This window comes from Paenibacillus sp. GCM10027626, from assembly GCF_042676285.1.
Taxonomy (GTDB): Bacteria; Bacillota; Bacilli; order Paenibacillales; family Paenibacillaceae; genus Paenibacillus_Z.
The window spans coordinates 115,344-173,014 of sequence record NZ_JBHTHC010000007.1; the positions used below are offsets into that span (position 1 = coordinate 115,344).

At 48.9% G+C, this 57,671-nt stretch carries 47 protein-coding genes and 1 other annotated feature (2 of these 48 cut by a window edge); of the genes, 9 read left to right on the forward strand and 38 right to left on the reverse strand.

What is annotated here, in order from left to right; genetic code table 11:
* The 3 genes from ACFQ0N_RS15275 to ACFQ0N_RS15285 all read right to left on the reverse strand — a co-directional run.
* Positions 1-762, reverse strand: the 5' portion of a protein-coding gene (locus ACFQ0N_RS15275; RefSeq protein WP_379327526.1) for an ABC transporter substrate-binding protein. It extends 606 nt beyond the left edge of the window; the window shows 762 of its 1,368 coding nt (coding positions 1-762); it begins with the start codon at positions 760-762; its stop codon lies beyond the left edge, outside the window.
* Between the two features lie 152 nt (positions 763-914).
* Complete coding sequence (locus ACFQ0N_RS15280; RefSeq protein ID WP_379327528.1) at positions 915-2,114, reverse strand: alpha amylase family protein; 1,200 nt, start codon at positions 2,112-2,114, stop codon at positions 915-917.
* A gap of 76 nt (positions 2,115-2,190) precedes the next feature.
* Positions 2,191-3,768 (reverse strand): FAD-dependent oxidoreductase, encoded by a 1,578-nt coding sequence (locus ACFQ0N_RS15285; RefSeq protein WP_379327530.1) that lies wholly within the window; start codon positions 3,766-3,768, stop codon positions 2,191-2,193.
* A 306-nt stretch (positions 3,769-4,074) separates the two neighbouring features.
* Between ACFQ0N_RS15285 and ACFQ0N_RS15290 the strand changes: the two genes are divergently transcribed.
* Both ACFQ0N_RS15290 and ACFQ0N_RS15295 read left to right on the forward strand, forming a co-directional pair.
* Positions 4,075-5,001: an AraC family transcriptional regulator gene (locus tag ACFQ0N_RS15290; protein ID WP_379327532.1), complete on the forward strand. Its 927-nt coding sequence runs from the start codon at positions 4,075-4,077 to the stop codon at positions 4,999-5,001.
* The gene (locus tag ACFQ0N_RS15295; RefSeq protein ID WP_379327534.1) at positions 4,998-5,195 is read left to right on the forward strand and encodes a hypothetical protein; all 198 of its coding nucleotides are present in this window, start codon (positions 4,998-5,000) and stop codon (positions 5,193-5,195) included. The genes ACFQ0N_RS15290 and ACFQ0N_RS15295 overlap by 4 nt, the downstream gene beginning before the upstream one ends.
* On the opposite strand, the gene ACFQ0N_RS15300 is transcribed toward ACFQ0N_RS15295, so the two are convergent.
* The 10 genes from ACFQ0N_RS15300 to ACFQ0N_RS15345 all read right to left on the reverse strand — a co-directional run bounded on the left by ACFQ0N_RS15300 (position 5,166) and on the right by ACFQ0N_RS15345 (position 18,621).
* A complete protein-coding gene (locus tag ACFQ0N_RS15300) occupies positions 5,166-5,795 on the reverse strand; it encodes a class I SAM-dependent methyltransferase (RefSeq protein ID WP_379327537.1) in 630 nt (209 codons plus the stop codon). The two genes, ACFQ0N_RS15295 and ACFQ0N_RS15300, sit on opposite strands and share 30 nt — an antisense overlap.
* 464 nt (positions 5,796-6,259) lie before the next feature.
* Positions 6,260-6,856, reverse strand: a complete 597-nt coding sequence (locus ACFQ0N_RS15305) for a YqaA family protein (RefSeq protein WP_379327539.1) — start codon at positions 6,854-6,856, stop codon at positions 6,260-6,262.
* Between the two features lie 286 nt (positions 6,857-7,142).
* Positions 7,143-7,613, reverse strand: a complete 471-nt coding sequence (locus ACFQ0N_RS15310) for a DinB family protein (RefSeq protein ID WP_379327541.1) — start codon at positions 7,611-7,613, stop codon at positions 7,143-7,145.
* A 143-nt stretch (positions 7,614-7,756) separates the two neighbouring features.
* On the reverse strand, positions 7,757-10,120 hold the full coding sequence (locus ACFQ0N_RS15315; RefSeq protein WP_379327543.1) for a hypothetical protein: 2,364 nt from the start codon (positions 10,118-10,120) through the stop codon (positions 7,757-7,759).
* 207 nt (positions 10,121-10,327) lie between these two features.
* On the reverse strand, positions 10,328-11,491 hold the full coding sequence (locus tag ACFQ0N_RS15320) for a helix-turn-helix domain-containing protein (RefSeq protein WP_379327545.1): 1,164 nt from the start codon (positions 11,489-11,491) through the stop codon (positions 10,328-10,330).
* Positions 11,488-13,308 (reverse strand): sensor histidine kinase, encoded by a 1,821-nt coding sequence (locus ACFQ0N_RS15325; RefSeq protein WP_379327547.1) that lies wholly within the window; start codon positions 13,306-13,308, stop codon positions 11,488-11,490. The genes ACFQ0N_RS15320 and ACFQ0N_RS15325 overlap by 4 nt, the downstream gene beginning before the upstream one ends.
* 67 nt (positions 13,309-13,375) lie before the next feature.
* A complete protein-coding gene (locus ACFQ0N_RS15330) occupies positions 13,376-14,230 on the reverse strand; it encodes a carbohydrate ABC transporter permease (protein ID WP_379327549.1) in 855 nt (284 codons plus the stop codon).
* A 14-nt stretch (positions 14,231-14,244) separates the two neighbouring features.
* On the reverse strand, positions 14,245-15,135 hold the full coding sequence (locus ACFQ0N_RS15335; protein WP_379327551.1) for a carbohydrate ABC transporter permease: 891 nt from the start codon (positions 15,133-15,135) through the stop codon (positions 14,245-14,247).
* Positions 15,136-15,200: 65 nt separating this feature from the next.
* A complete protein-coding gene (locus tag ACFQ0N_RS15340) occupies positions 15,201-16,544 on the reverse strand; it encodes an extracellular solute-binding protein (protein ID WP_379327553.1) in 1,344 nt (447 codons plus the stop codon).
* Positions 16,545-17,394: 850 nt separating this feature from the next.
* Complete coding sequence (locus tag ACFQ0N_RS15345; protein ID WP_379327555.1) at positions 17,395-18,621, reverse strand: amidohydrolase family protein; 1,227 nt, start codon at positions 18,619-18,621, stop codon at positions 17,395-17,397.
* A 123-nt stretch (positions 18,622-18,744) separates the two neighbouring features.
* On the opposite strand from ACFQ0N_RS15345, the gene ACFQ0N_RS15350 reads away from it, so the two are divergent.
* Both ACFQ0N_RS15350 and ACFQ0N_RS15355 read left to right on the forward strand, forming a co-directional pair.
* Entirely contained in the window at positions 18,745-19,638 is an 894-nt protein-coding gene (locus ACFQ0N_RS15350) for a LysR family transcriptional regulator (protein ID WP_379327557.1), read from the forward strand.
* Positions 19,639-19,847: 209 nt separating this feature from the next.
* Positions 19,848-20,408: an NADPH-dependent FMN reductase gene (locus ACFQ0N_RS15355; RefSeq protein ID WP_379327559.1), complete on the forward strand. Its 561-nt coding sequence runs from the start codon at positions 19,848-19,850 to the stop codon at positions 20,406-20,408.
* A 70-nt stretch (positions 20,409-20,478) separates the two neighbouring features.
* Here the strand turns inward: ACFQ0N_RS15355 and ACFQ0N_RS15360 are convergent, their stop codons facing one another.
* The 9 genes from ACFQ0N_RS15360 to ACFQ0N_RS15400 form a co-directional block, all read right to left on the reverse strand.
* Positions 20,479-22,512 (reverse strand): beta-galactosidase, encoded by a 2,034-nt coding sequence (locus tag ACFQ0N_RS15360; RefSeq protein ID WP_379327561.1) that lies wholly within the window; start codon positions 22,510-22,512, stop codon positions 20,479-20,481.
* Between the two features lie 304 nt (positions 22,513-22,816).
* On the reverse strand, positions 22,817-23,593 hold the full coding sequence (locus ACFQ0N_RS15365) for a GNAT family N-acetyltransferase (RefSeq protein WP_379327563.1): 777 nt from the start codon (positions 23,591-23,593) through the stop codon (positions 22,817-22,819).
* Between the two features lie 31 nt (positions 23,594-23,624).
* Complete coding sequence (locus tag ACFQ0N_RS15370) at positions 23,625-24,821, reverse strand: MFS transporter (RefSeq protein ID WP_379327565.1); 1,197 nt, start codon at positions 24,819-24,821, stop codon at positions 23,625-23,627.
* 20 nt (positions 24,822-24,841) lie between these two features.
* Positions 24,842-25,282 carry a MerR family transcriptional regulator gene (locus tag ACFQ0N_RS15375; protein ID WP_379327567.1) on the reverse strand — a complete coding sequence of 147 codons (441 nt, stop codon included), beginning with the start codon at positions 25,280-25,282 and terminating at the stop codon, positions 24,842-24,844.
* A 127-nt stretch (positions 25,283-25,409) separates the two neighbouring features.
* Positions 25,410-25,736, reverse strand: a complete 327-nt coding sequence (locus tag ACFQ0N_RS15380; RefSeq protein ID WP_379327569.1) for an AzlD domain-containing protein — start codon at positions 25,734-25,736, stop codon at positions 25,410-25,412.
* Entirely contained in the window at positions 25,727-26,446 is a 720-nt protein-coding gene (locus tag ACFQ0N_RS15385; RefSeq protein WP_379327571.1) for an AzlC family ABC transporter permease, read from the reverse strand. The genes ACFQ0N_RS15380 and ACFQ0N_RS15385 overlap by 10 nt, the downstream gene beginning before the upstream one ends.
* Before the next feature lie 115 nt (positions 26,447-26,561).
* Positions 26,562-27,107: an NADPH-dependent FMN reductase gene (locus ACFQ0N_RS15390; protein WP_379327572.1), complete on the reverse strand. Its 546-nt coding sequence runs from the start codon at positions 27,105-27,107 to the stop codon at positions 26,562-26,564.
* A 59-nt stretch (positions 27,108-27,166) separates the two neighbouring features.
* Positions 27,167-28,324, reverse strand: a complete 1,158-nt coding sequence (locus tag ACFQ0N_RS15395; protein ID WP_379327574.1) for an MFS transporter — start codon at positions 28,322-28,324, stop codon at positions 27,167-27,169.
* A 58-nt stretch (positions 28,325-28,382) separates the two neighbouring features.
* The gene (locus ACFQ0N_RS15400; protein ID WP_379327576.1) at positions 28,383-28,958 is read right to left on the reverse strand and encodes a TetR/AcrR family transcriptional regulator; all 576 of its coding nucleotides are present in this window, start codon (positions 28,956-28,958) and stop codon (positions 28,383-28,385) included.
* Between the two features lie 206 nt (positions 28,959-29,164).
* Between ACFQ0N_RS15400 and ACFQ0N_RS15405 the strand changes: the two genes are divergently transcribed.
* A complete protein-coding gene (locus ACFQ0N_RS15405) occupies positions 29,165-30,301 on the forward strand; it encodes a 5-methyltetrahydropteroyltriglutamate--homocysteine S-methyltransferase (RefSeq protein WP_379327578.1) in 1,137 nt (378 codons plus the stop codon).
* 79 nt (positions 30,302-30,380) lie between these two features.
* Here the strand turns inward: ACFQ0N_RS15405 and asd are convergent, their stop codons facing one another.
* From asd to ACFQ0N_RS15430, 5 genes are all read right to left on the reverse strand, one after another.
* Positions 30,381-31,466, reverse strand: a complete 1,086-nt coding sequence (asd, locus tag ACFQ0N_RS15410; protein WP_379327580.1) for an aspartate-semialdehyde dehydrogenase — start codon at positions 31,464-31,466, stop codon at positions 30,381-30,383.
* Positions 31,467-31,576: 110 nt separating this feature from the next.
* Positions 31,577-31,840 (reverse strand) — a binding site (T-box leader).
* A 125-nt stretch (positions 31,841-31,965) separates the two neighbouring features.
* Positions 31,966-32,781, reverse strand: coding sequence for an N-acetyltransferase (locus tag ACFQ0N_RS15415; protein WP_379327582.1), 816 nt, complete (start codon positions 32,779-32,781; stop codon positions 31,966-31,968).
* A gap of 308 nt (positions 32,782-33,089) precedes the next feature.
* Complete coding sequence (locus ACFQ0N_RS15420; RefSeq protein WP_379327584.1) at positions 33,090-34,250, reverse strand: RNA-guided endonuclease InsQ/TnpB family protein; 1,161 nt, start codon at positions 34,248-34,250, stop codon at positions 33,090-33,092.
* 226 nt (positions 34,251-34,476) lie between these two features.
* Entirely contained in the window at positions 34,477-35,067 is a 591-nt protein-coding gene (locus tag ACFQ0N_RS15425) for a MepB family protein (protein WP_379327586.1), read from the reverse strand.
* A complete protein-coding gene (locus ACFQ0N_RS15430) occupies positions 35,067-35,477 on the reverse strand; it encodes a GyrI-like domain-containing protein (RefSeq protein ID WP_379327588.1) in 411 nt (136 codons plus the stop codon). Before ACFQ0N_RS15430 ends, ACFQ0N_RS15425 begins: the two co-directional genes overlap by 1 nt.
* A gap of 234 nt (positions 35,478-35,711) precedes the next feature.
* Between ACFQ0N_RS15430 and ACFQ0N_RS15435 the strand changes: the two genes are divergently transcribed.
* From ACFQ0N_RS15435 to ACFQ0N_RS15445, 3 genes are all read left to right on the forward strand, one after another.
* Complete coding sequence (locus tag ACFQ0N_RS15435; protein WP_379327590.1) at positions 35,712-37,718, forward strand: serine hydrolase domain-containing protein; 2,007 nt, start codon at positions 35,712-35,714, stop codon at positions 37,716-37,718.
* A 95-nt stretch (positions 37,719-37,813) separates the two neighbouring features.
* A complete protein-coding gene (locus tag ACFQ0N_RS15440; RefSeq protein WP_379327592.1) occupies positions 37,814-39,727 on the forward strand; it encodes a sensor histidine kinase in 1,914 nt (637 codons plus the stop codon).
* On the forward strand, positions 39,720-40,346 hold the full coding sequence (locus ACFQ0N_RS15445) for a response regulator (protein WP_379327594.1): 627 nt from the start codon (positions 39,720-39,722) through the stop codon (positions 40,344-40,346). The genes ACFQ0N_RS15440 and ACFQ0N_RS15445 overlap by 8 nt, the downstream gene beginning before the upstream one ends.
* Before the next feature lie 48 nt (positions 40,347-40,394).
* Here the strand turns inward: ACFQ0N_RS15445 and ACFQ0N_RS15450 are convergent, their stop codons facing one another.
* The 11 genes from ACFQ0N_RS15450 to ACFQ0N_RS15500 form a co-directional block, all read right to left on the reverse strand.
* A complete protein-coding gene (locus ACFQ0N_RS15450; RefSeq protein ID WP_379327596.1) occupies positions 40,395-40,580 on the reverse strand; it encodes a type II toxin-antitoxin system antitoxin in 186 nt (61 codons plus the stop codon).
* 10 nt (positions 40,581-40,590) lie between these two features.
* The gene (locus tag ACFQ0N_RS15455; RefSeq protein ID WP_379327598.1) at positions 40,591-41,463 is read right to left on the reverse strand and encodes an SPFH domain-containing protein; all 873 of its coding nucleotides are present in this window, start codon (positions 41,461-41,463) and stop codon (positions 40,591-40,593) included.
* A 520-nt stretch (positions 41,464-41,983) separates the two neighbouring features.
* Entirely contained in the window at positions 41,984-42,433 is a 450-nt protein-coding gene (locus tag ACFQ0N_RS15460) for a hypothetical protein (protein WP_379327600.1), read from the reverse strand.
* Positions 42,434-42,669: 236 nt separating this feature from the next.
* Positions 42,670-45,333, reverse strand: a complete 2,664-nt coding sequence (locus ACFQ0N_RS15465; RefSeq protein ID WP_379327602.1) for an alpha-mannosidase — start codon at positions 45,331-45,333, stop codon at positions 42,670-42,672.
* A 60-nt stretch (positions 45,334-45,393) separates the two neighbouring features.
* Entirely contained in the window at positions 45,394-49,326 is a 3,933-nt protein-coding gene (locus ACFQ0N_RS15470) for a malectin domain-containing carbohydrate-binding protein (RefSeq protein ID WP_379327604.1), read from the reverse strand.
* A 131-nt stretch (positions 49,327-49,457) separates the two neighbouring features.
* The gene (locus ACFQ0N_RS15475; protein ID WP_379327606.1) at positions 49,458-50,849 is read right to left on the reverse strand and encodes an extracellular solute-binding protein; all 1,392 of its coding nucleotides are present in this window, start codon (positions 50,847-50,849) and stop codon (positions 49,458-49,460) included.
* A gap of 128 nt (positions 50,850-50,977) precedes the next feature.
* Complete coding sequence (locus ACFQ0N_RS15480) at positions 50,978-51,877, reverse strand: carbohydrate ABC transporter permease (protein ID WP_379327608.1); 900 nt, start codon at positions 51,875-51,877, stop codon at positions 50,978-50,980.
* A gap of 11 nt (positions 51,878-51,888) precedes the next feature.
* On the reverse strand, positions 51,889-52,791 hold the full coding sequence (locus ACFQ0N_RS15485; protein ID WP_379327610.1) for a carbohydrate ABC transporter permease: 903 nt from the start codon (positions 52,789-52,791) through the stop codon (positions 51,889-51,891).
* A 167-nt stretch (positions 52,792-52,958) separates the two neighbouring features.
* Positions 52,959-54,152 carry a GntR family transcriptional regulator gene (locus ACFQ0N_RS15490; RefSeq protein WP_379327612.1) on the reverse strand — a complete coding sequence of 398 codons (1,194 nt, stop codon included), beginning with the start codon at positions 54,150-54,152 and terminating at the stop codon, positions 52,959-52,961.
* A gap of 137 nt (positions 54,153-54,289) precedes the next feature.
* The gene (locus ACFQ0N_RS15495; protein ID WP_379327614.1) at positions 54,290-55,570 is read right to left on the reverse strand and encodes a DUF455 family protein; all 1,281 of its coding nucleotides are present in this window, start codon (positions 55,568-55,570) and stop codon (positions 54,290-54,292) included.
* Positions 55,571-55,675: 105 nt separating this feature from the next.
* Positions 55,676-56,608, reverse strand: coding sequence for an AraC family transcriptional regulator (locus ACFQ0N_RS15500; protein ID WP_379327616.1), 933 nt, complete (start codon positions 56,606-56,608; stop codon positions 55,676-55,678).
* Between the two features lie 741 nt (positions 56,609-57,349).
* On the opposite strand from ACFQ0N_RS15500, the gene ACFQ0N_RS15505 reads away from it, so the two are divergent.
* Positions 57,350-57,671: the 5' end (the start) of an endospore germination permease gene (locus ACFQ0N_RS15505; RefSeq protein WP_379327618.1), read on the forward strand. It continues 779 nt past the right edge of the window; the window shows 322 of its 1,101 coding nt (coding positions 1-322); the start codon lies at positions 57,350-57,352; the stop codon falls past the right edge of the window.

Below are 57,671 nucleotides of genomic sequence, written 5' to 3' on the forward strand. Positions count from 1 at the left end.
AATCAGCTTTCCGTTATTGGAGTAAATCAAGATCCGGGCCAAATTCCCTCCCACGTTCGTAAAGCCCCATTGATCGGTTACACCGTCTCCGTCCGTGTCCTTGGTCGCTTTCTGGGCAATATCCAGGAACGACTCCCACGTCCAGTTATCTTCGGCGATCAGATCATGCGGGTCCTTTAACCCTTCGCGCTCAAATAAGGTCTTATTGTAATAAATACCTGAGCCGGAATGCACCATGCTTTTGAATCCGTACATCTTGCCTTCATAGGAACCGTAGTTTTTGATCCCCGCCGGCCATTTCGGATCATCGAAGTCGAAATAATCGTCTACGGGAAGCAATAGCCCTTGATTGATCGCCGGGATCGCCTGATAGATCACATAATTGACAATTTCCGCGACCGGCTCGCCGGACAATGCGGCATTGGCTACCATCGTGACGTTCTCTCCCCAGCCAACCGTCACCCACTCGATCTTGACGTTGTATTTCTCCTCTACTTCCTTCTGCCGCGCAAGCATTAATTCCCCTTCCTGGGTGTTCGGATCGGGAGCGCTTGCCCATTGCAAAATCCGGATTGTCTCGCCGTTCATATTAAGAGCCGGCTCCTCTTGATTAGGCGCCTCTGCCTGTTGAGGCGGTGATCCTTCCTGTTGCGGGGGCGAAGTATCCGTTTCATTGTTCGGCCCATTCGATTTACTGCAGGCGGCAGTAAAAATTAGGGCGATCGCCAACATAAGCATCGCTAACATTTTTACATTTTTCAATGTCATACCCCTTCCTTTCGCATCGCTCAAGGCACAAAACATAATGAAATCATTCAGTTCATTGCAAAATCGGTACTGCACCGTCAGAGACAGCGCTTTCAAAACCCCGATCAATCACCTCCTTACAAGTTAAAATGCCGTTTGCGCCGAAGCTATTTCAATAAAGCCGGAAGAATTCCCCACCAACTATACATCTCCAGGTAACAAACATCGAACAGCATTACTCCATGCGATCGCTCTCGGCATAGCCTGACCGCTTTCGCAAACTGATCCGAATCCGCTTGATAATCGTGCAGAAACAAGCTGGCGAAGAATGGGATCTGGCCGTTCACCGCTTCATGACTTTGTTCAATGCCTCCTTCCACACTGACCCAGGCAGCAGTTCCCCGATCGACTGCCTCCTGCTTGTAAACGTCACGATAGTAGCAGCCGGTCATCAAAAAGTCGAGCTCATCAGCGTATCCCGCTTCATGATAAAGCGATGAGGTCCACTCCAGTTGCGGACGATATGTCGCGCTAGCCCAGTTCACCCCCTCCTGATAGTAGACCGGATACCAGGAGCCTACGTAGATGCAAAACAGCGCTTCCGGTTTGAGCGATTTGACTAGTGATTTCGCTTCCTGAACAAAGCTCTTTATGTTCCTGGCCCGCCACTCGATCCATGCTGAAAACAGCTTTCCTCGCTCCATGCGACCTTCGTTTTCGGTAAAAATATCCTCTGGCCAGCGCTCTGCCGTGCGCCCGATAAACTGCTCGAACTGCATGCGGCTAAGCGCGCTGAAATCGCCGTAAATGTTCGGATACCGGCAACGATCCAGCGCTATGCCGTCCAACTCGTAGCCCGCTGCAAGCTCGCGAAGAACGGCCAACTGATGCATCCGCACTTCTTCATGAATCGGATTCACAAACAGGGAATCCTCTGGATATTGTTCTGCCGGCACAAAGCCAAGCGGTTTGTCGTTCGATGCCGGCCGGACATACACGACCTGCCACTCCTTCTTGTCGTACGCTATACCGTCATTGCTCCGTCGTGTTCCTTCAGCAAATACGTTGACATTGGCAATCACTTTGAGCCCGGCCGCATGTGCTGCCTCCAGCAGCTCGCCCAGATAATCCCGGCCTTCCCAGGCTGCAAAGCGACCGTCCGACCAGTTGCTGACGTGAGGCGCAACCTTGCTTGGATAGGTAGTATGCCCATAAGGAATTTTGGCGTCCACGACAAGATGGGTGATATGCGAACGTTTGGCGTTATCAACGAGCCGTTGCTGTTCATGCTGATCGGCTAACCGCCGGCCATTCGCCAGAAAGTCCACCCATAAAATATTCGAACCCTGCTCGATCACGGTTTTCATAGTCCAGTCTCCTTATTCGTTTATTTCTTGCCTTAGCCGCTTCCAGCATATGGCCCAAAGGGCGAGCGGGCCTCGGCTATACGCCTTCCATTCCCTCCGGCCAATGAACTTCAATGCCTTGCTGCCGGAGCAACTCTTGATAGGCCTGCAGGTGGCTTTTGACCGCACGCACGTCATGCGGTGTAATCCGATGGCGGATCGCATAGGAAACCAATAAGCCTACCGCTTCACCGATATTCCATTCTGTCGGATGCTCACGATAGCAGCCGTTGGAAATATGCGTTGTGCCAATATTTTTGCATGCGGGCAGGACATTCTTCATCCGTACCGGCAGCAACGACCCGAGCGGAATTTCATAAGGCAGAGAAGGAATATATAACTGGCGGTTCGATCTGATCGTCGGATGCAGGTCCAGATAATAGCTGCCCACCCCGACACTGTCTTCATAGCGCTTGATGCCGAGACTGCCCCGCAATTCCCGGCTGACGTCATGTTCAGTAATCGTATACAGCGCTTTGATGCGTCTGGATTCCCGAATATAAGGGAACTTGGCCAGCCCATCCTCCGTGCCCAGCACATCGCCTCTCAGCCTCAGTCCAGGATATCCTGTTCCACCGTCTGGGCGCGGGGCTTCGGTCTGCATCCAATAAATAAGGGACAGACTTAATTGTCTGGCGCCCTCCAGATGTCGCCGTTGTTCTTCCACGGGCACATCAATAATCGAACCTAACAGATAGTCGTTCTGACTCCAGTTCACCAGTGTAATATCGCTTTCATACAGATCGTGAGCAAACAGGCTCCGATCAATGATTCTCCGGTATGTCCAGAGCGGCAGCTCTCCACTGCCATCCGGCATCATCGGTCTTTGCCGCAGTTGGTGCCCGCGGTTCACATCGGGGATATACCAGCTCAGCAGGGGATGCTGCGAAAATTCAGGTATATAGTTCCGCCAAAAATCATACTGCTCCGGCTTATCGATCGTACAGTGAGCACCCTCGATGTGATCCATCGCAAACACATAAGTAATCGGTTGCATATCCAGCGGATCGGCTTCGTCCGCAGCATGCGGCTCCCCGGTTGTGCCTTTCGCTTCGGCGCCTGTCACATATTCCACACCGGCCAGGGGCAGCAAATCCCCGCATTCCGTCGCATCGATAAAGTACAGCCCCCGAAGGCTTAGCTGTTGTCCGGTCGAAATATGTTTGACTGTAACCGCCTGCACCCGATCGTCCTGAACGTCGGCTGTTTCGACCTGGTAGTTGTAATATACGTGAATGCGCCCGCTGTTCACATATGGAGAAAGCATGTCTTCAATGACCCGCAGCGACACCTTGGGTTCGTGGCAAAGTCGACTGACCCAGCCATTGCCCGGATTAAGCCTGTCACTGGCCTGTGCTTCTTCCGTCAAAGGGTAATTCTCCTTGTAATATTGACGCACCCGAATGCGAAATTGCCGGTATGTATTCGTACAACCGAAGCTTTCAATCCAAGGGTGTTCGTCCGGCGGCACCCCCTGGCTGGTCAACTGTCCTCCAAGCCAATCCGTTTCTTCCGTCATAATAACAGTCAGCCCCATCTTTGCAGCTGATAAAGTCGCCATGCAGCCACCCAAGCCTCCACCCAAGACAATACAGTCCGCAGTTCGCTCATCCATATTCGTTTCCACTCCAATTAGCTCTAAGTTGTTGCCTATTATAGCAACTAGTTCGTTGACAAAACTATACATTTCGGCCCAAAACTTTTTACCTATCGTCCAAAAAAAATACTTCTTTCATTTTGAATTAAGAATACTCTATGATAGTGTAAAGCTCCCCTTTACAGTCTATCCAGTACTAGGGGAGATTCCTGCCTCCTTTGGCGGGGGTATGAATGGATGAAGTCAGTTTTTTCAGGGGATTGCTTTCATTTTTGGTTGCGATCTGGAGACATGAAGATAAAAACTACATTTTTGAGGTGATCCATGATGAGCATTTCCGAGTTGGTTGTCAACGGTATGTTGGAGTACTACGAAGATGGAGTCAGGGTCTTCCACTCCCGACTGGAAATGAAAAAGAACATCCCGTTCAAGCTGTATAAAGTTACGCAAAAATACCCCAGCCCGGGGGATCACAAACACGACTATGTTCAAATCTGGTATGTGAAAAAAGGCGTACTCATCCATACCATTCATCAGAAAAAATATAAAATGATCGCTGGCAACCTGTACGTCATTCCTCCTTTTGTCGTTCATAGGGTGAATATGAAGCCGGATCATGAAACGGAAATAATCGGTTGTGAATTCCTGCCCCATTTCATCAACGGCCAGTTCAACGAATCCTTTGAATACTTGTTCCTGGACGAGGACCGGTTGCATTCCAAGGTCGCATTCAGCGGAGAAGCCGACTTGCAGGTGCAGCAGCTGCTCGAAGGCATGCTGCTGGAATATAACACGCAAGGCCCGAATTTTGAACTGATGATCAAAGGCAGCTTGCTGATGCTAATCGGGCTGACGCTCAGGGAATGGCAGCGGGCGCCGCTGGCCCAGCTGGACGGGAAGATGCGGCGGCATAAGGAAATTATGGAGGGTGTGATCAAGTACATCCACGATCATTACAAAGAGGATATCAAGCTGGAGAACATTTACCGGCATGCGTTCATGTCGAGAACGTACTTCTGCGACTTGTTCAAGCAATACACTGGGAAATCATTCCAGGAATACCTAATCGACTTGCGTCTGCGCAAATCGATGGAAATGCTGCTCAGTTCAGATATGAGCATCACCGATGTTTGCTTCCATGTCGGCTTTAACCACTTGACGCATTTCTCGCGAATGTTCAAAAAGCATACCGGCGTCACTCCGCTCTACTACAAAAAGCATGCCAAATGTCAACTTGGCAAAGGAGAATGAATACCACCGTACCGAATTTATGGGATTGCCTGCTGCTCACGCTGGTTCTGCTCGTATCAGGCCTTTCGCTCCATCTCGTGACAAACGCCGAGGCGTACAGAACTGCAAGAATCCGCATGGCCGTCATTGCATTATACGGGCTGTTCTGCCTCGGCATTTCCTTGTTATTTACGCTGTCCGGTCTTTTTCAATAAAATCCCTCTGTACATGCCGCCCAGCATTACGCCTTCATCATGTTCAACGTGAATTCGCTCCGGATGCCGGCTTATTATTTGTTCAAAACTTCTTCCGATATCCGTGCCGAACAACGAGATAATCGGACGCAGAAGCGCCTTTCCCAGAGGCAGTTTTCCACTCTGAGGCGCGAATTTGTCCATAATGATAATTTGTCCGTCTTCCCTTGTTACCCGAACAATCTCGTCAAAACATTGATTGGCATCCGGAACGACTGATAAGATCAGGTTTGCAATAACGACATCAAACTGATGATCGGAAAAAGCGAGCTGTTGGGCGTCCATTTCGAGAAATTGTATGTCCTGTGTTCCAGCCTTGCTCCGAGCTTGGGCAATCATATCTTTGGACAGATCAATCGCTGTGATCTTCAGGTTTAAACCCGTAAGAAACTGAAGATCCGCGCCAGTTCCTACCCCGACAAGCAGGAGCCGACTGCCGTCTCGGATTCCCGCTTTTTGGAAGACCCTCTCCCGCGCGCGGCGAAACCGGGACGAGTCAAACAGCCTATCGTATATAGGCGCCCACGCCTTGTAAATCAGCTTGTTCCATTGATTGTTCATTTGACACACTGCCTTTCCCTAGTTCCTTCAGTTGCTATAAGGGAATCGCCTTGACTTGTTTAAGGAGCCGGCTATAAACGGCTAAGCCAGAGGCGTGCGGACACAGGATCCGTTATTTTGTCGAATCCCGGCTCATTCGGAGGTTTCACGGACAGACGATCCGTTATTTGCCGATTTTGCTGGGGTTTATCGATGATTTGAGGCCAATAGCGGATCTACGGTCCGCGAGCAGGTCGTTTCGGCTGTTTTGTTCACAGATAACGGATCCAGGGTCCGTTCAGGTCCGCCTCTTGAGATGAATTATATTATATGATCAATCATTCACATATAATAGTATAAAATACTTGTCCCAAAACTTCCAGTCCTTTCTATTCATCTGCTCATATATTCTGCACGCACACTAAAATGAGGCTATCCGCAAAGTTTCTCACTCTGCTGGACAGCCCCGTAAAATCGCTCTACTTTTACACTTCCTCCGCTTGATTGGCCTTCTCGCTCTGCTTCTTTCGATTGCGAATGCTGCGCACGATAAACCATATGGCCGCAATGACCGCCCCAGCGGCTAGCAAAGTGACGCTCAGCCCATGACCGACCATGCTCTCCGCGGCCCGGCCATATATATAGAACAAAATGCCTACGGCATAAAATTTCACTGCCCGCCCAATCGCGGCATAGCAGAGCAGCCTCCACAGCGGATAATTCATCGCGCCCGACATAATAGTGAACAGCTTAAACGGAATCGGCGTGAAGGAGCCCACCATAATCGCCGCTTCGCCGTGCTTCCGGAACATGTCTGTCGCAGCGTCCAGCCATTTCTTTTTCATCACCCGGTTTAGCAGGAGGTTTCCAGATTTTTTGCCAATCGCGTAGCCTACTGGCGTTCCAAGCAAACAACCGATATAGCCCACCGTTGCCAGCCAGATGGCCGTTTCTGGATTCAACGCGCTAAGCGATACCTGCAAAAAGAAAGCCGGAATCGGCAATATAATGGCGTCGAGCATCGCATGGATAAACATTCCGCCAGCACCAAATGCCTGAAAAAACTCAACGACCGTCCCCATTAAACGGCCTTCTTCATGTAGATAACGCTTTCTGGCCGCTTGTCATGTAATTTTCTGTCCATTATCTTCACCTCAATTTTTTCTGCACATGATTACATATTAATGCAGACAAAGCTCTTTCCAATACCGACCGGCGTCGGAAAACGGGCTGGACTATGGTCGAGTTCTTCGGCAATGCATGCAACGGTTCCCTCCCTCCCTCCGGCTTCAAGCCGCCATTATTAAGCGCAAAAAGAGGCTTGGGAGCAACCCCAAACCTCTTCGCTTCATGCAAGCAACTATGTAATTATGACATTTCCTTGGTCGGTCCCATAATACCCGGCACAGGAAGACCGGCTTGACGCAGCAGTACGGTCATTTGTCCGCGGTGATGCGTCTGATGATCGATCAGCATGCGCAAAAACTTGCCGCGCGCAACCGGACCTTGGAAGCCATCCATCTCTGCAGTCAGCTTCTCTTCCGTCAGATTATCCGCTTCGTTCTTGTAAGCCTCGACTACTTCCTCGTACTTAGCAATGATGGCTGCCATATTATCAGGCATTGGCGTATCCTTGCCAGGCGCGGGAACCTGCAGGCCGGCGAACTGTCCAAAAAATCCTGCGGCGCTAACCAAATGCCATGCGAGCCACCCCAAGGAGTTGTGCCCTTCCACAATTGCAACATCCATCTTGTCATCTGTAATTGCTTTCATAACAGCTAGCGTTCCATCCGCCGACATCGCCCAATCTTCCAGGAAATCTTCCGGTTTACGGTACATTCCATCCCCTCCATCTGCAGCATATATAAATATAAGAGGTTGTTCAAAAAGTCGTCTTTTGAATTTTTTGAACACGCACTATAAGTATATTTTAACCAACTCGGAGGCAAGTTTCAAACTGTAAATAATGACCGGTCTATTTGCTAGATTTGCATATTTCCCGCACTGTGCTTAATTGTTGTCTCATTTTCGGCAGGGAGCGAGGAACGGTCAACACCCTGCTCAATACAGCCTGTTATGAAGAAATAGCCATCGCCCTGCAAACCGTTTTCTGCCGCTATATATTTACCGCCTTGAAAACGAGCTCCGACCGCCTGCAAACGGTACGACCCGCCCTCCAGCTGAAAATGCGCCATACTGCCGTCTGCTGCCGCACTCGTGCAGCTGCCGTAGCTGAGCGTAACGGCATTGCTCGGATCCACACTTTTGATAAACGCCCGCTCGCCGGTCGATCCGCTGAATTCCGCGCCGCCGCCAACTGTAACGCTCTGATCGGCAATGCCGGTCTTTGTCTTGTCCCATGCGCCAGTCAATACAAAGCCGCAATCGCTGAATTCACCGCCCGTTATTGTGATATGCTTACTGCCTACCCGCACCCGGCCTGTTGCCGGCGATGTGCCATAAAACCGGCAATTCGTAAGTGTCAATTTGTTAATGCTGCCGATATTTACGTCCTCTACATTGTGGAACTCACAATTTGTAATATGCAGATTCCCTTGCACCGGCAAATTGCCGACCGCATCACTGCGAATCGGGCGGGCAATTTCATAACCGCTCACCATGCCGAAGGAGCAGCTGTCCAGCACATTTCTCCGCTTGGATAATGCAGAGCTCTGCGAAAGCGTAATCATTTGCGCCCCCGTACAGCCTCTCATCTGCAAGCCGTCGACATTTGCCCAGATTGAGCCCGAATTGGCCAGCCCCTCCTTCACAACAGCATGGCAATCCTCCAACGTCAGATCAGTCAGCTTCTTATGCGCCACGATGCGCGTCGCAATATGCTTTTTAACCGTAATTCTTTTGGCGCTGTCGCCCCAGTTGGTGCCGCTGTTGGCAAAAGACATCAGCCCGGAGTTGCCGATATAGACCAAATCGTGCTCATACTGGCCATGGGTGACGAATGGGCCGTAATCGTCGCCGTCGCCATGGCAATTTTCAACCATACAGTAAGCAGCGCAAGTAAAATCGTTCAAATGCCGCGCATTGCTCGTATTGCAATCCTTTACATGGCCATATAAAACATTGAGCTGCTGGGTCATATAGCCGGTGCCGCCCCAGTCACGCTCCTCCGGATTAATCAGCTCGCAGCTGGCAGTCACATAATGGGAGCAATAACGCCGCTGGATGACTGGCCAGAATACCTTGGTCGCGCGGATACCTGAGACGTCGCATTCGACGGCAAACTCATAAGCGACCGGATTGGAGCCAATTTGGTCCCAGGTTTCAAACGGACGAACGCTTGTCGAGGTTGACGGAGGTACCGGAACTCCGGTGAAACGCATATTGCGGACATGAGCGCGAAAGACCGGATTCATCTTCTTGAAGGTCAGTGTGCGGCCTGCAGCAATCGGCCAGCCTGCCTTATAGTTGACCCTGATATGCGTTCCGTCAATAATTTCCGTAACCTTCAGCAAATAATCCAGCTCCCGCTGGGCTTTGCCGCCAGGATTGTTGCTGAGTTGCACGACCCACCAATCCTCAATCTGGAAGGCAGCTGAAGACGGCACTTCAAGAATATCGCTTCCTTCTGCGATTTCTTTTGTAAGATTTGACGTTATCGTCGCACCTGTCGGCACACCTTGGAAAAAGAGCACAGCGCCGAACGGATTATCGAGCGTGTTAAGCTCAATTCCCTCCGTTGTCATCATATGACCGCCAAAATCCAGCTCGATATTGCTGCGGTTAAAACGATGACGGCGGACAAAATTCAAATCGGTATGCGCCTCGATCCGATGAATAACAGAGTCGTTTACCATGGCATCCAGCGCATCGTCCGCGTTCCGCTCCGGGCCGAATATCCCAAACCAGCGAAAATCGCCCACGCCCTGATGGATCACTTCCCAGCGCCCGGACTGTCCGTTTCCTTTCGCAGGCTGATGTACCGTTCCCCCGTTATCGGCCTTCGTGCTGGAGGCCGCCCAATAGACAAACTTTCCGCCGCCATCCCCTGGCGTGTTGTAGCCTGCAACGTAAACGATCGTCCCCGCCTTCTGCTGTCCGGGCGGCAAATCTAAAAGCGCTTTCAAATTTGACGTCTGCAGCATTGAGCCTTGGGTGCCGCCTTCATCCTTATTTTCCTTTGCAGCAGCCTCTGCGAAACTCAGCTTCGGAATAAGTGTCTGCCCGGCCAGTAAAATACCGCCAGCGCCCAATACTTGCAGCATCCGGCGACGGGAAAGGCGATTGGTGTTCAATTGATTCCCATCATCAGAGTCATTATCCATCTGATGTACATTATCTAGTGTCTTTCCTAGCTCTGATGTCTCATTTCGATCGTTGTTCTTCATAATTGCTTCCCGCCTTCTGCTTTTATTGAGTAATTTTCTCTCCAGCTCCATTAATTAATTTATTATTGATGTATTGATTATATTTCCAACCAAAAAAATATGTCAATACCGAATCAGTGAAAAACACAAAACAGCGCCCAGAGAATACAACATTGTCGTATTCTCCGGGCGCCCGAGTAGTGCTTTCGCTGGCGATCAATTTGAGACTCATTGCAAGCTGCTGCGGTATTCCGTCGGCGTCTGGCCGAATTTTTTGCGGAACAGCTGCGAAAAATGGCGCAGATCGTGATAGCCGCTTCTTTCCGCGATTTCCGCCAGCTTCAGCTGCGGATTTTGCAGCAGCTGCTTCGCATGCTCCAGACGGAGCCTGATCACATATTCCTTGAAGCCTTCTCCGGTTGTTTGTTTGAACAGCTGGCTCAAATAAGCGGGATTCAAATAGACGACGGAGGCTACCTTTTCCAGTGACAAATCTTCAACTAAATGGGCGCGGATATATTGCTGCGCCACCTCAATCAGCTGGTCGCCGCTGCTGGCAATATTTTCATACATTTGCGAGCTGGACGCCTGATACATGTGCCGAACCTCATCCGGCACGAGCCCAATATCCTCGATCCGCGCCGTATGTAAAATTTGAAACGGTACGCGCAGCATTTTTACCAAATACTTTCGCAATTCTTCGATCAGCTCCTGCAGTGCATGCTCCGTTTGCAGCGACACGAGGCCGAGCAGGCTTTTGCTGGAATGAACGGTGACGAATCCGCTGCCATAGCGATCGATAAGCTCACTCATAACATTCTCGATCATGAAATGTTCCAGCTGAGCCGTTTTATCTGTATCCATCCTAACGAGCACGAGATAGAAATGCGGATAGCTTTCCATCAAAGGCTTCATATCGAAACAGCCGATATCAAGCCCCGACGACCAGCGCTGAAACACCGCTTCCCGCACATATTTGCGGTTTATGGCGAGCCTTTCCTCTTCCTCAGTCATCGCCAGCTCCCGGGCTATTTCCTCTCCCATCCTCTCTACGAGCTGAATGACCGCCTCCTTGCCGATCGGCTTGAGCAAATAATCCTTTGCCCCTAACCGGACCGCTTCCTGTGCGTAGCTGAACTCGGAGTAGGCTGAGATGACGACCCAGCGAATACGCGGATATTGGTTGCGGGACAGCTTCATCAATTCCAGCCCGGACATCCCCGGCATTAAAATATCCGTCAGCGCCAAATCGATTCGCTGGGCGCGCAGTATCGTTACCGCCTCCTCGGCATTGACGGCCAAATAAGTCTGATGCTCGGGAAAGCGGCTCGTGATCGTCCGCTGCAGCCCTTCCAGTATTACCGTCTCATCATCGGCAATCAGAATATTCATACGCCTTCTCCCCCTTGCTCCCACAATGGCAGCACAATCGTTACAGATGTGCCCTCACCGGGCCTGCTTTTAATGCGCAAGCCATATGGCTCGCCGTACATCAGCACAATTCTGCGGTGAACATTTTGCAGTCCGATGCCCTGCCGCGCCCTGCCGTCTCCGCTCTGCAGCTTTTCCTCCTGCTTCCCAGTCTCTGCGGACTGCAGCAGCCCGTTCAGGTGCTGCAGTGTCTCTTCGTCGATACCGATCCCGTTGTCGGCAATGATGACGCGCAGTTCCTTGGCCGCTTTGTCCGCTTCCACCTGAACGCTCAGCATACCCGGACGATCCAGCGGCTCGAGCCCATATTTCACCGCATTTTCGATGACGGGCTGCAGCGTCATTTTGGGCAGAAGGACATGTTCCCACTGCGGATCCGCATGGATCTCCGTCTGCATTCTGCTGCTCAGCCGGTTTTCGATGATCGTCAAATAGTGACGCATCTGCTCCAGCTCCTGACGCAGCGTCGCCCTCGACGCTTCTCCCCAGTCGCTGCTGTAGCGGAACATTTGGGAAAGTGCGAGAATGACCCGGCCAAGACGGTCATTTTCCTTTTCGTCCAGCATCCAGTAAATCATATCTAATGTATTGAACAAAAAATGCGGATTGACTTGAGACTGCAGCGCCTGCAGCTGAGCATTCTTCTCACTGAGCGAAGCGAGCTTAATCCGTTCGATCAGCTCATCCATCCGCTGTACCATCCGGTTAAAGGAGGCGACCAGACTGTTAATTTCATCGAATGATCGGACATTGACCGAGCCTGTAAAATTGCCCATTTCTACTTTTTTCATTTCGCGAATGAGCAGCTTGAGCGGCGACGATAAATTGCGCGAGATGAGACTGGCCAGCAGAGTAGACAGCACGATAACCGCCGCAATGACAATAATCAGATCCTTTTTCATCTGCACAAGCTCTGCGTTAATGTCCGTCATCGGCGTCAGCCCGAAGATCGTCCAGTCCGTCACTGCCGTTTTGGCGGAGACGACCAGCTGGTCGGACTGGCTGTCGATGACGATTTCATCGCCTGCCGGCTTCGGCAGCCCGGCGAATGACGGCAGCGCTTCGGCGCCGCGGGCCGTAGAAGTAATGACCCGATTATCCTGATCCACCAAATAGACGCGGCTATTCGGGCTTATGGTCACATTGGACAAAGCCGCCATAATCGGATCCGGCTCCATCTCGATCAATACAATGCCGATCGGCCTGTAGTCAGTCAAATTAAACAATGTCCGCCCGAATACAAACACCGGCTCCTTCTGCATGCTGTTGATGAGCGAGCCTTCGGACAGGCCAAGCCAAACCATTTCGCCGCGCGAAGCCTTCAGCTTTTTATACCAGTCCGCAGAAGCATAATCTTTGCCGCCGACACCGGCAAAGCGATTTTCATAATTATACATTTTCCCTTTATTCGTAATGATATGAATGCCGACGATATCATTGCGCGAATAAAAAACAGCGCCCATAATATTTGTAATCATCCGCTCCATGTTGACGCTGGTTACGATATTCGTTTCCTGCTCGCGCTCTTCCAACAAACGCAGCAGCTCGAAATTGCTGTTGATCGCTTTGGAAATGCTGTAATGCCCCTCAAGTAGCAGGTCAAACAGACCAACGGTTTGCGACAAGTTTTTCTCGGCCAGATCGCTGATTTTCGTTTGGATCACTTGCGTCGTTTTTCGGTAATAAAGCACGCTGACCAGAATGAGGAGCGTCATCATGGCGGCCAAAAACAGCCAGAACAAGCGGTTACGGATCGAATGATTTCGTTTGGAACGCATCCTGGCTCTCCTCCTCTGCTGTATTTCGTGCTTCCTATTTTACCATAAAGCGGGAGCGGCTAAGGAATTAACCTTTAACCGCTCCAGCGACCATGCCTTTTGTAATTTTATCAGCCAGTAAAAAGTAAATGAGAATGACCGGCAGCGCGCCAAGCACCAGAAAAGCACCGATTGCCCCGTAATTGACCGAATATTGGCTAACAAAGCTGTAAACGCCAAAAGGCAGCGTTTTGAGGCGCTCCGACGAAATAAAGGTCGCCGCCATAATGTATTCGTTCCAGATGTTGATGAAGGTCAAAATACAGACGGTCATCATCGGTGGAACAGATACCGGAATGATGATACTGCGGAAAATCCGGAACACGCCCGCTCCGTCAATCACCGCAGACTCTTCAATTTCATGCGGAATCGACTTCATAAAGCCGCTTAAAATAAAGACGGCGATCGGCGTTTGAAAGGCGATATACGGTAAAATAATCGATAAATGCGTATTCAAAATGCCGATATTTTTGAAAATAATCATGAGCGGCAGCAGCGTTGCCTGCATCGGAATCATCATCCCGATCAAAAAGATGACCATTACCGCTTGACCGTAGCGCCACCGGAAGCGGCTGATGGCAAACGAGACCAGCGAGCTTAATAGCAGCACGCAAACCATCGTAATACTCGTGACCATCACGCTGTTTAGCAAATATCGGAAATAGCTGCCCGCTTTAATCGCATCGGTAAAGTTCGCCCATTGCGGCGAAGCCGGCAGCGCGAAAAAGGTGCCCGATAAAATCTCCTCATTGCTTTTCAAGGAATAGATCAGCAGCCAGAGGAGCGGATACACCTGCGTGACAAACAGAATGCCAAGCAGCAGGAAGACCAATGCTTTGACAATGGGATAAAATGCGGAACGCCCGTTTTTGCTTAAAGACATAGGCGCTTCCCCCTTTACGAGTATTTCCGCTCTAGACGGTTAAATACGTAGTTAATTACAACGGTGGCAATCAGGCATACCGCAACTAGGAATGCGGCGATCGAGCTGCCGTAGCCGTATTTCATCGACAGGAAGGACATATTGTACATGTGGGTCGAGATGACATCTGTCGCATGGGCAGGCCCCCCGCCCGTCATCACCATGACCATGTCAAATGCTTGAAGCGAGCCGATAAAGGCAAGTACGATCGAAATTTTGAAGATCGGGATATTCATTGGGAACGTGATGTGCCAGTCCGCTTTCAGCCCTTCGGCTCCATCTATTTTGGCCGCTTCATAAATATCTGCGGGAATATTCTGAATACCGGTAAATTGAATAAGCGTATGGTAGCCCAAATACTGCCACAAGGCGACAAAATACAAGCTGTACATCGCGATGCCCGGCTCCGTCAGCCAGGAGTGCGTCCAGCTCTGCAAATGCAGCGCTTCCAGCACCTGATTGATCATGCCGCCCATCGATGCCGGATTATAGATCGTTTTCCACAGCTGGCCAATGACGACAACAGACAAAATAACCGGAAGAAAATAGCTGGAAACGAGAAAGTTAGGTTTTTTGATGAAGCGGTTAAGCAGCACGGCAATAAACAGCGCCACCGGAATCTCCGCCATCGAAAAGACGGCGAACATCAAAGTTCGGCGAACCGCCGGCCAGAAGACCGGATCATGGAAAAACAGCGTTTTAAAATTTTGCAAGCCGACAAATGCAGATTCGCCGATACCGTTCCAATCCAGCAAGCCGCTATACATGGAAATCAGAACGGGTACAAACACCAAGCAAAAGTAGAGCAGCAGACATGGCAGCACGAACAGCGCTATCGTCAGCTTGGAGACTCTTAGTACATTCATCTCGCGCGCCTCCTAATTGAAAGGCGGCCAAGGAGCTTCTCCGAGCTCCCTGGCGCACCGGTCATTTATTTATTTGCTTCAAATGCATCCTGATGCTCTTTGGCAACATCGGCAGCCTCTTTTTTCTGTACGAACAGATTTTGAATGCTGGTCAGATGCACTTGCGCCGTTCCCGGATTCATCGTGTTGTCAAAGGCAAGATCGCCGCCCTTCACTTCCTTGAACAGGTTCAGTACGTCCATCGCCATATCCGAATATCCCGCCGCTTTAAAATCGCCTTCCACCTTTTGCGCCAGGCCTATTGCACCCTTCACTTCAAACGCTTCTTTCGGGAAGTTAAGCATGAAGTAGTTCAGGAAGTCTTTTGTTTCCTCCAAATGCTTGCTGCTTGCGGAAATGGCAAATGCGCTTCCCGGCGCCAGCATAAATTCATTCGGGTCGCCCTTGCCGTTTATAGTCGGGAACTTGAATACGCCAACTTTGCCGTTGACAGAGGACGTTTCAATACCGCCGGTCGCCCATGTTCCCATGTAGTACATCGCCGCTTTGCCCGTCTTGAACAGGTTCTCGCCCGTATTATAGTCGAACGATGTAGCCCCTTCCTGGAATGCGCCCGCCTGCACGAGGTTTTGGAACGCATCGACCGCTTCCGTGAATGCCGGGTCCTGGAACGTTTTCTTGCCGTCAAGCACATCCTGCAGGAAGCCGGGGCCATTCGTGCGAAGCAGCATGTTCATAAAGAGGAACGAGCCGGTCCATGTATCTTTTTCGCCGATTGCCATTGGCTGAATCCCTTTTTCCTTCAATGTTTTCACGACACCGACCATTTCCTCGAAGGTCGAAGGCACCTTGACGCCTGCCTGGTCGAACAGTTCTTTATTGTAGTAAACGACGCCGATATTGTTGCCGTCCGGCAAAGCGTACAAATTGTTATCAAAGGTATACCAGTCTAGGATTCCTTCCTGGAATGTGTCCTTCAGGCCGTTTTTTTCCACCATATCATTAAGCGGCGCGAACAGTCCCGCTTTAACGAACGGCTCCATTTGCGCTGCCGGGTTAACAACCGTAATATCCGGCACTTCCTTGGATGCGGCCTGCGTTTTCAGCTTAAGCTTTTGCTGGTCGGTGTTCAGCGAATCAAGCTCAATTGTAATATTCGGATGTTCATCCTCATATTGCTTCACGATCTTTTTCATCATGCCGTTCTTCGGATCGGTCGGATCCGGATAAATGTTTTGGAACGTGATCGTTATATTTTGCTGCTTGCCTGTATTCGAACCGCCTTCCTTGCTTCCAGTATTCGCGGCACCTGTATTGTCGGATGCTTTGCTTCCGCCGCCGCATGCCGCAAGACTGAGCGCGAGTGACCCTGCCAGTGCAACCTTCAGCACATTTTTCATTTGATTCATTTCGAGATCCCCCTTCAGTTTAAGGTTCGGTATTGATCATTCGAGGCTGGCAATTCATAATGGACTGTGTCCGGCGGTGACGCCTACTGCGTTTTTCTTTGGAAAGTGCATGAAGCGGACCTGAGCGGACCCTGGTTCCGTTATCTGTGAACAAACGGGCCAAATGGCAGGTCGGCGGACCGTGGTTCCGTTATTGGCCACTGATCATCCCGAAAACGATGCAAAATGAAGAAATAACGGATCGTGTGTCCGTGAAAGCTCAGAATGGCCCCTTTTTTGAGTAAATAACGGATCCTGTGTCCGCTTGCCTCTTGACTTTATTATCATTTTATTTGAAAACCTTTACAATGCGGGTAACTTTGGAGATCAGGTGTGTTTTCTTTAGATTGGAATCTTGCTCTGCCCGCTAACGAACCTGACAACCCTTATTCGGCTTAAAATGGAGCAGTGTGAGCTGTAACGAATCTACCGATCGTTATTCATCGAAAATCGGCTGCTTTCCCACCTTTTTTCCTCCAATAACGTGTCTCAGGTTCGTTACACTTTGAACAAGCCGATTTATTGCCCAATAGCGTGTCTCAGGTTCGTTAGGCCCAATCCTCAACGTTTGATAAAAACCGCCAGTTCATCGAACTGGCGGCTATTCCTCTATAGGTTATTCTATTGAACAAGGCAGTTGGACGCTCCGCTCTTCTGGCAACGGCTGCTGCTGAGCACGAAGCTTGGACAAATACGAAGCTCGCTTCGTCCCCAGCTTGCGGCGTTTTGCCTCCGGTAATAAATTGGATCGCCTTGATCTACATGGCAGCCGCACGCAGGATTCATATCGGATTCATCCTTCCTTATCCAATCATGCGAGCGCTCCGGCTGCCAGATTTCCTTTGAATAATACCGCTACTCTTCTTGCTCGCCTGGCAACTGCTTCGGCTGAACAGCTTGCATCTACGAAAACGACATCGGCGTCGTCACCCGCATTTGGCCAGATGCGTGTCCCTTCTTTGTTTAAGGGAGTGATGCCTCCTGTAATAAACTTTAAAGTTTGCCCCAGTGAGCGCTCATCGCTTAAGCCGAAGCGCTGCGCCAGCGTCCCCGCCTTTTCCAAGCTGTCTCCTTTGCCAAAAGGCGACCAGTGATCCATAATACTGTCGTCACCGAGCGATATCTGTACTCCTTTTTCCTGCAGGAGAGGAATCGGAATCGTTCTACCAAGCGGAACTGACGATGTAATCGAAATGCCCTGCTGCGCCAGCAGCTCTGCGGCTTCACTCGCTTCCTGCGGCGAAATATCGGCAAAAGCTAATGCATGGCTGATCGTCACTCTTCCCTGCCATCCGGCCTCCTCGGTCAAAGCGGCCAGTCGCTTGAACGTAAAAATGCCAAGATGACCCGGATCATGAATGTGAAGGTCGATGTCCGCATCGGCTTCTACCGCAAGCTCCATCACGGTTTGCAATGATTTCTCAATATTTTCGTCAATTGTGGCAGGATCGACGCCGCCAACGAGCGATGCGCCGCTGCGCAAAGCTTCTCTCACAAGCGATACGGATTGGCTTCGCAGTAGGCCATGCTGCGGAAAAGCGACAATTTCAACAGCAGCTTTTCCTTTATAGGCTTCCACAGCCTGCAGCGTTGCTTCCAGATTTTTTAATCCGATTATTGGATCGATATTGCAATGGGTCCGAATGCGGGTCGATCCTGAATGAAGCAGCAGGTCCAATATTTTTTCCGCTCTTTCTCTGGCAACAGGCAATAAACGCGGAAGCAGCTCCCGCTCCTCCTCCAGCCTTGTCAATATGCCTTTCACGGGAATCGTCGGCGCTTTCCAGGGGCCGCCATAATATGTTTTATCGAGATGGATGTGCATGTCTCTAAACGAGGGGAGCATTAAACAATGCTTCATATCCCATTTTGGCAAATTGGTTTCTAATCGGTTATCCGCTAAAATTATTTCTTTTATTTTTCCATTTGCGATGCTTATATGAAAGCTCTCCGTTTCAGTTCCTGCAATAGTGCCATTTTCATAGCGAAAGCCGACTTCTAACCGTACATTCGTTAACCAGTAAGCGTTATCCGTCATGATTATCCCTCACTTTTTCCCAGCATACAAATATGATAACATGTCATTAACTATACGTATAATATATAAATCATAGGATTTACTTATGTTTTTCATATATTAAATATGGGGAGTGAATCAGACGTGGATATCAGACAACTGCGATATTTTATAGCGATTGTAGAGGAGCGGAAGATTTCCGCTGCCGCGAAAAGACTCCATCTTTCTCAGCCGCCTTTAAGTCAGCAATTAAAAACAATGGAAGATGAACTCGGGGCAAAATTATTCGAAAGGAGCGGAAAATATCTAGAAATTACGGAAGCCGGAAAAGCCTTGTATAAATATGCCCTGCAGATGGATCAACTCATGGAAGAGGCCAAACTTGAAGTGAAAGAAGTTGGAAACGGGGTAAACGGCAGTCTAAAAATAGGCATCAATACATTTTCAGTTGCCGAATTGCCCGAAGTCCTCCATCAGTTTCGCCAACAATACCCAAAGGTCACTTATAAAATTCAGCAAAATGAGTCGGCTCATCTATGCCAACTAGTGAGAGACCGGGTTGTAGAGCTAGCGCTCATTCGCTTGCCGCTTGATTTGGCTCATTTTTCAGTGCTTCATCTTTATACCGAACCATTTTACTTGATTACATCCCAAAAACAGCAGCCATTCGCTCATGAAGTAGCGCTCGCTGACATCGAAAGTTATCCACTCATTTTGCCAAGCACTGAGGGACTCGGCGTGCATTATTTAATTTCGGAGGCATTTTCCCGGTTCCATCTGCAGCCCAACATTGTCGGCGAATGCTCCGATATTACGCTTTTATTGGATTTAATCGTTTCTGATTTTTGCGCGTCGATTGTTCCGGAAACGATGCTTAAACGGCATAAAGGCTATGCACTGCATGCTCAAAAAATTTCCAGTGCGATGGAGCTGTCTGCCCCGGTTGGGTTAATATGGCTAAAAAATCATTGCTTATCTATGGCTGCCCAAAATTTTGTCGATTTATTCAAAACAGCAGGAAATCATATGCGGTCGTGAAGCATGGATACCTTAAAATTAAGACGATTGACAAACACTGCTTTATGATTTATCTTTACTTTAAGATACTTAATTTTCATATACGAGGAAGGGGCGAAAAATTCCAGCCAAAAAAGAATCCAGTTATCATTTTTAATTGCTGCCGACTTATAAGATGTACTTTTTATGTAAAGTCTATCATTGAATACCCAAATATGGAGGAATAAGCGATGATCAAAGTAGCAGTTATTGTTGGAAGCACGCGTCCGGGACGCAATGGAGAGGCGGTTGCCCGCTGGGTATATGAGCTGGCGCAAAAACGGACAGATGCCGAATTTGAATTGGTGGACATTGCAGATTTTAACCTGCCGCTGCTGGATGAGCCGGTTCCGCCTTCTATGGGACAATACTCCAAAGAGCATACAAAACGATGGTCCCAAAAAATTGCTACTTTCGATAGCTATATTTTTGTTACGCCGGAATATAACCATGCAACATCCGGAGCACTCAAAAATGCGATTGATTACTTATACAACGAATGGAACAACAAATCTGCCGGCTTTGTCGGATATGGCAGCCTGGGCGGTTCGCGGGCAATTGAAAACTTGCGTCTAATTATGGCCGAGCTGCAAGTTGCCGGCGTACGGGCGCAAGTGTCTCTTTCCCTGTTTACGGATTTTGAAAATTTCAGCGTCTTCAAGCCGGCCCAGCATCATGAAGGATCAGTAACCGCTATGCTGGATCAGGTCATCGCCTGGGGCGGCGCTTTGAAAAGCCTGAGAAACAGCTAAAACGAGCAACAAAGGGCTGATCTGCAAGTCAGGTTCAACACCGCTTGCTAATCAGCCCTTCACAATTGATCTATTTTCTCGAACGCTCCAGAATAAATACACCGCGCCCCGGCACAGTCACAGCTCCTGACAGCATCTCACCGCTCAGCAGCTCTTGCCGCGCCTCTGCTCCGATCTCAACGGCCGCCGCATCAGCATTGTGATTGAGCAGGAACAAGTATTCCTTGTCATTTTTCACCCTTCGTGCGGTCTCAACGCCCGCAGGTGCGTCAAGCAACGGCTCTATACCTTTTTCTGCGCAAAGATTGGCCAGGAAGCCTTGCAGAAACTTTACTTCCGGACTGCTTGCTACATAATACGCTCTTCCTTTGCCAAAATGATTCATTGTCAGAACCGGCATGCCTGCGTAAAAGTCAGTACCATACTCCGCCAGCACTTCAGCGCCCTCTGCATGAATCAGATCGCAAAGAAGTCCGCATTCAAACTGTCCCTGCAGCTTGCCCCATGGCCGCTTCATAACGATACTGTTTTTCTGATCAGGGAACAGTGCATCGATTTCTTCAGCCCAAATCCCGAGCAAGGAACGCAATTCACCAGGATAACCGCCAGTCGTAACGAGATCATTCTCATTGACGATACCGCTAAAGAAGGTCGTCACGAATGTGCCGCCATTAGCAACGAACTGCTCCACCTTTTGGGCAAAGCCCGGTTTGATCATATACATGACCGGCGCGATTACGATATCGTACCGGCTCATATCAGCTTCGACAGAGATGATATCACTTTCGATATTCATCTGGAACAAAGCATCATAATATTTGTGAACCTCGTTCACATAGTTTAAAGCGATTGTCGGCCCGCTCGACAGCTCGGTCGCCCAACGATTCTCCCAGTCGTAGACAATGGCCACTTTCGACTCTGTTCGCGCATCCAGCAGCTTGTCGCCCAACTGCTCCAGCTCGCGCCCCAGCTCAGCACATTCGCGGAATACACGCGTATGCTCATGGCCTACGTGTTCGATGACCGCACCGTGGTATTTCTCACAGGCGCCGATGGAACGGCGAAGCTGGAAAAACATCACCGTATCCGCCCCATGGGCTACAGCCTGGTAGCTCCACAGACGCATAACGCCCGGACGTTTCAGTGAATTATAGGCTTGCCAGTTTTGCTGGCTTGGCGTTTGTTCCATCAGCATGAACGGATCACCGCCCTTCAGGCCGCGCATCAAATCATGCGCCATTGCCGTATAGCTGACCGGCGTATCGAGCGCTGGGTAATTGTCCCAGGAAACGATGTCGATATACTTGGCCCATTCAAAATAGTCCAAATCCGGGAAGAAGCCCATCAAATTCGTTGTAACCGGAAGGTCGGGCGTATGCTTTTTTACCGCCTCATATTCCAGCTTATAGCATTCCAGCAGGCTATCCGACATAAAACGGCGATAATCGAGCGAGATCCCTTGGAATGCGGTGCGATTGCCATCCCACTCCTCGCTTAGTGCATTTGGCGGAACGATGTCTTCCCAATCATAAAAGGTATGCCCCCAAAAGCGGGTGTTCCACGCCTTATTAAGCGCCTCCAGATTACCGTAGCGTTTTTCTAGCCATTGGCGGAAGCCAGCAGCACAATTGTCGCAATAGCAGTAACCGCCGTACTCATTCGAGATATGCCAAATGACAAGCCCTGAATGATTTTTGTAACGCTCTGCCAGCTTTTCAGCCATAAGCGCGGAGTATTTGCGGTAGGTTGGAGAATTTGGGCACGAATTGTGGCGTCCGCCGAACTTGCGCTTTCTGCCGTTATAATCTACACGCAGCACATCCGGATATTTTCTCGCCATCCAGGCCGGATGAGCAGCGGTGCTGGTGGCAAGACAAGCGTATACGCCGCTTTTGTACAGTCGGTCTATCGTCTCATCTAGAAGCGAGAAATCATAAGTCTCTTCATCAGGCTGATTCAGCGCCCAGGAAAACACATTCACTGTCGCCACATCAATGCCTGCCAGCTTGAACAAGCGTTCGTCTTCTTTCCATATCTCGGCATCCCACTGCTCGGGATTATAGTCTCCGCCATACCAGATCTTTGGCAGCTTATTATTGATCATGTCTTAGCACATCCTTAGAGGTAATATAACTATATTTCCATTGTAAAATCATAAATAAGCAATGAATATGCGAAAATAGCGACGTTGGATATAAAAAAAGAGCAGCAGGCCACATTTCACCTCATCGTCTGAGAAGAAACGGCTGACGCCGTGCTTGGTGCGAGGTAAGTTTCTTCCCCTGAAATTTTATAGAATTTATCAGGTAAAACATATAAATTCTATAAAATCAAAAAAAGACTTTCCCGCAAGGAGAAAGTCCAGAGTCACCCTCTTATATTCATTTGGCTCTACAAATTAGCCTTGATCACAAAAATTCAATCATATATTGAGTGCATACCACTTCAAAGCCTAGCGAGTGATAAAGCTGGATGGCGCCCGAATTATCAGCAAACACATTCAAATACACGCTGCGGGAAACCGCTCTTCCCCTGCGAGTCAGCTCGGCACACAATTTTCTCCCGTAGCCTTGCCTCCTCCAGGCGGCATCCGTCCCGATATTTCCCAGCTCAACGCAATCTTCTGTATAAATGTGATAACCGCCCACTGCAATCAGCTCATCCTGCCTGATGATACCGAGGAAGGGATAGCGCAGTTCATCTTCGGTAAAGGCCATCGTTTGCATGACCGCCATCTTTGCGGCAATACGCTCATAATAAGATGCATCAAGCTGCACAACTTGCGGATCGACGGGAGGCAATGCCTGCTGATGAAGATGCTTCATGAGCAGTATTTTTCTTGGACGGCGCAGCAGATCAAGCTGAGAAGCAAGTATCGTCAGCTCAGCTTCGTTAATAATCGAATTTCCGGCCGCCTGATCGGGCAATTGCAGCTGTGCGCGCATAAACGCCTGCATCTTGCGGAGACAAAATGTCTCCAGGATCGGATAGATAGAAAAAGCGTAGAACGGCAGCCCGGTCAAATATGCCTTAACGCCCAGCAGCGCTCCGTCATCGGAAAATTGCCCGTAATGCACCGTATTGGGTCTTCGAACCGTCAGATAGGAATAGTACAGAAAATGCTGATCTCGGTCAATCTGGTCCCGTATAGTATCGAGCTCAGCAGACGTTAATATACGATGCAACAATCTTCAACGCTCCAATCAACTCAATTAATCAGTGTGCTCCGCCAGTCCGGTCGATATGAGCCAGATGCTTGCGATTCGCGATAACGAATAATACAGACAGCAGCACAAATGCTCCGCCTACTATAAATGGCACATGTGGATTATACCACTCGGCGAGCTTCCCGGCCAGCCATGGCGCAACCGCTCCGCCCAAAAAGCGCAAAAAGCTGTATGCAGCCGATGCTGTAGAGCGCTCCACTGGAGCAGCCTGCATAACGGCAGTCGTAATTAACGTATTATTGTTGCCGAGAAAGGCCCCGGCGATAATAACGGCGACAATTACGACCGGCTTGTTCGCGGTCCAAATCCCCATAGCCGCTAAGGTAAGTGCAAACAGGATCAGCATGGCGCACATGGAAGCAATCGTGCCAAAGCGGCGCTGCAGCCATGGCGCTACAAATACGGAGGTAAATGCCAGCATAAGACCCCAGCCGAGAAATACGTACCCGAGTCCATGCTCATCAAGATGCATGACGAACGGAGAATACGCCAGGAGAGTAAAAAAACCGAAGTTGTATAGGAGAGCCGTAATCCCGAGCACCAGCAATCCGCGGTATTTCAGCGCCCGGAACGGATCAAGCAAGGAGGTCTTCACCTTTGCGACCTGCTTAGGTTTAGGCATCATAATACTCAAAGAAATAAAAGCAATAATCATTAGAGCGCCTACTCCAAAAAACGGATGACGCCACGAAATCGCACCCAGTTCTCCGCCAAGCAATGGGCCGACCGAGATACCAAGGCCGATCGCCGCTTCATACAATATGATCGCCTGCGCAGTTCCGGCCGTCGATAATGATACAATGGCAGATAGCGCAGTGGCGACAAAGAGTGCATTGCCAAGTCCCCAGCCCCCACGCAAACCTACAAGTGACTCGATGCTGTCGGAGGCTCCGCCAAGCGTGGCGAATATCGCAATAATTAAAATGCCGCTTAACAGCGTCCATTTCATCCCTAATCTGGACGAAATTGCACCTGTGATGAGCATGGCAAACGCCATGACCAGATTATAGCTCGTAAACAGCAGTGTAACCTCGCTGTGAGAAGCGTTCATTTGTTCAGCAATGGCCGGTAAAATCGGATCGACTAGCCCGATCCCCATAAAGGCGATAACACAGGCAAATCCGACTGCCCATACCGCCTTCGGCTGCTTCAATAGATGGCCGCGGACGGCCGATTCTGATTCCATAACACTTCAGCTCCTCAATATTATTTTTTCTCCTGCTTGCTCATTCGGGCGATGCCTTCTTGTACACGGGTATAGAAATGCTGAATCTCATCCCGCATCCGCATCATCTTCTCCAGCTTTTTTTCAATCATTTCCAATTGGTTTTTCACAACTGGCTCAAGCTCCAGCAGCTTTTGCTTTTTGTCCGCCTCTTCGGAAAGCTGCCGATACCCTTGCTTGTGATTTTCCAGCTCCTCTGTCACGGCCACATAATATTGCAGTTCTTGTAAGGAATAGCCCAGCACATCGCGGGCATCAATTAGCCGCTTCAGCCGCTCGATATGCTCCTTCGTATATAAACGGATTCCTCCGTCACTGCGCACCGGGGCCGGCAGCAACCCGATCTCCTCATAATAGCGGATCGTTCGTTTCGTTAAACCGACTTCCTTTGCCACCTCATCGATCTTGTACTTTTCCGTCATTCTTCGTCTCCTCCTATGCTCATTTTTTATAATACGCCTCGTATAACGTTAACGTCAACGTTAACTTTAAAAAAACAAGAAGGGCGTCCCGAGTCATCAGGACAACCCTACCAGTCGAAAGTTCAAGCTATAACAGCAGCCGCAGCAAGATCATCGACGCCATCCCTACGATCACTGTCCCAAGCAGGCTGCGCGTAAAAATAGCCGTCAGAAATGTGGGCAAAGCGGCAAAAAGCTCAATTTTATTTTGGAGTGGATCCAGCTTTCCATCTGCTACAAGCAGCTCCTCTCCTACCAATGCAGCCATGACAGCGACCGGCACATAATTTAACCAGCGCAGCAGCCACTCGGGAATCCGCAAGCGGCTAAGCACCATAAGCGGAACAACTCTTGGAATGAGCGTTACAATTGAAGCGCCGATAATAATCCATATAATATGCCATCTTATTTCCATTTTCCCACCAACATTCCGATCGTTGCCGCAATTACCGTCGCCGCTATAACAGCCATACTGCTTGATAAGAAATAGCTCGCTCCTGCAACAATAGCCGCCGCGCACAGCGCAACTGCAAGATCAATCCAAATTTTTTTGCGATTCACAATTTGCAGCACCAGCAGCCCGATTAACATGGCAGGCAGCGCAAAGTCTAAACCGAACTTCTCGGGACTTGCAATCCAGCGACCGAGAAAAGCCCCTGCCATTGTCGCCAATATCCAGTTCACGTAAGCCGTTATATTAAGGCCGTGCATCCACTTCTCGCTGATTTGCTTTTTGTCCGGCGGCTGATTGATGGCAACCCCGAACGTCTCATCTGTAAGCAGCGTGCCAATAAGCATCGTTTTCAAAGGAGCGAGATGACGAAAATAGGGCGACAAGGCCGCGCTAAGCAGCAGATGCCGCAAATTGACGATAAATACTGTAAATACAATAGCGGCTGCAGATCCGCCCGTTGCGATCATGCCAGCGACAATAAATTGCGCAGAGCCTGCATAAATAAGTATGGACATTAACGTAATTTCAAGTACGCTTAACCCGGCCGTGTTCCCTACAACGCCTGCCGCGAATCCAATGCTCAAATAGCCTAACAATGTAGGGATACAGTCTTTTACCCCTTGCAGAAAACTGTCCTCGCTGCTCCGTTCACTATGAAGTCTCTCTTGCATGTCTTTCCCTTTCCCTTTCCGTAAATCGCAAGCATCTTTTATTATAGCAGAAACTTAAAAAACAGGCTTTGCATACATTGCAAAACCTGCTGGTATATATGTCTATGAATACATCTCAGCGAAGCGATTTTAAAGCGGATGACCAGCTGACGACTTGGTTCAACATGTCATTTACATGCGCTTGATGCAGATCCGCGGGCTTGAACATGGTGTAATTTTCGAAGTCGGTAAACAGATTTAGTGCCGGATGCGTGCGAACGTCGGCCACTTGCAGCTCTGCCAGTATCCCCCGCAAATGCTCAGCGGCGCGCGTCCCGCCTGAAGAGCCGTAACTGACAATGCCTGCCGCTTTGTTGTACCATTCTGTCCGTGCAGAGTCCAGCGCATTCTTTAAAGCACCAGTGATGCTGTGATTATATTCTGCAGTGACAAAAATAAAGCCGTCCAGGCTGGAGATTCTACTCGCCCAAGCCGCCACTTGCTCCCTCCCTGCCGGGTCTCCTAAAAATGGCAAATTGAATTGTTCCAGGTCTACAATTTCATATGCGGCATCTCCTCGTTGATCAGCTATATCCTTAATCCATTGGCCGACCTGTGGACTGACTCTCCCCGGACGTGTGCTCCCGAGAATAATTCCAATCGTTAATAGAGTCGTTGTCATACGTTATTCCTCCCTTGGTAGTTAACATTAATGTTAGTGACCAATAACTAACATATTGCCTATACGTTTACCTCCTTATCCTCCTCCCTGCGTAGTAATGAGCCGCGAATACCGATAAAAATAACTAAAGAGACAAAGCCGGACAACGCACAAACGGCAAACAAGTAAAGATACCCCAAATACTGGGAAACTAAACCAAGTATAATCGAGCCCAAGCCAATTCCTAAATCCATAGCCGTGAAATAAGAAGCATTGGCAACTCCTTTTTTCGTAGAAGGGACAAGATTAATTGCGGCTGTTTGCAGCGTAGGCTGCGCCGATCCAAAGCCGATTCCATACAAAACTGCTGCGCACAGAACGCCAGACAAGCCGTGGGACAAGCTCAAGATGACAAGAGCGGCAATCGTAATCACTAATGAAGGAATAATAATGGCTGCTTCGCCGTAACGATCCGTCAGCTTGCCTGCAACCGGACGAGTCAAAGTTAAGGCAATGGCGTATACCAAGAAGAAAGTACCGGAATTGACTTGAATGGATTCGGCGAATAGCGGCACAAATGTCGTGATTCCCCCATAAGTTAGTGCCAGGAAAAAAGCTGCTGCAGATAGAGGCAGAAGCGTTTTTTCAAAAAACACCATTTTCGTCTGCTTGTTGACAGCAATGGACGGAATCTTCGTGAGCAATGCGATCCCGATGGCGACAGCGGATAAACAAGCAGCGAGCAGAAACAGACGGTCGAAAGAAGCGTTTTGAACCATCCACACCCCGACAATCGGCCCGATCGCCATCGATACCGTCATAGAAAGCCCATACCAGCCCATTCCTTCCCCTCGCCGCTGAGCGGGAATAACATCAGTAATCGAAGTGCCAATGGATGTCGTGGACATCGCCCATCCTAAGCCATGCAATATCCGCAAAAGAATGAGCAGCAAAATTCCGCTCGCCCAGCTGTATAGAAAAGTAGCGACGGTCAAAACAATTAAACCTGCAACAATAAAAATGCGTCTGCCATGCCGGTCCAACAGACCGCCAATAAATGGGCGGGCGGCAACCGCCGATAGTGTAAAGCCTCCGATAATGAGCCCCAGCCGGGATTCTGCTACACCAAGCTGCTTAATATACAGCGGCAAAGCAGGAAGAAGAATATAGAACCCGAAGCATAAGAAAAATAATGTCAACGTCAAGCCGATAAATGATTTTGTCCAAAGTCGTTCCATACTTTATTTCCCCTCGTGTTTGATAGTTAGTACTAACTAACATCGTGCTGAAAAAAAATTATATCTCTAATCCTTTGGCTATTATGGCTACTACTTCCTGCAAGTCTTCTGCTATCGCATTCTCCTCCAACAAAATGCTGGAAACATATCTGCCATAATTGAAGCGCATAAGCGTCAGTGCTTGGGTTTTCGGGTCCCCTGGGCGCACCTTCCCCTTTTCCTGCATCATTCGCATATACTCCGTCACAACTTCAAAAAATTTGGATGCGTTCTGGTGCAAATTCAAATGCATCTCCGGCATTGTTTTCCTTTCCATTACGGAAATTAAAAATAGCTTTTTATTTTTTTTCAGCACGTTATGATACAACTCACTAATCATCATTAAATCCGCTTCGAGCTCATAAGTGATGTTGTTCTGGATCGTCTGTTCAATAGGCGCTGAAAACAGATAAGTGTCGATTACAGCATCCAGGATCGCTTTTTTGGAGCCAAAGGTGCGGAATACCGTCATCTCGCTTACGGATGCGGCGGCAGCTATTTCTTTTACAGTTACGGCCTTGTAGCCTTTCTCTGACATCAGATCGATGGTAGCAGACAAAATTTTGTCGGCAGTGCTTTCTATCTTAGCGCTCATATATCGCCTCTTCCTGTTAGTTAGTGACAACTAACATTTGTTGTTTACATACTACCTTTTTCCAAAGTAATCGTCAAGCCCAATTCAGCGCGGCGAATTTGCTATAGCTAATAGCTATAGCTAGATATAATTTTTTGGAGTTATTTATAGTGAACAGGACATGGTATTATTGGTCTTAACGAAGAAGAAACGAGGAGAGATGCAGCATGTCCCAGATTGAAACAATCAGCACAAGAGAGATAACTCCCTTCCGCTTTGATATTGTAGGCAGCTTTTTGCGTCCGCAGGCTTTAAAGGATGCCAGACAGAAATTCCAAAACAATGAAATTTCTGCGACCCAGCTTCGCGCTGTCGAAGATCAGGAAATTGTCCGGCTTATCGCCAAGCAAAAGCAAGTTGGTTTAAAGGCTGTAACGGACGGCGAGTTCAGACGCTCATGGTGGCATCTCGATTTCATGTGGGGCTTTAACGGCATTGAAAAGTTCAGCAGCGATAAGGGCTACGTCTTCAAAGGCTTTGTCACGAGAGCTGAGACCGCCCGCGTGTCCGGCAAAATCCAATATAATCCCAACCACCCTTTTATCGAACATTTTATGTTTTTGAAGGAAGCAGCCGGCGAAGGGGTCATTGCCCGGCAAGCGATTCCCGCTCCGGCTCAAATTTTGCACGAGGTGCTCCGCGGCGATAACCGGGCCAGTACAGATGCCGTTTATGCCTCTGTGGATGAGGTTATTGCAGATTTGGCCGAAGCTTACCGGCAAACGATTCTGGCTTTTTATGCCGCCGGCTGCAGAAGCTTGCAATTGGATGACACCACCTGGGGAGTACTTTGCGATCCGAAAAACCGTGCAGTAATGGAGAGCAGCGGCACTAATGTCGATGAGGCGCTGGCCCGCTATGCCAAAATCAACGAAATCGCCACAAACGATTTGCCGGGCGACTTGGTCATCACTACGCATGTATGCCGCGGCAACTTCCGTTCCACCTATATGGCAACAGGCAGCTATGATGTTATTGCCGATGCTTATTTCAACCAGCCGAACTACGATGCCTATTATTTGGAGTTTGATACGGAGCGCGCGGGCGGTTTCGAAGTGCTCAAAGGCTTGAAAGGCCGGAAAGTCGTGCTTGGCCTCGTCTCCTCTAAAACAGGCGAACTGGAGGACCGCGCGCACATTATCGCCCGGATTAGAGAAGCAGCACAGTATGTCAATCTTGATGATATTTGCCTAAGCCCGCAATGCGGCTTTGCTTCTACTGAGGAAGGCAATCTGCTGACTGAGGAAGAGCAATGGAAGAAACTCGCCTTCATTCGCGACGTTGCTGGTGAGGTGTGGGGTTAAGGCAACGAACCAGGATATGAGCAAAAAACCGTCTCTCGATTCATTTCAAAGGGAGACGGTTTTTCTTCGTTATACGCGATTACTTAGCTTGAATATATCCTTCCGCTTTGAGCAGCTCTGCAATCAGCAGGGCGCCGCCTGCAGCGCCGCGCAGCGTATTATGCGACAAACCGACAAATTTATAGTCGTAAACGGAGTCCTCGCGCAATCGGCCTGCAGATACGCCCATTCCGCCTTCAATGTCGCGGTCCAGCTGGGTTTGCGGACGGTTTTCTTCTTCAAAATAAGTGATAAACTGCTTAGGCGCGCTTGGCAATCCAAGCTCCTGCGGACGGCCCTTGAATTCCTGCCAGCGCTGCAAAATTTCTTCCTTCGACGGCTTGTTCTCGAACGAAACGAAGACCGTAGCCAAGTGGCCGTCCGTTACCGGAACGCGGATACATTGGGTTGTAATGACAGGCGAGCTCGCTTTCACAATTTCGCCATTCTCAACTTTACCCCAAATACGCAGCGGCTCCTGCTCGCTCTTCTCCTCTTCGCCGCCGATGTATGGAATAACATTATCGATCATTTCCGGCCAGTCGGTAAAGTTTTTGCCCGCTCCGGAAATCGCTTGATACGTTGAAGCCACTACTGTAGTCGGGTTGAACTCCAGCAGCGCGTTCAGCATCGGTACATAGCTTTGAATAGAGCAGTTCGGCTTAACGGCAATAAAGCCTTTTGAAGTTCCCAGACGTTTGCGCTGGGCAGCGATCACTTCAATATGCTCCGGGTTGATTTCCGGAATGACCATTGGAACATCCGGCGTCCAGCGGTGAGCCGAGTTATTCGAAATAACAGGCGTTTCCGTTTTCGCATAGGCCTCTTCCAGCGCTTTAATTTCATCCTTTTTCATATCGACTGCGCAGAAGATAAAGTCCACCTGTCCGGCAACCTCTTCTACCTTTGAAGCATCCTGGACAACAATGTTTTTCACGTCTGCCGGGATATCTCCAGCCATTTTCCATCTATTTTTCACAGCTTCCTCGTAAGTTTTCCCTGCAGATCCGGCACTGGCCGCAATCGTAGTTACTTTAAACCAAGGGTGCTGATCCAGCAATTGAACAAGCCGTTGGCCGACCATGCCTGTTCCACCAACGATACCAACTTTCAGCAATTCTGACATGAGCTATTTCAACCCTTTCATGAAATTATCTTCTTGTACCACCGTATGTTTTATATGCGCTAAGGTTCCAATGCCGCGCAACAAAAAAATCCCACCCCCAAGACAATTGTCTCAGGGACGAGATTGAATGCTCGTGGTACCACCCCAGGTTCGCTAATATGTCGCCATATTAGCCTCTTCAAGTACGGCATTACAAAGTAATGCTTATACTCTAGCTCTGTAACAGGAGCTCCTGTCACACCATCCCCGCACGAATCAGTTCCGATGTGCTGCTCAGAGGCTTTTTTCAATAAAAACTTCTTTACTCCTTTTCAGCTGCCGGAGCTCTCTGCAAAAGAATGTTTTTTATCTACTCTTCTCGTCTTCGCATTTGATATCTTTTTTATAGTATCAAATAATGACAACAAGGTAAATAACATTTTGTAAAAAAACAAATTTTTTATCGCGAAATAGCCGAAAGTCCCGCTCCATTCAACATGCGTTTAGCCCCTGCCATCTCTCAATGGCGCCCATACAGCCCGCGTCCAGGCCATCTGCAGCCCAACCCGCTCCATATTGTGCTGACTTGAGCTTCCAAAGTTCGCCTGTGCGACAACGAGCTCACAATTTGCTTTGTACGCTTCATGCAGCCGCCAGTGCAAAGTGCAGTTTGCAAGCCATTCCTCCTAAATTGTGGCGCAGTGGCAGCCAGCGTGAAGGAGGCAATATTATCGTTAATATGCATAACTGAGACAGCGGCAGGAAGACCGTTCCAATAAGCCAAAAACAACTTCCAGCCGGCACGGTGCAATAAACCGATATTATTATTGGCAAAATGGTGCTTATGCGCGATATCCATCCCCGCGCCTACACAATGAATTTCGGCGTAAAGATCAAAATCCGCTTCATTCTCAGTCTCGTGTATATCGATATTGTCAGGCAGGGCAGGCCGCTCACGGCAAGGCAGACCATAGAGGACGGAATGAAAGCTTTCCTGGAACAATCCATTTTCAGCGAGCTGTCTTAGCAGCTGCGGGCTTGAGACGAACGGATCGATGTCGAGCTGAAACCTCCGCTCTCTGTCACGGTAGAACGTTATGATCTCCTCTATGTTGCCCAAATCTGCTTGCGCGAATCCCTTAATGGAGTTGAAGAGAGCCCAAGGCATGGATTTAATGTAGAAAGCTGTGCAGCTCGAGCCGTTAAATCTTTTAATTTCGACACCTTCCGGATTTCCGCTGCGTTCGCCGATTGAGCTGATTCTCGATGTAAAATAATCCACCTCGGACTGTTGTATTCGCTTCGCCAATCGTTCGTTAATAATAGGCAAGTGCAATTAACAATCACTCCCAGTTCGACATCCTCCCCCGCCTACACTTTGCTTAGAGGCGGGGGATTCCCCTTATTCGCCTCATTAGCGTGAAGCAGGTTCAGTTACCGTTTCCTTAGGAATTTGTTTCATGATCACAGAAGAGGTTCGTACGCTCGCTTCTGTACCCGAACAAACTCCGGGGTTCAGTTCCGTCCATGTTGAACGTCTTTGGTGTGACGGATAGAACTTCTCGGTTAGATATTCAGCACAGTCAGGTGCCTTATGCAAGGTATCTAGCCCTGCACAACGGCTTTTTACGCCGTCGTTTTGTCTTATATGACAAGAGATGGTCTGCGGGATATGACGAAGGCGGCATTGACGTCCGCGTTATCGTGATAGCCGCAAGAGCATTGGAATTGATCTTTCCTGCGATGGTTTTTCCGTATGATTCCGCACTGACTGCATTCCTGAGAGGTTTTATAGGGATTCACCTTTTCCACGTTTAGCTCGGCTAATGCGGCTTTATAGGTGATCTTTCGTTCCAAATCATAGAACGCCCAAGCATGAATATTGCGATCTGCACGCTTCCAATATTTTTTCATCGAACGGATGCGGCTCAGGTCTTCCAGCTTGATGATGGATGCCCCGCTCGCACGCGCAAATTGCACGATATTTTTGGCCATGACATGATTCCAATATTGCATCATACGCCGTTCTTTATGTGCGAGTCGTTTGAGCGCTTTCATGTTTTTCGCTTGCTGGATTTCCCTTCGCAAACGGGCATACCGCCTGCGGATATGGCCAATACGTTTCCCGTTAAAGGTCAGGTAGTTCCCCGTATCGGCATCGGCAGCAACCGCAATGAGGCGTAATCCGCGATCAACGCCAATTGCTTTGTTCGTTTTCGGCCTTTCCTGAAGTTCAAAGGAAAGGGTGAAAGCAAAATACCACTTCCCCTTGCGCTCAAAAAGCTGCGCATTCCCTTTTTTCGGTTTCGAGATTCCTTCGTATGAAGGTTTATAGTGTTTGCTGTTTGGATCCATTTCCCCAGTCAGAAGATAATTCACCCAAAACAAAGCATAATCGTTGACGCTGGCAGGCACATATTTATCGATGGTTAGATGGCCTTCGATGGTGGGGATGCCAATTTTCAGGTGTCCTTGATCGAAACGGAGCCGCCAGTTCTGATTGTCAAACAAAATCGAGATATTCGCTCGAAAGGAAGGAAAACCCTTGGTGTTGGCATGCTTCCGCCAATCTTGATACCGGCTGACAGCCAGTTTTCTTGCTTCTTGAAGCAGTGTTGATGGTAAAGGTATGGAACGAAGGAGGCGATCCAACTCTGTTGCGTTGCGTATTGGGGACTTCTGCAGGTGTAGAAGGGCTTGATTGCTAGCTTGTGAGAAGTGGGAACGCATCGTTTTATACATGTCTTGTTTCACCAATGTTGGCCGATACAAAGGAAGTTTGATCGTAATCGTATTCATACTCATTTCCAATCCCCCCATATCTACCATTATACCAGAACGTCAGTTCGGTTTCAAATAGGAAAAAACGGCTTTAAAATCATGTCGGACAATTGAGATGGCAAAATTGCCACCCTTGTCCGAAGACGATTCATCTCCTACCTAAGCTTCCGCTTTGAGGAAGGAGTCTTCTCGTCTGTATTAGATAACGTAATATTTTCACCCGTTTCTCGCTCATTCTTAGTTTTTCAGTCTATATTGGTTTACACTCAGGGTTTTGACCGTAGAGCATTTGAGTACGAACACAGTCTATTGGTGTATTTGCAGGTATATCTAAGAAATATTCTAGTTGCCATATCTGAGTTTTTTGAGCCTGACGACTCGTAGGCTTGTCCCAAGGTGGGTAAACGCGTATGGCTCTTTTACCACCTTTCCCTTCATTGGATACGATACCCTTATTACATAGAACAGCTTTTGGAAATACAAATTGACCAAAGTTATTTCCTTCGCGGGTGCTAATAACAAACAAATCGACTGGATCTGATATGTCATATGGTTGAATCGGTCCATTCCCAATCCGCTCCCACAAAGTCACAAATTGTCCAATCTTTGTAGGAGTGATTTTGGCAACACGAAATCTAATGGAGAGGGCATCCAAATTAAATACATAGGCCCCATATTCAGCATTTTGTGCTTCTATTCGTGGTTGAGAGCACTCAAATCCGCATGGACTATAGACAAGCGACTTGGCGGCAAGAAGGTCACTATTAATTGTGACAGAGGAAGGCCAGGAATTTTGACAGCTAGGATCAACTTCTGAAAAGTTTCGATTTATCTCATCCATTATTGAACGGCAATATAAATTTCAATCGTACTGTCAGCATTGTACTTTTCATAATCAACGGTGTATGCGCGCTTAAGCTGGCCTGCGCCTTCCTGCTCCCATACCTTCTGCCACGCTTTCACCACACCCAACTCATCCTGCGCATCCACTTTGAATATTTGATAAGCTGCCGAAGCCGGGATGTCGATAAGGGAATGCGGTGTGTCGGCAACATCCTTCGCTTCCACCGCGACACCTAAGGAATAGTCTCCGCGATAGTCGCTTGCATAGTCAAAATAAACGCCGTATGTACATGCCGCCGGATCATGGAGCTGCTGCGAAGCTTGCTTCCACAATTCCTGAATTTTATTCATCATCTCAGGGTCGTCAAAGTTATTGGTGCGAGTCTGGCGGATCAAACTTAGTTTCATCACGGCTCAACCTTTCTTACAAAAATATGATTTTTGCTTCCATAAACCAATTATAAAACATTTGTTCGCATTTTTCAAAGTTTTTGACCATAGCGCTATTACCAGCTTGCGCGATCACGCAAAAAATATGCGGGACGATGGCGGGTTTTCGCCCTGTTCTACGGATTTGCTCATATTGCGAATCTGCTAAAGTAAAGAGGCCATTCAATCATTCGCAGCGAGGAGTTAAAGCTTATGCCTATTTTACCTGCAAAAAAGAAGAGATCCTGGCTCGCATTAGCGCTTGTCGCCGTCCTGATTCTCCCTGCTCCCGCTTATGCAGCCGCTACGCCTGCTTCCCCTGCCGGAGCAACCGATGCCAAGGAAGTGGAGACGTTCATGGACGGTTTCTTCAAGCGCAAAGACATCCGGGACACACTTGCCGGCGCGGTTGTTGTCATCGTCAAGGGAGACAAGACACTGCTCAAAAAAGGTTATGGCTACGCCAACATAGAAAGCCGGACGCCGGTCGATCCCGACAAGACGCTGTTCCGGCTGGCCTCCGTGTCCAAGACCTTTACAGCTACCGCGCTCATGCAGCTGGCCGAGCAGAAAAAAGTCGATTTGAATCGCGATATTGGCGCGTATTTGGCCGATCTGCGAATTCCGAACGAGACCGGAGCGCCGCTGACCTTGAAGCATCTGCTGACGCATACGAGCGGCTTTGATTACACGGAAGCGGCTGAGGACGAAGGCCCGCCACAGGATGTTTATCCTTTGGACGCTTACATCAAGGACAACCTGCCCGGCGTAATCCGCAAACCCGGTGAAGCGTACCGCTACGATAATTACGGCTACAATCTCATCGGCTACATTGTACAAAATGCAGCCAAAAAACCATTCGAGCAGTTTGTTGCGGAGAACATCTTTGCGCCGTTACGCATGACCAACAGCTACTTCGGCCTTACAAGCGATGTGGAGCAGCGGCTGGCGACGCCATATGACGGCGCGGGAGAGCCGCTTCCGCAATATGCGACGCTTCCCAACTTTTCGCCTGACGGCGGTCTCATCTCGACCGGCGCGGATATGGCGCGGTTCATGATCGCCGAGCTGAATGGCGGCAAGCTGGATGGTGTCTCCATCCTGAGCGAACAGTCGCTAAAGGAGATGCAGCAGACAAGCGTATCGATTCATCCGGACATTCCAGGCGTCGGCTACGGCCTCGAGTCGTCCTTTCCCGTTTATGCGAACGGCCAGTTCGTCATTGACAAGAGCGGTGCGGCGTCAGGCTTCCAGTCGCATCTGTGGTTGCTGCCTGAGCGCAAGACTGGACTCTTTATCGCCTTGAACAGCTCGCAGAATGCTCGAACGGTTCGCGCCAAGCTGTTCCAATCTTTTATGGACCACTATTTTCCTCAAGCTAGGAAGCCCGGCGAGCAAGTTTCTCCCATAAAGCAGACGAAGGAGCAGCTTCGCCGGCTGGAGGGCACCTACCGGGATTTGCGGCTCCCGATGTGGCATTACGAAATTACCGCCCGCGATGGCGGCTTGACGGTAAGCGGCTCGAACGGCGAGCACATCTTGAAGCAGCTAAAGGAACTGCTGTTTGAGGACGAGAATGGGCAGAAGGCCGCTTTCAAGGAAGACGGCAAAGGAAATATCGCTTATTTTGCCTATAACAAATCTGACAGCTGGGCGGAAAAACTGCCAGCTCCCCGGCCCTATCGCGATGTGCCGGCTGCTCACCCCTATGCCAAGTTTATTTATTACGTCCAGCAGCAAGGGTTGCTCGGAACAGAGGACAGCCCGGAATTCCGGCCGGAGCAGCAGATCTCCCGCGGACAATTTGTCGGCTTGCTGATGAGGCTGGGCAGAGCGCCATTATCTGCAGAACCGACAGCCTTCGCGGATACGGCTGACAGTCCGTATGCGGCCGAAATCGCAGCCGCTCTGGAAGCCGGAATCGTCAGCGGCACTCCATCGGGAAAGTTTGAGCCGGAGCGGACGATCACCCGCCAGGAAGCGGCTCTCATCATGGCGCGCGCATTGATCGCCGGATTCGGCTCAGCCGGTGCAGCCGCCCTTGAAGCCAAATTGGCCGGCGATACGGCCGGCTGGGCCTTGAAAGGCGTGCAAACCGCTGTAGCAAGAGGATATTTTGGCCCGGAAGTCAAGCAGAACGCGGACGGCTCTGTTGATTTCCGCTCCAAGCAACCGCTGCTTCGCCAGGAAGCGGCCGCGATGCTATATCATTTTCCATAATGTTGGACATTCAGGATAAGCAGCCTCCCCTTGCGGCGCAGGCTGCTCTATTTATTAGGCAAACATGGTATACTTTATGCGGGTGATTACTTACGATGAAAGCAATAAATCGTTCACATTCAACGCGTAAAACCGGCTATTGGCTAGCTGCATCCGTTGCAGCTTTCGTCATCCTTGCCGCGTATATTTACACGGCCTCCTTCAAAGCTCCTTACATTGGCATTCAACTCAAGCCGGTTTCCGGTTCGGACTGGCTCATCGAAGCGATCGAGGAGAACGGAAAGGCAGCCGGCTGGGAAATCGAAACGGGAGACCGCATTGTCCATATAGCCGCCAGCCCCGAGCCCAAGCTGATTAACACCGGGACTGGAGCGATACTGAGCAAGGCGGGGCTGCTTGTCGTCGAGAAGCAGGACGGACGCAGGCTTGAGCTGCAAGGCACAGCCGATATGGATACCATCGCTCAAACGGCATATTCGCTTGCAATTGCGCTGCTGCTGCTCGCAATCGGCGGGTATGCTGTATACACGATGCCGGAATCGCGCGTCATCCGTTTATTCTATTTGCTCAATTGGACGATGGCTTTATGTATACTGACCGAGTTTTCAAACGAGAAAAGCATATCCGAGATCGTGATGACCTTCTGTGCGATATGGCTGCCTTATTTGCTGCTTTCCTTCTATTTTCTGTTCGTATTCCGCACCATCCACAGCCGGTTCAAAAAGCTGCAGCAGTCCTTTCTGATTTACTCAACTGTTTTTTCGGCATTAATCGTCTACTTCATATTTTCCGGCAGGGATGTTTCCGGATGGGTCGTCAATTTGCTGAATTTCACCATCCTTGGTACATTGGCCTTGCTTGCGGGCGTCACATTCGCACGTTGGAACATGTTCGATCGCATGGAGCGGAACCAGCTGCTTATCCTGTTCTCCGGATTGTATCTAAGCCTAATGCCGTATACGCTCTTATACGCCTTTCCGAAGCTTGTCTATGAGGATGAAATTGTGCCGATCAAATATACACTGGTCGGGCTTATCCCTTTTTCCGGCACGATCGCCTTCCTGCTGGTCAAACGGAGCATGCTCGACGTGCGCATCTATGTTCCCAGACTGCTCATTCACAGCCTGTACCTAAGCGCTGCTTTCACCATGTTCGCTGCGGCCGCCAAAGGACTGTCAGCGCTTGAGCTAGGCTCGCTGTTTATCCTGTTCCTCCTGCTCACCTATGCCTATCACAAAAGCTTGCTGCGTTTCCACCGCAAAGCCGAGCAGCGCGACGAATGGCTGGAACGGCAGACGCTTCTGCTGTCTAGACGGCTGGGGACAAAAAATAGCGGCAACGCGGGTACATCTGTCCAAATCCTGCTGGAGGCTCAACAGGCGGAACGGATTCGCACTACCTACTTCTTGCACGACCATCTGCTGCAGAATCTGATCTTCCTGTCACGGGATCTCGAAGAATTGCACGATACAGGCATAGCCGATAAGGAGCAAATTGCCATCTGGCTGAAATGCGTCTATGATTCACAACGCGATATACGTACGCTATGCGACGATTTGTATCCGCACATTATTGATAAAGGCGATCTGAAGGAAGCGCTGCAATGGCTCATGCGGACAATGCGGGAAAAAGGAGACATCCGAATTGAGCTGAAATATGAGCTTGAGGAAAGCGTACCGGCGAATGAGCTGATCAAAATCAATCTTTTCCGGGCGATCCGCGAATTTGTCCATAATGTATTCAAGCATTCCCAAGCATCCGCAATGAGCATTCGTCTGTGGAAGGAGCAGCAAACGATTCATTGTCAAATTACCGATAACGGCAAAGGCTTCGACGCGGCTGCAGCTTTCGATGCTTCACCTGCAGGAGCAAGAAGATTCGGACTGCTGACTGTCCATAGCCAAATTCGTCATCTTGGCGGGAATACCGATATCGCCTCTTCTCCGGGAAAAGGAACGGTTGTTACGGTCAGTCTGCCGCTAGAACTGGAGGTGCGCAACCATGCTTAAAACGATTCGCGTTGTCCTGCTCGACGATCATCCCTTAGTACTGGAAGGTTTGAAAAACCGGCTGGAAAAAGAGCCGGATATCGAGGTGCCGCAAACCTTCTCCGAGCCGCGGGAGCTGCTCGAGAAAATCGGCGATCTTCAGCCGGACGTACTCATCATGGATCTGTCCATGCCCGATATGGACGGCTTCGAATTGGGAAAGCTGCTGAAGGAGCGCTTCGGGCATACATTGAAAATCATTCTTCTATCGGGCTACACCTACGACGAGTTTTACAGCAAGGCATATGAAATCGGAGTGCATGCCTACTTGTCCAAGCAGAGCACTTACACCGAGATTATTAATGCCATTAAACAAAGCATGATGGGGTATGCTCTCGTCTCTGAAAAGGCGCTGAGCAGGACAAATCTGCTCACGCCGACGGAGCAAGCGGTACTAGCAAAGGTTGCCGAGGAGAAAACGAACAAGGAGATTGCCCAGGAGCTGGCGATGAGTCAACGTACGGTCGAATACCATCTGTCGGCAATCAATCAGAAGCTTGGAGTCAAAACGCGTATTGGTGCGGTGGCGAAAGGCTACGAAACAGGCTTGCTCGGTTCATTGCGCCAGCGGAATCAATGAAAACAGAAAGATCGAGCTCTGAGCATTCCGTTCAGGCTCGATCTTTCTTTATTCTTCTTCTCTTATTAAATGACGCTGCGGATGCTTTAACCGGCCTGCCTTGGTAAGTGCTTCCCGCAACAAATATTCAATATGCCCGTTTACACTGCGAAATTCATCCGCAGCCCATTGCTCCAAAGCCCGATGAATGTCCGGATCAAGACGCAGTGGAAAAGCTTTCTTCTGCTTGCTCATGAACTTTCCCCTAGCTGTAGAGAGAGCCCGTATTAATAACTGGAGTCGCCGCCCGATCCGAAACGATCGACACCATCAGATTATTAATCATCGCCGCTCTGCGCTCTGCATCGAGCTCTACCCCGCTGGCTTCGAGCTGTCTAAGCGCCGCTTCCACCATGCCAACCGCGCCTTCAACAATTTTTTGGCGAGCGGATACAATCGCAGTAGCTTGTTGTCTCTGCAGCATGGCGCTGGCGATTTCCGGAGCATAGGCCAAATGCGTCAATCTGGTCTCCAGCAGCTGTACACCTGCAACATCAAGGCGCTTCTGCAGCTCACTCATCAGCTCTGCGGCTACCTCGTCGGCATTGCCGCGCAATGAAAGCTTCGTATCGTCCGTGAATGTGTCATAAGGGTATTGCGCAGCGACATGGCGAAGCGCCGTCTCACTCTGAATGCCGACAAACTTCTCATAATGATCGACATCGAAAATAGCTTTTGCCGTATCGCGCACTTTGAACACAACAACCGCGCCGATTTCTACCGGATTACCTTCCGCGTCATTCACTTTCAGCGTTTGACTGTTAAAGTTTCTCACTTTAAGTGATACATTCGTTTTTGTCGTGAACGGAAGCACCATCCATAAGCCGCTTTCAATAACAGTGCCTGTATAGGTACCAAAGAAGGTAATCACTTTCGCCTGGTTCGGCTGCACAATAACGATCGAAGAGAAACAAATCCCCGATAAAGCAACTAATATAATGCCAACAGGAATGCAGTATACAGGGAGGTTTTCAGTAATGATCGTGTACAAAGTTAGAAACAAACCGCCCAAACCCGCTATTAGTGCTACGAACAGCGCCAAATATCCACTTACATGCCATGCTTTTTTCTCTCTCATCGCCCTCACCCCATATCTTTTTGATATTTATATGATATCACTTTTTACATATTTATTCAATTCCTTTTCATAAAAATCTTGATTGTCATGCGACAGTTGAACCGATGATCCGTTATCTTGTCGAAAATCAGCGAATTCGGAGGCTTCGCGGACAGACGGGGGCTGTCGATATATAGATATAATTTAGGATCAGCTGAGCTCTCGTACCGCCCTGGCTGCATCGGAAAAGAAGGCGGCGTCGCTGCCGAAGCTGGCTGCGCTTCGAGGGCTGGCGCCGCCCGTCAGCCTAGCTATCGGGAAACACCCGGAATGCGGTATTTCTGCCGCTTCGCTGGTGCTCCCTGCCCCGGCCTCACTATCGTTATTTGAGTATGACTGTACTATTTGAGTGCTCGTAAATTGTTTACAAACAAATGGTTTGGTAAAACTGTTCATTATAAAAATAGTCTAATTTTTTTGTTGAACTATCCTGCCCGTTACTTCAATAAACCAAAATGGAGCCGCGGCGAGCAGCTCCAGACTATCGTTCCTCGATAGAGTAATGTTGTATGTGACTAATGCTGTTACCGATCAGGAAACATTCCACTACGTCTTGCGTGACCTTGAAATCCTTGCTGCCGTAGCCGACGCCGGCGCCATCCGAAATCGAATCGGCAATCGGCTCGTCGCTGATGTACCTTGACGTGTCGATTGAGGCAGATATCGCCTGAAGCGCCCGATGACGGGATGAATTGGCCGTCGCCATCGTGTTTTGGAACTGCCCTAGTGCATGCTCTCGCGTCTCGATCACGCCGGAACCCGGCAAAATGTCGTGAAATTGACTAAACAGCACGTTCCGCCAAGCTTCCTCGAATCGATTGATCGGATAAGCCGCACCGGTTTGGAGATGGGCAATCGCTCCGAGCGCTTCGGCTTCGTAAAGCGCCGCCTCCGAAGCGCCCTTCGTTAACTTTGAACAAGCGGTAACCATATTCGAGCTGGGTCAGAATCCTTTCCGGCCAATAACCGGAAGCTTTATGTTTGTTCAGTTGCTGTAATTTGGGCACAAGCGAATGCATGTCGTTCTCTCCCTCTATGCGGATACTTGTTAATCTGGGATTTTCCGGCTAAAGAATGATATCAATCTACAGCTCAAATAAGTTGTAGATAGATATCATTTAGCGTATCCCGTTTACTCTGTAGAGCATTAATTTCTTAATCATTTCATTATTGCTCCGTCACCAGGGTGGCGATTTTTTTGGCAGTCAGCGTCAGGCAAACCGCCGCTTCTTCCTGCTCCATAGGTCCGATGATTTGTTCGTTTAGGCTTGTCTCGTGCGTTGCGCGGCTTCGTTTGAAAAGTTCTCCTCTCATGTGAACAACCTGCTCCTCCATGCCCAAGTTCACGAGCCGAACCGTCACTCCATGGCCGGAATCGGCCATTTTCAGTGCGGTGAGTTGAACGGAAGGATCGCATTCGATGGCCGCCCACGACAGTTCGGGCGCCAGGCTTCCTCCATGAATGGAAGTCGTGATCGCGCGCATGGGTACATTGAACTGATAAGCTTCACGCACCGCGAAACGATAGTCTCCCCGGTGAGGTACAATGGCGAAACGGGCGGAGTAAGGCCCGATGCATTGCGCGCCGGGAGTCGGGAAGTAATTCCAGTCGCCCAGTTCGCCGACACTGCGCAGCAGCGTCAGCGCCATCGTGTTTCGGCCGTCCCGCAGCACTTCGTATTCCGGCAAGCCTTCCGCGGCAATCGCGAGCCCGCCCGATCCGTCGCTCAAATCGAAGAAGGATTGCATTCGTTCATTGCGCGCCGGGTTCGTCCATCCGCTCCACGGTTCGATATTCCGCTTCACCACGTCGAACGGCGCGTCCGCATAGACGCTGTCCGTACGGAGATCGCTCGGGAACAACACCCGTAGCCTGTGGTCCTTAATTTGATTATCAAAGCTAACCTCCACTTCTACGCTGCGCGCTTCCGTTCCCAGGCTCAATAGGATTTCGATTTTCTGCTTTTTCTTCTGACTTGACCGCGTCGACGCTTCGCGCTCCACTGGAAGCTCGAGGATATGCTCCAGGCGAACGGACGCGGCAAAGTTAGTCGATACATTTTCCAACCGCGCTGGGCGACCGGCCGTTGTGATCGGCTCCGTTCCTTGTGCGGCGACATACATATATTCGTCTCCAATGTCTCCCGTGTCCTCGAGGATAAGCAAATCCTTGAACACCCTGCCTGTCTCTTTGTCCGTCAGCCGAACTCGGCCATCTCCTTCTACTTCGACGCGTAAATAGGCATTTTCCAACAAGGCCGAACTGTCGGAGACCGTGCAAATAGGCAGCTTTCGTTGCGGGAATTCGGGAGCCGGCATAGCCGCCTTTTCCATCCAGAGAAACGACTGATGGCCTACCGAGGGAACGTTCCTGGCGAAGAAGCGCAGGATGTAGCGCCGTTTTTTCCATGTAATGCGGAACTTGTCATCGGGCAGCGTAAAACCGTGCACCCAGCCGCGATCCTCGCAGTCATACGGAACGGGTTCTCCCTTGCAATCGAGCAGCACCCAACGGTCGGTTTGAATTTCCTCCTCGGTATCCACTTCTGCTATAACCCATTCGCTTCGTTCCCAACCGAGCGAATTGAACACGACTACCGGAACCGCAACACCTTTCGCACTTTCCGACTCGGCAGAAGCAAGCAGCGACGCGGTGTCAACAGCCGTTGCAATCGACTCCAAAGCTTTACTGCTTAGCGTTTCGGCGATTTGCCAGGCCTTACGGTATCGGGTAACCATTTCCTCATGCACTTCGTCAATGCTGCATCCGCAGATAGAATCGTGCGGATGATTTTGCAGCAGCAGCTTCCAAGCATGACGGACAAAAGCTTCCGGATAAGGCTCGCCTAGCAAATGAGCGATCGCCGTAAACGGTTCAACCCACCGTTCCAATTCCGTCTGAAGTCGGACGTTCCATTGCTTCAGATGCATCCTCGCAGACGCTGTATTGACGAGCGTTCCCAAACCCGTCGTATATTCGCCAATCAACTCGCCTGATACCGTCGGCCAATCCGCCGGGGAGCTTCGAAGTGAGGCGAAATAATTCGGAAAATGGCTGTGAATAAATGTATAGTCGGGCAGGATGCGATTGAGAACGTCGATGGCTTGACCAATATCCGCCTGTACTGGCTGGTGATCACAGCCATTCATCAATAAAAGATGTTGCGTCGTTGCCGCCCGCTCGACGTTCTCCAGCACTACTTTGGCCCGTTCCCTTGCCGCAACGGGATCCGTCGGTAATTCCATTCCGTTGTGATACCAGTTCGCTAGAAACACGGATAAAACTTTGGAGCCGTCCGGTGATTCCCACCATAATTCGGACGGATAGCGGTCGATCGAATCGGCATCGACCGTATTATTTTCCGCGATGGCGTTGATCCCCCGCCCGAATACCGCCGTGTCGATCGCAAACCCGCACAGCAGCTGTGCGGTCTGCGAGATATTGCCGAACGTATCCGGGTAGTAACCGATTTTCACAGTCCCTCCGAGCTGTTCAGCCCGCCGCAAGCCGATTTGCAGGTTGCGAATTTGCGCCTCACCGCTCGTCAGAAAGGCGTCTTGCAACACATACCACGGACCGACGAACAATTTGCCGGCTTCCACCAGCTTACGGATCCTGGATTCCTGATCGGGCCGAATTTCCAAATAATCGTCAATCGGAATCACGTGTCCATCCATATGGAAAAACTCGAACCCATTGCCCTCGGTTTCCAGCAGTTCCAACACCCGGTCCATTAGTTGAACCAGCCTCATGCGAAACTTTTCGAATGGCATGTACCACTCGCGATCCCAGTGGGAATGAGAAATAATGTGAACCGTCTTGTTCTCCAAACGAATACTCGCTCCTTTCGATTTGCTCTTATCTCTTTTCTCTTTTCTCTTTTCTCATTGTTAGTAGAGACGTTCTACCTCAATACCGTTCACCAGCGCGTCGCCTGTTTGCCCGTTAAAATCCAGATTTAACTGCCCGTCCGCCACATCGACCGTAAATTCGAAGCGCTGACCCCGATATTGTCCGCCAGCAATGCGGTCGTACACCATCTTATAGATGTCGTAACCGGACAAGATGTCATTCCCTTCGGCCTGCAGGGAAAACTGGCGTTGATAAGATTGCGTATTGGCAAGCTCTGCGAACGCAAGTCGAACCCGGTACGTCCCGTTTGGCACGTCAAACTGGTAACCGAACGAACTGCCATGTCTTTCGCTTTGAAACAGTGTTGTAGGGAAATCGTCATTGTCACTATCGACAACCGTAACTGTATTTGCCGTGGAGCCTGTCGCAGTCGTTCCGGTATATCCGTAACCTTGCACGGATGAATATGCTTGATCCGCCACCCATGCTCGCCCGCCGGCATCGGTGAATCCGCTGCCTCCTGCATTAACCCTGTATACTTTCGGGCTTACGACTTGAATCGAAATTGTTTTTGTATCGCCAAACCAGGATACCCCATCCTGCACCATGCGCAGCACCAGATTATAAGTATTCGGCGCAGTTGGAGCCTGGAGGTCAAATCTGAACATTTTTTTATCGCCTTGACGAATAGAATCATTGTTGTTCAAAAACACGCGCTGATTCGCAGCACCGGAGCTGTACCCGCCATCATTAAATTTCACAATGGAAAAATCATTACCCGTCGGTGTACCTAGGCGGTAATTCGCTGAGGAATTCCATATCCACGAGCCCCGATTCACCACTTCAACTTCCACGGAATGCTGGGAGCCCGCGGCCATTTGCAACGGAATGTTATCGCTTGTGAATGCCGCATCATTCGTGGCATTCGTTACGTTCACGTTAAAGGAAACGGCTTGATTCGCCCAACCTGTACCCTCATGAATCATATCGACCGAGAACGTATGCATCCCTGCCGCAGTCGGAGCCGTAATATCGAAAGTAAAAGATTTTACGCTTTCAGGAGCAATGGAATCCTCTGCGTTCAAATAAACCCTTTGATTCGTGGCCGAAGTACTGCTGCCGCCGTCTTTGAAATTGCTGAACTTAAATTCGTTTGCTGCTGTCGCGCCAAGCCGGTAATTTCCCGTGAGAGTCCACGTTTCCGTTCCAACGTTTTTGAGAGAAATCGTCACCCGCCTGGTCGAGCCGGCTGGCATATAAACGGGAACTGCAGCACTGTTTATCAACGCCGCATCCAATCCGGTACGAACGGATGGTACGACCATAATCTCTTTCTCGAACGTCGGACCGAACCATGCCGTCCCGTCCTTTACCATTCGTCCGGAAAACACATATTCCCCTCGTTTGGCCGGCGCTTGCACGCTAAAGACGAATGTTTTGCTGGAACCGGGTGCAATGGATTCTTCAGCGGCCAAAAATGCCCGTTGATTCGTTTCGGAGTTGCTGAATCCCCAGCCGGAAGATCCGGTCCATATAATGCTGTTTACAATCGATTTTTTAAAATCTAAATCATATGCCGGAATTGATCCCAACCGGTAATTGCCTGCTGCTGTCCAAGTAGTGCTACCGACATTTTTTACAGTTACGCTTACCGCTCCGGTTGTACCCTCGGCCAATTCGATTGGCACGGAGACGGAAGTGACGATAGCCTGATCTCCTGACGCCGCCACGACCGGAATAGATCTCGTATATGGAGTTCCCACCCAGGTGGCCCCGTCACGTACCATGTGCCCGCTGAACGTATACGTTCCCGTTGTCGCCGGAGCCGTTATCGTAAACGTAAACTTCTTCGTGCCTTGCGGTGCAATGCTTTCTCCTGGGGATAGAAATACTCTTTGATTCTTTGCGTCGATGGAATATCCGCCGTTCAAGTTTTTCCAGATGAATTGATTGCTCGTACTGGCGCCGAACCGGTCGTTCGTGCCCATCGTCCATGTCGTACTTCCCACATTGCGAAGAGTGACATTGACATCATAGTCATAGCCGGCGACCATTTGTTCGGGCATATCAACCGACAGGACGATACCATCATTAGCATTGGATGTAGTGGCCTGCCTGATCAAGCTATAGAAGCTATAAGGATCGACCACTTCATAATTCCAGGACGGATGATCCGCCTGCATTTTTTCATATAGGTCATTAATGAAGGAAGGACTAGCAAACGAGGAGCGGATCGTAAGAAAGTTATTCTGTCCACCCGGATTCGTCAATGCTGAAGTTACGTTGTAAATGGTCGCTGCCGCCGAGTTCAAGTCATATCTATCCACACCCAAATTATTCGTAATAACCGCCATATTGCCATTGCGGACAGCAGGGGTGCCGGTCGCTGCAGAAACCGTGATGCCATCCGCGCTATACTTGGAATAGGATTGCTCAATGGTATTGTTTGGCGCGCCTGCGTTCCCGTTATTGATAAAGCCCGACATTGTCATACCGGCCCGTTTATAGAGCAGTTCGCTCCAAGTAGTCCAATTGTCCAGGCTTGGAAGAAAACTTGGATTTGCGTAACCCGCTCCGGAAGAGCCGGCATAGAAATAGTCATTAGGCGTCGCCGTATCGTACATGTACTGGGCGATGTCCGGATAGTCGCGGATCATGTTCGGCACGACGCCCCACGCTAACGGATATTTGCCTCTTCCCTTATCTTCCCATATATAAGGTAACGATTGATGGAGCATCCCACCATCATGATCACCCATGTAAAACAGCACATATGTTTTATTCGTTCCTAACACGGGTCTGGCAGGCGATTGCGGCATATTTTTCAAACCGGTGCCGATCGGCGCCCAGGAATGGAAAGAAGCGTTCCCATATCCAAGCGTGTCGATCGCGCTGGTAATGTGGACGTTGTATTTAGAAAATTCCTCGACGCTCTTCCATTCACCGAATACCGGATCGTGCGAACCCCTGTTGCCGACAGAAGAATATTTATCCCACCAGGGAATGAATCCGATCATTTCGATTGGCCAATATTGACCCCAAATCGAATAAGCGGATTGCAGAATGGATAACAATACTTCCCTGTCTCTTGAAATTGTCGTATTGCTCGTACCCGTTCCTTCGTTAGGCGCATCGCCCGGTTTCTCGTTGCCGTCGACCGATTGGATTCCCCAGGGCGACAGATCGAAAGCAAACCCTTTATTTTTCACAAGGTAGTCGCGCTCTACGGCGAAACTTTGCGGATTGATCGATCCCGGTTGACGGACAAACCCATCCTCAATAAAGCCAAGCAGGCCGGCATTCACTTTTCCAGTATCCAAATAGTTGGTTTTCGCCCATGTATAAGCGTCCGTCTTCGCGTTGGCGCCTGAGAAAGGCCCTCCTCCGTTGGCTATCGTCAGGTTGCAGGAACAGCCTGTTTTCACAGCCAAATTGTTCGGTGCGCTTACCAACCGGTTATACAAATTGCCGCCGGCCATTACAATGGGAGCGCCTTCGTAACCGGCCATCGTCGTGGCCACGTTAACGGTTGCATCCACTTTCGGATCCCATAGGATTAGACCGTTGATGGTGCTATTGAATGTAGAGACAAGGTCTTCAATCGTTGAAAGCGTCGTAACCGTCGCTTCGCTCAACCATTGCCCCCGCTGTGTAAACTTGTCCAACCAATAAGTATTGATGCTGTTGTACTCAGAGGTGGCCACATCTCCGAAAGGAGCGCCAAACTTATGGTTGCGAATATACAGCCTCGGGCCTTGTTGGTTGACGATACCTTGCAATGTACTGACAAACAACTCCATGTCGTACCAATCGGTACGGTCCGCCGTATCGCGGTATTGATCGAGATCAAACACATAAATCGTCGATCCGAGACTTGCCGCCTCCGCTTCCGACGCGGAGTCCATGGCGGGGGCTATCAACGCCAAGATCAAGATCAAAGCCATAAGAAACCGAAAAAGCTTCCTACTCATCAGATTAGCCTCCTTGTTCTAATAACCATTGAACACATTTCAAACTGGCACTTGATCCCCTGATCCCCTTATTGGGGGATATTGTTAGTACGTTAACATCCCCCCTTTTTTCTCACACCGAATGCCTTTCCTTATTTCAATTGATCCTCAGCATCTTTCTGAGACTGATCCGCAGCTTTCTTGATATCCTGTTTCGGGTCGAACACAAGTGTCTTCAATATCGTCCAGATGTCGATGATCTGGGAAGAATTTTTCTTGAACTCTGGAAGCGGCGACAAGTTGACTGATTGCTCGAGTTCATCGTAGAACGCCTTCATCTCGGGATAACGCGTAAAATAATCCGGCACCAGGTCTATCGCTTTTTTGTTAACCGGCAAAATGGCCATTTCCCTCATTTGGATCGCTTGGCCTTCCGGAGACGCAATAAATTTGACGAACGCTTCCGCTAGATCGGGATTCTTGCTATCCCGAAGCACCGAGTAGATCGGGTTGCCGATAATCGAATTCCCGGTTTTCCCAGCCTCCGGTACAGGCATTCTGGCGTAGCCGCAATCGCACTTATCGCCCTTGGCCCAATCGATTTGCCACGGACCGTCGATCTGGAACGCTACTTTTCCGCTATGCAATGCCGATAGGATTTGCCCTTCATCGGTCATCGCTGCGGCTCCCGGCGGTGATGTCAGCGACAGGTTGCGTTGAAACTCGTATACCTTCAACGCTTCCGGCGTATTAAATAACACATCTCCTTCAGACGTCCCGAAATCGCTGCCCAATTGCTGGAGCCAAGGATGGAAGCGGAACATGCTTCCCGTTCCCGGCGAGGGTTCAATCATAAAGCCGTAGTATTCTCCATTGCCCTTCTTGGTGATCTCTTCGGACATCTTCAGCAATTCATCCCAAGTCGTCGGAATATCCTTATCCGGGTCGTATCCCGCTTTTCTCAGCACATCCCGATTGTACTGAAGCGCGAATGTTCCCGACTTCAAAGGCAAGCCATACACTTCGCCATCCTTAGTTGCCGCTTTGAACGTACCCGAAATAATGTCATCCTTCATATCGTCAATGTTAAGGGCTTTAAATGCACCCAATCTAGTAAAATCGCCCACCTGCGATTCTCCCACGACAACATCGGGAGCTGTGCCGCCCAGAACCGCCCTCTGAACGTTCTGGGTCAATTCTTCGCCCCATCCATGATTTTCGAATTTCAGCTTCACGCCGGGATGTTCTTTCTCAAACGCGGCGATCAAATTATATGTAGCCGCCACTTGACCTTCTATCTTTTTGCCTTCCTTTTCTTTCTTTTCTTTATCCGCCTCAATCTCTTCACTCGAGTTCATGCCGCCGACCCATACGACAAGGGTAACATCCTTCTGTTCTTTCCCGCCTTCGGCAGTTTTGTCAGTCGCACCGGATGAGGCACTCGGTGAACCTGATTCATTAGAGGATGGGGACGAATTATTGCACGCGGTCAACAACAACCCGGCAAGCATAAAAAAAATCATCGTTATTTTCAATCTCTTCATGTCAAATGAAACCTCCCTATTATACAAGCTGTAATGATCCCCTCATGCCCTGTGCATATACTGTCCGATGATTCCGCTTCCAACCTTCCCTCTCCTGGCCTCACCTCCCCAATCGGTAGTCTCTATCCTTATCCTTTCAGCCCCGACATCGCCAGCCCTTGGACAATATGGCGCTGAACCAACAGATAGACCGTGATTGTCGGTAATACAATCATAAATGCAGCAGCAAATATCCCCGGGTAATCGCTTACGAAATTTTCTTGCAGTTTAATATTGCTCAGCAGTTTCGGCAATTTCGTCATGCCATAAGAAATCGTCGTTAAATTGCGGCCTGGATTGTCGGTATAGATCAAATTCGTCATGAAATCGTTCCATATGCCATTGAAATCGGTAATCAGAATCACAGCAAGTACCGGCTTCAACATAGGCGCGTAGATTTGAAAAATGATGCGGTACGTGCTTGCTCCGTCCATACGAGCCGATTCTTCATATTCGCCGGGAAGCGTGTCATACATTTGCTTGGTCAGGAACAACGACATGACGGAAACGAGACCGGGCAGGAGCAAGACCCCCCATGAATTCAACAGGCCGTGTCCACCGAAAAAAACATCATTACCGCCAGTCCAAGGCCATCTTGCATACATCACATAGGAAGGGATCATGGCTGTAATGGATGGAATCATCATCGTGGACAAGATGAAGTAGAAACACACTTTTCTGCCGACAAACGTTCCTTTGGCGAAAAAATAGCCGAGCACGACCGATGTCACGACCATGAAGACCAGATACCAGGTAATCCTGAACAACGTATTGCGAATCCAATAGGGGAAATCTTTATAGGTTACCATCTCTGCAAATTTGTAAAAATTCAAGTGAGATGGAATTGGTATCAAGCTTGAGGATCTTAAATACTCGAAGGGATCCATCATGGCGCCAAATAAAGCATACAGCAGCGGATACAGCATCATAAGCCCGCCTGCAAATAAGATCACATGCGCGGTTCCCCTGATCAAAGCGCTCTTTTGCATACGATCACCACCTAATAAATCGATTTGGATAACTTCAAGCTGACCATTGTACAAGCCATTACAATCAATAAAATAACGACGGATCCAACGCTCGCCATTCCCATCTGAAAGTTCACGAAGGCGTCCTTCCACAATTGGTAAACGATAACAGTCGTCGTACCTTTCGGTCCACCTTGCGTAATAAAATAAATGGGCTCGAAAACCTGAAACATTCCGTTGATCCCCATTACAAATACGAATGCCCACATTGGCTTCATCAGCGGTACGGTGATCGACACCATGCGCCGCCATCTCCCCGCTCCGTCTATCTTGGCTGCTTCGTACACGGACGGATCGACGGATTGAAGCCCCGCCAGGAACAGCAGCGCACCGCCTCCTATTCCTTTCCATTGGATGAAAATCGTAATCCAAAAGACCATCCAGAACGTGCTAAGTTGCCAATCGACCCGCTGCAAACCGATACTCAACAGAAAATTGTTTAGTGAACCATCCATCGGATTAAGGAAAACGATGACAATTTGCGACATGACGGCAAATGAAGTCACTACAGGAATATACCAAACCGTCCGATACGCGCTTTGTCCCCGAATTTTCAGGTTTAACAGCAGCGCCAGCAGGAAGGGGAGCGTCATCCCAAGAATCAGCCCGATGCCGCCGATATAAACCGTTTGCCACAAAATATTTAAATATTGGCTGGATGAAAAGAAGTTCACGAAATTTTTAAGTCCAACCCACTGCGGTAAGCCAATTATTCCATTCCATTCCGTAAAGCTAAGATAGATAACAAACATCACCGGTAAAAAAGAAAATATGAACATGTAGACCATGACAGGTCCTACCGAGGCCCATGCCTCGATATTTCGAATTCGACGTTGAGATGCTCCATATTTGGACTTTTGCACGATTGATTTCATAATTCCCCCCAAGATGTTTATTTAACATGTTATGTTTGAGTACTAAAGCCTCATTACATCTTACATGACATATCATGTATCTATAGTTACTCATTATAGAGCAAAATGTATGCGCTGTCACTTAAAAAATCAAAAAAAATTAAATCGATCAATCATAACATGTTATGTCATTCACTGTGGGCGGGCCAATGTATTTTTTCGGACCTTGGGGCTGCGGTTGATTCTCGAATGACGATATTCGTTTTTAGTATCACTTCATTGGATTCGGTCTGAAGGCCCCCCTCCCGCTCAATTAACATCCGCGCGGCCATCTCACCCATCTTGGTGAAGGATTGTTCCACTGTCGTTAAAGGAACATCCATATGATTGCTAAAGGGAAGGTTGTCGAAGCCGGTAATCGATAATTGAGACGGAATGCTGATGCCCATTTTCATCGCTGCTTTCATGAGAAACATAGCCGAGTAATCGTTATCGGCCACAATAGCGGTAGGCGGTTGCTCCAGCGACATTAAACGCTCTATCACCCGTGATGCCGCCAAAAAGTGCGGTTCCGGGTATTCCAATGGATTATTTTCGGCTGGATCGTCCGAGGAAATCAAGTCGCTGATCAGCAATTCGGGTTGGAGCGTAATGCCGGCATCGATTTGGGCCATGCAATACCCTCTGTATCGCATGAAAATCGAAGTAACCTCCCGTAATCTGGAACAGACAAAAGCAATATGGCGATGCCCCAATCCGATCAAATAAGAGACAATATCATAGCTCCCCTGAAAGTTATTAGAATAAACGTGAGGGGTGTGGAGTTCCTTGATCTCACGGTCGATCATGACAAAAGGAAATCCATCTATCAGCATATCGCCAAATAAATCAATATTATGTTCACTGGAGCACGGATAGATAATGATGCCTCTAACCTTGTCGGCCCTTAATTTTTGAATGATTTCCCGCTCACGATCAGGCTTGTACTCGGAGTTGTGAGTCGTAACATAGCCGCCGATTTTTTCAAATTCTTTTTCCGCGCCACGCAATATTTCATATCCGATTTGCTCGCTATAAGGAAGCACGACCGAGAAAATCTTCATCGAAGCGTCTTCAAGCGCGCCATTTGCCGAAGAGCCATCGATTCGAACATCGTTCTTGCTGTTTTCGGAGACGAAGCTTCCCTTTCCCTTCACCCGGTATATATGGCTGGAATGAGACAATTCATCCAGAGCCTTGATCACCGTTATTCTGCTCACGCCAAAAAAATCCATCAGTTCTTTTTCGGATGGCAGCTTGCTGTCCGGAACCAATTCTCCCCCTTCAATTAGCTGTATAAAATGATCGACAATACTTTGATATAATGGTTTCTTATCTGACATTTCAGGAAACACCACCCTAATATATTAAGACCATTATATACTTAAATGATATGATTGCAAATTGAAAGAACCGTCGGAGAACAGTACGTTCTCCAACGGTTCTGCACCAGTGCTATTCGGGACTCCTTTGTGCAAGCTTATGCAATAATAATATTCGGTGCGAGATTTAACGGAGAATTGCTGACTTGGCAACCTTCAAAGCGTGGTCCAAGATCAGCTTGCCATTTCTCTCCTTTCTCCTTCTTTAGTTCGTTTACTCCCGTTCTGACCTTCCATTCAGCATCTTGAACAATCTGCTTAAAATCACGGGTTTCATTATTTTTCTTGATCAACTCATTAATCCATTTAACACCAAATTTAACGTGGTTTTTCTCATCAACGATATCATAGTCATGTTCGAGTGCGGTAAGCAGATCGTTGTGCTCAATAGCCATTTTCGTCCATTGTTTTTTAGGTACGAACGAACAAGCCTCTCCAACCTGCGTCAAGGCTGCAATTCTTTCAAGTAGCGGTACTGAAGTATACGCTTTGTAATGTCCAACAGGAATTGGAACTTGATACGGGTCAACACCCATGGATCGCAGACGTGAAAACCCCATTTGCGAGTGTCGTGCTTCATCCCAGGCTTGGCGAATAAAATCTGCAAGATATTCAAACGGCATATGTTTACCGTCATAAACGATGTTTGCTACTAAATCGATAATTGGCAACTCTGTAAAATGAGTGTAGGAGTGGTGCGTCGGATGCTCTTCACTTTGATTCACAGAATCGTAAATTCGTTCAGCGCTTCTCCATACAAACCTGGGCTCCAGTTCCATCTCGGCAGGCACCGCATAATCCGGGTATTCCGTTTCTATGTTGACGTTTTCCTGTGAGCTGCCTCCATATAAATTCCCCAACCTTGCAATATGATCACGAATTTCAATTTCGAACTTGATAACTTCGCGTTCTTTGTCAGCCGAAATGCTTCCCGCTTCCACGAACTGTTTTCCCCAAGCAAGCTGCCTCTCCATCGCCGGGAGATGATCTTCGAAAACTTCCACCGACGGAGCGTCATTCAAACGAAGCGCATTCAGAATATAACTTCTGTAAGCCGCAACTTGCTCGACCTTCACAACGCGGTAAAATGCTGCGATAAACAAGTCGGCATCCGCCGCGCTCATCAGATGGCGAACCAAGTTCGTCCATGCTTCGTTTAATTGCTTCTCTGGTTGTGCGAGTCCGAAATCCTGAATTCTTTCTCTGAGCATGCGGCTTCGCTTTAAATCCTCATAGACATGTCGAACGAATTGACATTTGTCGAGATATCGCGGGATGCGAGGACAATAGCCAATCGTATGACGGATCAAATCGAATTCCAAAGAAAAAAACAACTTCAATTTTTTTAATGCTTCTTCAGAGCTAAAATAAGCAATCACTGGATCAAACTCCTTTACCACATGAGATATGAATTTCACCTTTAGTATAAGGTCAAGAATGTAAAGGAGCTTTACTGAATTTCATACAGTATTTCACGTTTTTCATCAGGATTTCAACTTGTCTGAGACTTGCATTTCATCAACATTGATTCGCCGCTTAAACGCTTGTGGCGACAATCCAAGTTGACGTTTAAAAAACATAGAAAAAGCTTGGACGGAGTCAAAATGCAACTTTTCAGAGATCGATGTAATGGATTCGCTGGACTGTATTAGCAACTGTTTTGCTCTTTCCACCCACACACCCCGGACATACTCTCCAAGTGCAACTCCCATTTGACTTTTAAACTCTCTGTCGAGATTCGACCTGCTCATGTTCACCCTCTTTGCGATCTTATCAATCTTCCCCATAAAATTCATGTCCATATGAACTAAATTTAGAACGTGCATCATCTCCGGTGTCAACGACTTCGTCTTCTCTTTAGTTAATCCATGATGTCTTTCATAAATTCGAAAAATGATCGTCAGCATCGCACTCATATAGGATCGAACCATAAGGTGTGCATACGCTGAGTCCGCTTCTATTTCATTCATAATGTTATCCAGAAACGGTCTTACAACTTCATCCGAATCGTTGGAAATCCGTTGTATACTCAGCTTATAATATTCTTTTTCCAACTCCGCCATCTGTTCGAACCGAAAACCAACCGCATAAACAAGAAATGGCGCATTGACCACAGCGCCTCCGCAATGTATCTCGCCAGGCTTGGTAACAAATATGTCTCCTTTTTTTACCGGAAACATCATACCTTCGAGGATGAACCAACCTTCCCCCTCACAGACATAACATAACTCGAAATGATCGTGAAATTGAGTTGGGGTATACCACTTTTCATACCAAAATTTGCTTATATACAAAAATCTATCATAATAAACTGGAAAAGGGAGTTCAAAACGTATCTCCTCAGGCCAGTAACAGGCCGTTTTGTTCCTCGGGCCTTCAAGCTTGATTACATCGTGCTTATCATATTTCGACTTCATGAGTTTGCTCCTTCCCAAGGAGATCTGCCCTGTCGTTCACGTTCAGCACCTTCATTTTACAATCGGAAACACGTATAAGAACAGCTGAAACGACACGCACAATCGTTAAAAACCCCCTCAAGGGGGTTTTGCGAAGATGTCGTTCCTTCTCGTTCACGCATTCACGAACGCGTTGCCGGCGTTATGTTCACTGGAGCACGGATAGATAATGCCTGCCATATCAAGCTCCACCACCCTAATATATTAAGATCATTATATACTAAATTTTTAAGATTGCAAAACAAAAAACCGTCTGAGAATGGTGCGTTCTCAGACGGTACTGCGCTAATGCTATTATGCGAAAAACAAAAAAAGCCTTATGTACTAAGGCTTTTTCGGGTTTGTAAGTATTGATGCGGTCCCGAAACCATTCCGCAACCACATGATTCGCAACGAAACTGCGGGGGCACTTCCGGACCTCCATCGTTCATTCGATCGTATTCTCTAACGACGCTTAGGTGGGTCTTTTCTTCCTCCTTACATAGCGACGAGATGCTGGCCAGGATACGGGTTATTGTAGTGGGCTTGTTCTTGCACATCTTTCAACGCGGCAACGGCAGCAAAATTCGTATGTCAAGCAGCAAAACATGCCCTCCTCTCGCCATTTTCCTCTTCCCCCTATTGGTGCATAAATTTTAAAGATCAGGTAAAAATAAAATTCGATTTATTTCCAAATCTATATGATTGGTGTGGAAATGAGTAATGATCAACACGAATGCCAAAATCGGCTTTTTGCAAATTTTCATGGTAATGATGCTATTTAACGGCTTGTTAAGTCATGTTATTGTTAATCCGATGCTGCTTGATGCCTCCGGACGGGATGCCTGGATATCCGTTTTACTCACCGCGGCGATTTATATTCCATGGTGTGTCATACTTATTTACATTATGCACAAATCTGGCGGACAGAAGCTGCAGCCCTGGCTCGCCGAACAAACGAATCCGCTCATTTCATGGATCCTTTTACTGCCAGTTGCCGTACATTTGTATTTAATCGGCGGAATGACCATTACGCAGACGACAA

Coding starts and splice junctions, on each gene's coding strand:
- ACFQ0N_RS15280 (WP_379327528.1), bottom strand. CDS start 2,114: ATGAAAACCGTGATCGAGCAGGGTTCGAATATTTTATGGGTGGACTTT.
- ACFQ0N_RS15285 (WP_379327530.1), bottom strand. CDS start 3,768: ATGGATGAGCGAACTGCGGACTGTATTGTCTTGGGTGGAGGCTTGGGT.
- ACFQ0N_RS15290 (WP_379327532.1), top strand. CDS start 4,075: ATGATGAGCATTTCCGAGTTGGTTGTCAACGGTATGTTGGAGTACTAC.
- ACFQ0N_RS15295 (WP_379327534.1), top strand. CDS start 4,998: ATGAATACCACCGTACCGAATTTATGGGATTGCCTGCTGCTCACGCTG.
- ACFQ0N_RS15300 (WP_379327537.1), bottom strand. CDS start 5,795: ATGAACAATCAATGGAACAAGCTGATTTACAAGGCGTGGGCGCCTATA.
- ACFQ0N_RS15305 (WP_379327539.1), bottom strand. CDS start 6,856: ATGGGGACGGTCGTTGAGTTTTTTCAGGCATTTGGTGCTGGCGGAATG.
- ACFQ0N_RS15310 (WP_379327541.1), bottom strand. CDS start 7,613: ATGTACCGTAAACCGGAAGATTTCCTGGAAGATTGGGCGATGTCGGCG.
- ACFQ0N_RS15315 (WP_379327543.1), bottom strand. CDS start 10,120: ATGAAGAACAACGATCGAAATGAGACATCAGAGCTAGGAAAGACACTA.
- ACFQ0N_RS15320 (WP_379327545.1), bottom strand. CDS start 11,491: ATGAATATTCTGATTGCCGATGATGAGACGGTAATACTGGAAGGGCTG.
- ACFQ0N_RS15325 (WP_379327547.1), bottom strand. CDS start 13,308: ATGCGTTCCAAACGAAATCATTCGATCCGTAACCGCTTGTTCTGGCTG.
- ACFQ0N_RS15330 (WP_379327549.1), bottom strand. CDS start 14,230: ATGTCTTTAAGCAAAAACGGGCGTTCCGCATTTTATCCCATTGTCAAA.
- ACFQ0N_RS15335 (WP_379327551.1), bottom strand. CDS start 15,135: ATGAATGTACTAAGAGTCTCCAAGCTGACGATAGCGCTGTTCGTGCTG.
- ACFQ0N_RS15340 (WP_379327553.1), bottom strand. CDS start 16,544: ATGAATCAAATGAAAAATGTGCTGAAGGTTGCACTGGCAGGGTCACTC.
- ACFQ0N_RS15345 (WP_379327555.1), bottom strand. CDS start 18,621: ATGACGGATAACGCTTACTGGTTAACGAATGTACGGTTAGAAGTCGGC.
- ACFQ0N_RS15355 (WP_379327559.1), top strand. CDS start 19,848: ATGATCAAAGTAGCAGTTATTGTTGGAAGCACGCGTCCGGGACGCAAT.
- ACFQ0N_RS15360 (WP_379327561.1), bottom strand. CDS start 22,512: ATGATCAATAATAAGCTGCCAAAGATCTGGTATGGCGGAGACTATAAT.
- ACFQ0N_RS15370 (WP_379327565.1), bottom strand. CDS start 24,821: ATGGAATCAGAATCGGCCGTCCGCGGCCATCTATTGAAGCAGCCGAAG.
- ACFQ0N_RS15375 (WP_379327567.1), bottom strand. CDS start 25,282: ATGACGGAAAAGTACAAGATCGATGAGGTGGCAAAGGAAGTCGGTTTA.
- ACFQ0N_RS15380 (WP_379327569.1), bottom strand. CDS start 25,736: ATGGAAATAAGATGGCATATTATATGGATTATTATCGGCGCTTCAATT.
- ACFQ0N_RS15385 (WP_379327571.1), bottom strand. CDS start 26,446: ATGCAAGAGAGACTTCATAGTGAACGGAGCAGCGAGGACAGTTTTCTG.
- ACFQ0N_RS15390 (WP_379327572.1), bottom strand. CDS start 27,107: ATGACAACGACTCTATTAACGATTGGAATTATTCTCGGGAGCACACGT.
- ACFQ0N_RS15395 (WP_379327574.1), bottom strand. CDS start 28,324: ATGGAACGACTTTGGACAAAATCATTTATCGGCTTGACGTTGACATTA.
- ACFQ0N_RS15400 (WP_379327576.1), bottom strand. CDS start 28,958: ATGAGCGCTAAGATAGAAAGCACTGCCGACAAAATTTTGTCTGCTACC.
- ACFQ0N_RS15405 (WP_379327578.1), top strand. CDS start 29,165: ATGTCCCAGATTGAAACAATCAGCACAAGAGAGATAACTCCCTTCCGC.
- asd (WP_379327580.1), bottom strand. CDS start 31,466: ATGTCAGAATTGCTGAAAGTTGGTATCGTTGGTGGAACAGGCATGGTC.
- ACFQ0N_RS15420 (WP_379327584.1), bottom strand. CDS start 34,250: ATGAGTATGAATACGATTACGATCAAACTTCCTTTGTATCGGCCAACA.
- ACFQ0N_RS15425 (WP_379327586.1), bottom strand. CDS start 35,067: ATGGATGAGATAAATCGAAACTTTTCAGAAGTTGATCCTAGCTGTCAA.
- ACFQ0N_RS15430 (WP_379327588.1), bottom strand. CDS start 35,477: ATGAAACTAAGTTTGATCCGCCAGACTCGCACCAATAACTTTGACGAC.
- ACFQ0N_RS15435 (WP_379327590.1), top strand. CDS start 35,712: ATGCCTATTTTACCTGCAAAAAAGAAGAGATCCTGGCTCGCATTAGCG.
- ACFQ0N_RS15440 (WP_379327592.1), top strand. CDS start 37,814: ATGAAAGCAATAAATCGTTCACATTCAACGCGTAAAACCGGCTATTGG.
- ACFQ0N_RS15445 (WP_379327594.1), top strand. CDS start 39,720: ATGCTTAAAACGATTCGCGTTGTCCTGCTCGACGATCATCCCTTAGTA.
- ACFQ0N_RS15450 (WP_379327596.1), bottom strand. CDS start 40,580: ATGAGCAAGCAGAAGAAAGCTTTTCCACTGCGTCTTGATCCGGACATT.
- ACFQ0N_RS15455 (WP_379327598.1), bottom strand. CDS start 41,463: ATGAGAGAGAAAAAAGCATGGCATGTAAGTGGATATTTGGCGCTGTTC.
- ACFQ0N_RS15460 (WP_379327600.1), bottom strand. CDS start 42,433: ATGGTTACCGCTTGTTCAAAGTTAACGAAGGGCGCTTCGGAGGCGGCG.
- ACFQ0N_RS15470 (WP_379327604.1), bottom strand. CDS start 49,326: ATGAGTAGGAAGCTTTTTCGGTTTCTTATGGCTTTGATCTTGATCTTG.
- ACFQ0N_RS15475 (WP_379327606.1), bottom strand. CDS start 50,849: ATGAAGAGATTGAAAATAACGATGATTTTTTTTATGCTTGCCGGGTTG.
- ACFQ0N_RS15480 (WP_379327608.1), bottom strand. CDS start 51,877: ATGCAAAAGAGCGCTTTGATCAGGGGAACCGCGCATGTGATCTTATTT.
- ACFQ0N_RS15485 (WP_379327610.1), bottom strand. CDS start 52,791: ATGAAATCAATCGTGCAAAAGTCCAAATATGGAGCATCTCAACGTCGA.
- ACFQ0N_RS15490 (WP_379327612.1), bottom strand. CDS start 54,152: ATGTCAGATAAGAAACCATTATATCAAAGTATTGTCGATCATTTTATA.
- ACFQ0N_RS15500 (WP_379327616.1), bottom strand. CDS start 56,608: ATGAAGTCGAAATATGATAAGCACGATGTAATCAAGCTTGAAGGCCCG.